The following is a 56,948-nucleotide window of genomic DNA, read 5'->3' as shown; positions in this document are numbered from 1 at the left end:
GATGCACCGGGATGTGAGCTGCCTGGGCAATGCAAGCCCCTTGCGAGTCAAACAGAGCTGTGGAGCAATCCCGCCGCTCCTTGATGTTGGCCGAATAAGAACCGCGGATGAGGCGGGCTCCCATCTCTTCGGCAATCCCCGCCAGAGCGTTGGCCATGACCTGCAACCGGATGGGATTGGAGACAGGATAGTTGCTATCCATACCTCTCCAATCAAAGCCTGCGCCGCAGCCAAACGGCCACCCTGCGGATCCCTTGCCAGAACTGCAAACGACGCTGCCAGCGGTCAAGGGTACGGCGATTCTCGCGCAGACGATCCCGCAGACGCAGCAACTCAGCGGGAGTGGAAGCCAAGGCCTGTTGAGCTGCTTCTCGCCAATCAGCCATGGCTCGCTCCGTAACCCCAAGAGCCGAGCGCAGGCTCAAAATGATGGGGATAAGGGCGATCAGAGCCAGAAACAGCAGCCCGTTAAGAGCACAAACTGCCCAGACGGCCCATCCTGAAACTCCCATCGGCATTTACGGAGGTCTCCGGGTAGGGATCCCGACAAGGCTCACTGCTGCTGCAGCATCAAGGGGCGCAACACCCGGCCATCCCCCACCACAACCACCGTTGACAGCACCCGCTCACCACGGCGGAAGGTAATCGGCACCGATTGGCCTACCGGGGTATTTTGGATGATCTGCTGCACATGTTGCACGGAGGTGACCCGCTGCCCATCCACTCCAATCAAAATATCGCCCTGGGCCAGACCGGCTCGTTGAGCAGGACCATCCTGGAGCAAGCCGACCACCTGCACCCCCTGAACTCGAAGTGCGGGGCCGAACAGACGACGGCTGATGGCGCTCTGGGCTTGCTCGCCGTTCACCGTTTCAATGGCAACTCCAATGAAGCCGTTGCCGACAGCATAGGAGGCAGGCGACCACTGGACCCCGAAGCTGTTGGCGTCGCTGCTGACCTGAACCGTGGAGCCGTGGTGGTTGTAAGCTTCACCCCCAACCGAGTCGCAGGGGTAGGCCACAACTGCATCTGCCAGCAAGAAGGAGATGGGCAGGGCTAGGGCAAGCTTGAACAGATGGGTTGGTTTCTGCATGGTTCGACCCTGGAAACGGTGAAGTAGAAATGAGCTTGAATCCGCGAAGCACTTGGGTGGATGCACCAGCCAGGTGTGGGCAGCTTGCACCGCCCCTCCCTCAGTGATAAACCCAAAATCGCCAACTGTCGATAGGCTTGGCCGTGCTTCTGGGCTGGATCCCAAGGTTTTGCCGGCCTTCCTGTAGCAATTCTTCAAGGTCTTGGGATCCCTGGCAGCACTGGGTTGGCTCGGCGGGGCTCACAAACCGGCAAAGCGATCGGTGGCTTCCAGGAGGGCGGTGCGGATTCCGGGTTCGGTGATGGAATGGCCAGCATCGGGGATCATCCGAAACTCTGCTTCTGGCCAAGCCTGATGCAGCTCCCAAGCAGAGATGGGCGGGCACACCACGTCGTAGCGCCCCTGGACGATCACCGCCGGCAGATGCCGCAGCCGTCCCACCCCCCTGAGGAGCTGATCCTCCGGATCCAAAAAACCGCCGTGGACAAAGTAATGGCACTCAATGCGGGCAAAGGCCTCGGCAAACTCTCCCCGACCAAAGCGCTCGATGAGCTCTGGGCTGGGGATCAACTTGCTGGTGCTGGCCTCCCAGACGGACCAGGCGCGAGCTGCCCTCAGCCGTACCTGGGGATCTGGGTCGTTTAGGCGGCGGTGGTAGGCTGCCAGCAGGTCATCCCGCTCTTCGGGAGGGATCGGCTCCAGGTAATGTTCCCAAGCATCGGGGAAAAAGTAGCTGGCTCCCGACTGGTAAAACCAGCGGAGCTCAAAAGGGCGCAAGAGAAAAATGCCCCGCAAGATAAACCCCAGGCAGGCTTGGGGGTGGGTTTGCCCGTAGGCCAGGGCGAGAGCGCTGCCCCAGCTCCCCCCGAACACAAACCAGCGATCAATGCCCAGATGCTGGCGCAACTTCTCGATATCCGCCACCAGATCCCAGGTGGTGTTCTCCCGCAGCTCGGCATAGGGGCGACTTTTCCCGCAGCCCCGCTGATCGAACAGCACCACCCGCCAGCGGCTGGGATCGAAATACTGCCGGTAGATGGGATCGATCCCACCTCCAGGCCCCCCGTGCAAAAACACCACCGGCTTGCCTGCCGGGTTGCCGCACTGCTCGTAGTACAGGGTGTGGAGGGAGGAAACCGCCAGAAAGCCTTGATCGTAGGGCTCGATGGGGGGATAGAGATCGCGCGACATAACTTGAAGCTCTGCTGGTCATCACGCTCAGGGTCTGCGCAGGGCAATGGTGGCCTTGGGCGGGATCCCTTCCTGAAAGGTCTCGCCATCCGCGGCCAGGATGACAAATTGCAGCTCCTGACCCGGCTGGGCGCCCAAATTGCTCCAGGGGATGGCCACCTCCAAACAGGCATCCACCACCGCCTTCACTTGATGGCCGATGGCGTGCCAGGTGTGGTACTCCCCTGCCTGCAAGAGCTGGGCTTGCACCTCTGCCGGATGCTGGCCGGTGCCGGGAGGCGGCAGTGACAACCGCAACAGGTGGCGGTAGTGGTAGTTGAGAGGGGCTTCTGCCGGCAATCCCTGCAGGGGAATGGGGCTGTTGACGGTGACGCGGTTGGGATAGAACCACAGCACCAGCAATTGCCTGGGCCGCTGCACCACCGAGTTAAAATCCAGCCGCAGATAGAGGTTGAAGTGATCAAACCCGTACCAGAGGCGGCGGACGACGCTGTTGCGGTGCATGGTGCCGCGGGCGGCGCCGATCTCCACCCGCCCGGCTTGGCTCCACTCCCGTTCGGCGGGGCGGCCGTTGATGGCCGGGTGGATAAATCCTTGCGGCAGGCGATCCCCCAGCCCATCGTGATCCTCGAGAGGGAACTGCAGCACTGCCGGCACGGCCTCTCCCAAAGCGGTGTAGAGGGCCTGCAGATGTTCCCGAAACAACTGGTCGAAAACGGCATCGTGGGCCGAGGAATGGCCCGCCCCAAACCACCAGAACCAGTCGGATCCCTCGGCGGCCCAGAGGGCTTCCCAGGCTTCGGGATTGGCGTGAGGGTGATCCTGAATGACCTGGCGGGCTTGGGCCAGGAGCTCCCAGGCGCGGTTTTTGACGGGATCCCCGATCCAAGTGGTAAAGTCAGCTTCAATCCAGGAGCCGCTGTGCAGTTGTTCGGCTGGCAGAAACTCCGTAGGGGGAAACTGGTCCAAAAACTCCGAAACCGTCACCAAGCGCAGCGCCGGGTGCTGGCTGAGGCGGGCATAGAGGTTCTCCAGGAAGGGCCGGCCATCTTGGGGGTAGTACTCCCAGCAATTTTCCCCATCTAGGGCGATGGTGACCAGCCAGGGCTGTTCCTGGGGCAGGCGGTTGCGGATGCTCTCCAGGTGGCCGATGAGATCCTTGGCGGCAGCATCGGCGGGCATGGCGCTGTAGCTGAAGCCGATCAAATCGGAGAGGCGGTGATCCCGAAAGACAATGGCCAGATCCCCTGCCTCGCTCTCCAGACGGTAGGGCCGATAGAGCTTTTCCGGCTCGAGGATATGGCCCTGCCCGTCGCGATGAAAGGGTTGGCCCAGGCTCCAGCCCAGCACGCCCTCGTCGGAGATGATCCACTCAAAACCCTGCTTTTGCACGATGGGGACAATGGCCGGGCTCACGGATTGCTCCGAAGGCCACAGACCCCGCGGCTCGCGGCCAAAGCGCTCCCGGTAGATCTGCTTGGCCCGCTCCAGTTGGCTGTGGACATCCTGCTCCCAGTGGAAGGGGTAGCGGGGCAGGGGCAAGCCGGGCCGAGCCACCCGCGCCGAGCGCTCGCTCACCAGCAGGGGCAAGATGGGATGGGTGTAGGGGCTGGTGGTCAGCTCCAGTTGGCCGCTCTCTTGCAGCTTGGCGTGCTGGGGCAAGATGGCGGCCAGGATCTGCTGCTGCTTGGCATAGATCCGCTGCCGATCCGCCAGGGTAAAGCCGGATCCCATCTTGATCCAGCCCTCGATCTCGGGATCCTCGTGGAAGAGGGGATCGAACCAGGAGAGGTTGTGCCAGGCCAGCAGGTCGCTGAAGTCTTGCGGTGTCCAGTACTGTAGGCACCAGTTGATCCCCTGCGATTCCCGCTGTTCGTAGAGCTGGCGGTAGCGGGGATAGGGCTCAATCATGGTGGGGTAATGGCTGTCGAAGAAACGCTCGACAATGAAGCGCCGCTGCTCCGGGGTCAGCTTTTCGACAGGAGATAAAGTCAGCTCCAAATAGGGATCGAAGGCGGAGCCGGCCACGTAGTCTTCGATTTGCACAATCAGAGAGGGCACCAGGTTGACCGTTTGGTGCAGGCGAGGATAGCGCTCCAGCAGCAGAACCAAGTCGAGGTAGTCTTTGATCCCGTGTAGGCGCACCCAAGGCATGCGATATTTACCCGCTATCGGACTTTTGTAGAGGGGCTGGTGTTGGTGCCAAACCAAGGCGATATGCAGCGGGTAGGTCATGGGAGGCACGGGATCCGACCATCACCCGGATACTAGCCCATCTGTCTGGCTGGCGATCGTAAGAAACTCTTGAATGTCTGAGCTCTGCCGGTGTCGATGGCGGTGGGGAAAAGCTTGCCATTCGCAAGATTCCTCAGGAGAATGGCGGCAAAAGGAAGAGCTGAGCCATGACTGCCGCTACCCACCTTCTGGAACAGTCGATCGTTGTCTTTTCCCAAAACTATTTGCCCATCAGCCGGGTCAATATCAAGCGGGCAATCGTGCTGCTGCTAACAGGCAAAGCCGAACCGCTCTCGATGATGAATGTGCCGGTGTGGAAGGTGCGCTCCCCCAGCCAGGTGATCGAGGTGCCCGAGCACATCCGCCTGACCATCAAGGGCAAAGAGCGGGCCTGGCGAGTGCCCCCTGTTAACCGGCGGGAGGTTCTGCGGCGGGATCACCACACCTGTCAGTACTGTGGCAGCACCCACAACCTAACCCTGGATCATGTCGTGCCTCTTTCTCGCGGGGGATCCCACAGTTGGGACAATGTGGTGACGGCTTGCGAACGCTGCAATCAACGCAAGGGCAACCGCACCCCTGAAGAAGCCAACATGCCCCTGCGCAGCAAACCCCGTGCCCCTCTCCACCCGACGGTGGCTTTTGCGGAGCAGTTCTGGCGCGAACACCAAAGTCGGCAAGAGTGACATCCTCCCGGCGCTCATCCTATGGACAGAGCGCGGGCCACCCTTCCCGTCAGCAGGACGGAGTCCTTACCTCGCGGTCGGGCATTCCTGCCCCACGCCACTTGTCTGGGTCTACAACCCCCGACAGAACAACTGGACAGGCGGTTCCCCTTCCCCAGCCTCCCCCCTAGGCACTGCCAGCTCGCAAAACAACCTCTAATCCACAGGGAACGGTGCATCGGCAGGCAGGATGGACTCCTGCACCCAGGAACCCCTGTCCACCGGACAAGAGCAAGAGGCATCTGGATCAATCCGGTACTTGTAGGTTACCGCCAGCATAAGTAGGCTTTACTACAGATTTCGCTCAGGGGTATGGCGGGGATCCATGTATCCCAGTGCTCACCCTGCGGCTAGAGCATGGGACCTATTGCCCCCGCACCCCCGTTAGTTAAAATTGTTGGTACTAGAACTGTAAGGCACAGCTTCTTCTAGCTTTGTCCAGGTTTGCGGCTGAGCTACAGGTGCTCTGTTGTGGGCAAAGGGAACTTGCACCTCGGCTGCAGCAAGCAAGATGGGGGCTGGCTTCCTGCAAGGACTCCGTCCCGCTAACGCGATTGGACTCCGTCCCGCTAACGCGATTGGACTCCGTCCCGCTAACGCGATTGGACTCCGTCCCGCTAACGCGATTGGACTCCGTCCCGCTAGCGCGATAAGTTGGCGCGGCTGTTGAGCGAATATATTGGACTCCGTCCCGCTGACGCGATTGGAGTTGGGGAAATGGGTTGCCCTGTCTGCTGGCTCGCTGGGTGAAGAGCCTTCTGGCAACGAACATCAAGCCTGGCTGCACAAATTTTCAGTTTACTTGTCAGAGCAGGCTCCTTGCCCTGGCCTCAAGGATCGGGATCCCGTAGGCTAGGTAGGCCCTCCCCTGCTGCACTCAACATCCTGCTGCACTCAACATGTGGATCCCTTCTTGGTGGCCGAAGCTCAGTTTTCAGGTTTGGCTGATCTTTATCGGTCGGCTGCTTTCCCAAACTGGAACCGGCTTTACCTTGTTTTATGCCAGTCTCTTTTTTGTGAATCAGGTGGGGCTGACCGCCACCCAAGTGGGCCTGGGGCTAGGCATTATGGCTTTTGCCGGGGTGTTTGGCCGCATCCTGGGCGGCTCGATGGCCGATGGAGCTTGGGGGCGCCGTTCCACTTTGATCCTCTCTCTGGCTATTTCCACCTTGGGGTCGTTTGGGTTTGCGCTCTCCTATGACTTCTGGAGTTTTGCCCTGGCCAATATGGCTGCAGGCTTGGGGCAGGGGTTGTACTGGCCGCCTGCGGAAGCGATTGTAGCAGATCTAACCACTCGTGAGCAGCGCAACGAAGCCTACGCTCTCAACCGTCTAGGGGATAACCTGGGCCTCAGCCTTGGGGTGGCTATGGCCAGCACGCTGGTGGCTCTGACGGGGGCCTATCGGCTCTTGTTTGTAATCGACGGTGTCACTTTTCTAATCTTTCTGGCAGTACTTTGGTTTTTTATCCGGGAAACTCGGGCGACTTGTCCGGCAGCAGAGCCTGTGTTGGCAGGTTGGAAAACCGCCCTTAGAGATCGCTCCCTTTTGGTGTTTGGCCTGTCGAATATCCTGTTCACCACCTATGTGGCCCAGCTCAGCAGCAGCATGCCCCTTTACTTCCGCAATGGGGTAGGGATCCCAGAGGTGCAAATCGGCATTTTGTTTGCCTTGCATGGGGCCTTGATCGCTCTGCTGCAGATGCCGGTGGCCCGTTGGTTGAATCGCCGGACGCGCATCCAAGGGTTGCAGGGATCCGCCCTGATGTGGGGGGTGGGATTTCTTTTGGTTTGGCTTAGCGGTCTGGCGGCGGAATTGGGGGCTCCGGCCCCGGCGGTGGCAGTCTTGGCGCTGGCGGTGCTCTCTTTGGCGTTGGTGAGCTACAACCCCTCTGCCTCTGCTTTGGTGGCGGATTTGGCGCCGGATCACTTGCGGGGGGTGTATCTGTCGGTCAACTCCCTCTGCTGGGCGGCGGGGTTTGCTCTTGGCCCAATGATTGGGGGGATGGCCTTGGACTTGCCGCAACCGTGGGCAAGCGGGTTGTGGATCTTTTGGGTGATCACCGTCAGTTGGGTTTGGGGGATCCTCCGCTTTCTGAACCGCATTCTGCCCTGCAAGGTGAATAGGGCCGCAGTGCCTCCGGTGATGGAGCCCGCTCCCCTCGGTGACGCAGAACGCTAGAGCCCAGGAAAGAAGCAGATTTTGGGATCCCAGTCTTGGCCAACAGCTGGTTAGAGTATGGATGTCGAACAGGAAGGCTAGTTCTGCTCTTGTACCCTGCAATTTGGTCTCAACGGTGGAGGATCTGAATCATGAGCTTGATTGGCAACATCATCTGGCTAATCTTCGGGGGTTTGCTGACAGGTTTGGGCTACATCTTAGGAGGACTGAGCCTTTGCCTGACAATCATCGGCATTCCCTTTGGCTGGCAGAGCATCAAACTGGGGTTTGCAGTGCTTGCCCCCTTCGGAAAGGAAGTGGTGGAGTATCCCGATGCCAACAGCCCGCTGCTGCTGATCTTTAACGTCATCTGGCTATTGCTGTTTGGCTGGCCGTTGGTGCTTAACCATCTCTTCTGGGCTGTGATTCTGGCAATCACCATTGTTGGGATCCCCTTTGCCAAACAACACATGAAGTTAATTATTTTGTCGTTGTTGCCCTTTGGCCGAGATCTGCGCTGAGAAAGTGGGTGAACCTAGATTGTGGGTTTATTGAGGGGTACGGCCAAACTGGTTATTAGGCATTTCTCACTTGGGATGCAGGAGAGTTTTCTGTCGGGTTGTCAGGATTTGGGGTTGCCAATTGCCAAGGCTGCTCTCGGAGTTGCTCTATCAAGGCTGCTCTCGGAGTTGCTCTATTGAACCATCGTCAAACTATTGGTAATGACTTGCCTCGTGTAATTTCCCCAAGTTTGAGCAGCTATGCTGCTGCTTCCTCGTGTTGGGCTAGAGTCATCATTGCCCAGCCAAATGCCGGTCACCAGGGGAGGGTTGGGCGTGTAGCCGATAAAGAGCAGATCCTTGTTGGCGGTGGTGGTGCCGGTTTTACCGGCTTCTCCAATGCCGAGCCGGGCAGTAGTACCGGTGCCGGAGCTGATCACCCCTTGCAGTACGGTTGTCATCTGTTGGGCGACGGTTTCTGGTAAGACAAGTCGCTGAGAACGGGGATCCTCCCGACCAGGGTAAATCTCACGGCAGGTGCGAAAGTCGTTGGGGTTGGCGCAATCGCTGCTATCCAAGATGCGGCGGATGGTGTGGGGCCTTGACCAAAGGCCACGATTGGCAAAAGGAGTGAAGGCTGCTGTCAACTCCAGCAAGTTCACCTCCATGGTGCCGATCACCATAGAAGGATAGGGTTGCAACGGCGATTGGATGCCCATTTGCCGGGCCGTCGCCACCACTTGCTCTAGACCTACTTGTTGGGCCAACCGCAGGGCAATCACGTTTTCGGAGAGGATCAGGCCGCGGGCCAAATCCATAGGGGCCGATCCCGAGCGACAGCCCCGAAAGGTGAGGTTGCCCCAGGTGAGGGGCTCGCAAGACAACACTTGGGAGAGAGGGATCCCCTGGGTGAGGGCAGCCGCATACGTGAACACTTTGAAGGTGGAGCCCGGCTGCCTTTGAGCTTGGGTAGCCCGGTTGAAGGGGCTGGCGTTGTAGTCGATCCCGCCCACCAAAGCCAGCACTTCGCCGTTGCGGCTGTCGAGACTGACCAAAGCGCCTTGGCTGAAGCCCAAGCGGGATCCCGACTCGCGCACTGTTTGGGCCAGGACTTGCTCTGCCAAACGCTGGTAGGGCAGATGCACCGTGGTTTCGATGATGAAGTTGCCCTCTGCCGAGAGGTCTTGGCCCAAAAGCTGCCGCAGCTCCTGGAAGACAGCGCTGTAAAAGTAGGGAGCAACTGTCATGGTTTGGGAGCGCAAATTGGGGTTGAGGGTGAGGCGACTGCGCCGGGCCCGCCGAATCTCCTCTTCGGGGAAGACTTTCAGCTCGCTCAGGCGATCCAAAACCCGATCCCGGCCTCGAACGGCGGCATCATAGTTGGCGACGGGGTTAAAGGCGTTGGGCGCGGGCAAAATGGCCGCCAGAGTCGCAGCTTCGGAAAGGCTGAGCTGGCGGCTTGGGATCCCGAAATAGAACTGGGCGGCAGTCTCAAAGCCGTAGATGCCGTTGCCCAGGTAAACATTGTTGAGGTAGAGAGCGAGGATTTCGTCTTTGCTGTAGCGCTGTTCCAGCTTCAGGGCAGCGACGGCCTCCCGCAGCTTGCGCCCGAAGGTGTTGCCGGAGCCGGTGTAGTCCCGCAGAACGGTGCGGGCCAGTTGTTGGCTGATGGAGCTGCCCCCCTGCTGCACCTCCCCTGAGCGCAGGTTCACCCAGAAGGCGCGGGCAATGCCCAGCAGATCCACCCCAAAGTGGGAGTAAAAGCGGTGATCTTCGGCGGCGACCACCACCTTGGGCAGAATTGGACCAAAAGCTTCTAGGTTGGGCAGCTCCCGGTAGGTGTCCCCCTGATGGCGGCGCAGCTCCGTCTGCTGATCCCCGGCCAGGACGATCAGGGGGTTGCGATCCGCGGAGAGGGGTGGTTCCACTGAGAACTTGCTCCACTCATGGCCGATCCAAATCCTCGCCCCCAGCCCCAAGACCACCATCAGGATTAGGCAGCCGCGCACCCCATACACCTGTGGTGGGGGTGGATCCAGCACTTGAATCCAGACGCTCTCCGGATCCCGAGGCGGGCCAAGGCTCAGTTGCTGGCCATGCCGCAAGATCACCCGGCGCACCCGCTCGACACCACCGAAGGGTTTGAGGCGGAAAACGCCGTTGGTCGAGTCTTGATCTTCTAGCTGGTAGCGACCGGCATTCCACCCCAGCCAGTAGAGAATAGGGGGCAACGGGATCCGCCAACCCAGACCGGGCAGGCGCCAATCCGGGCGGGGACGGATGTGGGCGTGGAGATGGCTCACCGCGGGGGCAGGGATGCGAATGGTGGCCACCGTCTGGCTGCGACCGAGAATGTCGGATCCCTTCAGGGCAACCACTCGAGGGGGCTCTCCCGGGCAGGTAATCCGCAGGCGCACCGGGCGCTTGGGGGGAGGAGGTTCGGGGGGTTTGAGGAGAGCTGTAGGCCCGACAGGGAAAGGCCTCGCCAGAGTTTTGAAGAGGCGAGCGACGGTGCTCAACAGCGGCTTTTTGTCTTCAGAAGCAGACATGGCTCAGTCCCCCCGCAATTCGCGCGCACGGCGCAGCAGCTCCTGCATGGTCTGGCCGGGAGGACGAGGGCCGCCTGCTGCTGAATTGAGGTTACGGGCTTTGGGAGGCCGGGCAACGGGGGCAGCCGGGGGTAGGGTGGGAGAGGAGGGGGAAGGTGGTGGAGCACCGCTGGGCAGCGTGGGATCCCAGAGGGCCATGTAAAGATGGCCTTGGGCGCTGCGTTCGATCCTGCCGGCCCAGGGGCCAACGCGGAATTGCACTCGCCTGGAACGTCCCTCGCGCACAGCCTGCAGTTCTCGCTGCAGTTGAGCAGGCAAGGGGGCTTGCAGCATATCCTCCAAGAGTCCTTCCACTTGAGGGGTGGGTACGCCAGCGGTGGCGGTGGCTTCGGTTTGCCGCAGGGCCAGGCTGGATTCGTCGTAGGTGAGGCCCAGGTTCACCCCGCCAAGGCGATACAGGTCATACACGGTGTTGGGCCAAGCGCCCTGCCCCTGCTGGTTGGGGGATCCCAGGCTGGCCCGTACCGTCTCGCGGGAAGTCTCCAGGGGAAAGGCGCGAAACACCGGCTCGCTCCTGTTGTAGGGTTCCAGCTCCGGCGCGGGATCCCGCCGTTTGCTCCGCTCTGAAGCCAAAACAAGGGGCTCAGGGACAAGCTCCCCAGGCATAGGATGGACATTCTCTGGGGCAATGGGATCTTCCACTGCCGGACGAGATCCTGGCCCGGAAACACGGGGGGCCGAGGGGCGTTGCAGCAACTGTCCCCATTGCCAACTCACCAAAACCCAGCCCAGCAGCCCGCCCATCAGAAAGGGAATCAGGCGCACCCAAAGCAGGGATCCCCCGTTCTCGACCTCCGTGGCCGCCGTCAAGGGCCTGAGCTGCAGAGTACCGGCTGTAACCAAGGACGGCGCAGCGGCAGGGAGACCTCCAGAAAGTGGGCTAGAGGCAGCCTCTTCCGACGAGGCGACTGGGACCTGAGGGGCAATAGATCCCTGTGCTCTGGCTTGAATGTGCTCCAGCTCCGCCAACACATTGGCCACCGACTGCGGGCGGGCGGCAGGATCTTTGGCCAGGCAACCGAGGATCAAGTCAGACAAACCGGCGGGCAGCGGAAACTTCAGTCCCCAGTCTTCTAGAGGGATGGGCCGGTGCTTGTGGTGGGCCTGGTACCAGCCCGGGAAAGATTCGGTGGTGGGCTTGAGGGGCATCTGGCCAGACACCATCTGGTACAGCATGATCCCGAAGCTGTAGATATCGGAACGGGCGTCCAGCGGCAACCCTTCCAGCTGTTCCGGGGAAGAATAGGCCAGCGTTCCCAGGTAGGCATGGGTAAAGCTTAAAGATTCATGGCTGTTGAGCAGCTTGGCAATGCCGAAATCCACCAGCTTCGCCAGTTCCCCAAAACTGCTATCAGGCACTACAATCACGTTGGCCGGCTTCAAATCGCGGTGGATCACCTGCACCCGTTGCCCTTCCATGAGGATCCCCTCGTGGGCTGCTTTCAACCCCAAGCCAATTTGACGGGCCAGCCGGAAGAAGCGCTCCAAAGGCAAAGCCCCCGCGGCCAGAATATCCTTGAGGGTCTTGCCGTTCAGGTATTCCATCACATAGAAGGGCACCTCATCGGGGGTAAGGCCATAGTCATTGACTTTGACAATGTGCAGGCTTTTTTGGCCCAAAGCCGCGCAGGCTTTCGCTTCCCGTTCAAAGCGCAGGCGGGTGCGCCGATCCATTGCCGGCTGGGAAAGCAGCTTGACAGCCACTTCCACCCCACCAAAGAGCAAGTCTTGAGCCAAATAGACTCGCCCCATGCCCCCCTGTCCCAGCAGATGTACAAGTCGATAACGCTGAGCCAAGAGGCGACCCAAAAAGGGATCCGACGCAGTAAACATAGGGAATCGCGGCGGTACAGAGAACAGGTTTGCAAGCCTCGCGAAGGGATCCGGCAGGAGCGGGCTACCTCTACCATAAGCACTGGAGCCGTTATAGGCCATGCTCACCGCCGTCAATCCAGTTGCCCTTGATGTCTTTGCCAATTGTTTACCACCCCGACTACAGTGCCCCCCTGCCGCCGGACCACCGCTTTCCCATGCCGAAATTTCGCCTCTTGCAAGAGCTGCTGCTGCGGGAAGGGGTGATCCGCCCCCAGCAAGTGCACCACCCTGAGCTGCCCCCTCTCGCCTGGATTGAGTCGGTACATACCCCTGAGTACGTCAGGGCCTACTGTGAGGGATCCCTGGAGGCCAAGCTGCAGCGGCGCATCGGCCTGCCCTGGAGCCCGGAGCTGGTGCAGCGCACCTGTCGAGCGGTGGGGGGTACCGTCTTGACCGCCCAATTGGCCCTGCGCCACGGCCTGGCCTGCAACACCGCCGGCGGCACCCACCATGCCTTCCCTGCCTACGGCTCCGGCTTTTGTATCTTCAACGACCTGGCCATTGCCGCCCAAGTCCTGCTGCAGCAAGGGCTGGTGCAAAGGCTCTTGATCGTGGATCTGGATGTCCATCAAGGAGATGGCACTGCTTGGATCTTTCGCTCCGAGCCGCGGGTGTTCACCTTTTCCATGCACTGCGAGGCCAACTTCCCCGCCACCAAACAACAGAGCGACCTGGACGTGCCCCTGCCAGTAGGCATGGAAGATGAAGCCTATCTCCAGACTTTGGCCGACCACTTGCCCGATCTGTTGGCTCAGGTGCGCCCTGACCTGGTGCTCTACGATGCCGGTGTGGATCCCCACGAAGAAGACCTCTTGGGCAAGCTGGCCCTTAGCGACCAGGGCCTGTTTCGGCGGGACATGCAAGTGCTGAACACTTGTCTAAAGCAGGGCTATCCTGTCGCCTGCGTCATCGGCGGCGGCTACGGCAAAGACCTCAACCGCCTCGTGTATCGCCACTCCCTGCTGCACCGGGCTGCCAGCGAAGTGTACCGCCAATACCGTCTTTAGCCGGGCGCAAACTAGGCGTATTCGGCAATCACTACTGTGATGTTGTCTCGCCCGCCCCGCTCTTTGGCCGCCTCGATGAGCTTTAGGGGAAGTTGCTCCAAATCTTCCACCTGCAGGCAGTACTCGATGATCACTTCGTCGTCTAACTCCTCCGTCAGGCCGTCGCTACACAACAGCAGGCGATCCCCTGGGTAAACTGTAATCGGCTGCACAGAAGGTGGACCCGCATCGGGTCGGCCCAGGCAGCGCTCGAGAATATGTCGCCAAGGGTGAATCCGGGCCTGCTCATAGGTCAGCTCCCCCAGTCGAATGGAGCGGGCCACTAAGGTGTGATCCTCGGTCATTCGCTGCATTTCGGATCCCCGTAGGCGATAGAGGCGAGAATCACCGATGTGAGCGCTCCAGCAGTTGCCCTTGGGATCCACCATGGCCACCACCACCGTAGTGCCCATGTCTGCCCGTTCTGGATTCTCCCGCTGATCCTTGAGGATGGCACTGTTGGCCGCTTCTACGGCTTCGCTGAGCAACCGGGGCGCCGGCACGTTTTTCCAGCCTCGATCCAGATATTCTCGGATGGTCTCGACGGCCAACAGGCTGGCTGTAGCCCCGGCAGCATGTCCTCCCATACCATCGGCAACAATAAAATAGCGCCCCTCTGGATCGCAGTAGCAGGCATCTTGATTGCTGCTGCGGATCTTGCCGGGATCCGTAGCGCAGGCATATCGTCGCATCACATCAATCGCTCTGACCGATTCAACCTTAAGAGTACTCTGATTAAAGCAAGAGCAGCGAGGGCAGCCAAAACCAAAGTGATAACCGTTAAGGTAGCATGTCCGGCCAAAAAGAGCTGAGTTGCGCTCAAAAAAAAGGCCGCAAACAACACCCCGTAAATGACTCCCAGCCCGGTGTTGTTCAGCTTGCGCAGCAAGCGCTCCGTCTCCCTGGATCGCACCCGCAGGCGCAGCTCCCCTTGTTCCAACTTGCTCAAGGTCAATTCGATCCGGCGGGGCAAACTGAGACTGCTGCTGGTGAACTCAGCCGCTTGACGGCCAACCTGGGCCAAGAGGGTCTCGGTCTCGCTTCCGTTCAAACTCATCAGCTCCTCCGCAAAGGGTTTGGCCACTTCCATAAAGTCGAACTCCGGATCCAGCCCCTTCCCCAGCCCCTCCAACGTGGTCAGGGCCCGCATCACAAAAGTAAAGGTAGCCGGAAAACGAAACGGCTGATCGTAGGCCAGCTCGTAAAGGTCTTCGCTAATGGCCGCCACCGAGATTTCTCCCGAGTTGCTGGAAAAGGGTTTGTCCATAAAGTGATCCAGCATGTACTGCACCGAGCGGCGCACCGGAGCCAGATCGGCGGTGGGCACCAGCACCCCCAGTTCCACCAGCGAGGCCACCACCTGATCGGCATTTTTGGAGACCACACCTGCCAGCGTGCCCATCAGCTTTTCTTTCACATCGGAGGGCAGGCGGCCCATCATGCCGAAGTCGTAGAAGATCAACGTGCCATCGGGCTTCACGGCAATGTTGCCGGGGTGGGGATCGGCGTGAAAAAAGCCATCCTTGAGCAGTTGCCGCAGATAAGCCTCTGCCCCCAGACGAGCCAAAACCTTGCGATCCAGCCCCGCCGCGCTCAGGGCTTCGTAATCGCTGATTTTGATCCCCGGCAGGTATTCCAATGTCAACAGGCGAGGAGAGGTGTAACGCCAATACACTTTGGGAACAGCAATTTGCGGCATATCCCGAAAGTTGCGACGGAAGGTATCGGCATTGCGGCCCTCATTGAGGTAATCCACCTCTTCCCAGAGGGTGCGCCGACACTCTTCGTAGATGCCGATCCAGTCGCGGCCCGGCCCGCCCCAAGAGGTGCGATACTGAAAGAACTCGGCAATCCCACGGCAGATCTCCAAATCGATGGTGAACAAGCGGGTCAGCCCCGGACGCTGCACCTTCACCACCACCTCTTCCCCGGTTTTCAGCTTGGCGCGATGCACCTGCCCTAAGCTGGCAGCGGCCAAAGGGGTGGGATCAAAGTAGCTGTAGATTTGGGTGATCGGCCTGCCCAGCTCCTGCTGCACGATTGCCGCCACCTGTTCGTAGCTGAAAGCAGGCACCCGATCCTGCAGCTTGGAGAGCTCCTCGACATATTCCGAGGGGAAGAGATCGGCGCGGGTGGAGAAAAACTGCCCCACTTTAATAAAAGTAGGGCCTAAGTTAAGCAGCGTTTCGCGGATCCAAATGGCTCTGGCCCGGCGGCGCTTGGCCTTTCGCTCGGGCGTGGGTTGTCCCCCATAGCTCCAAGCCTGCTGATCCAGCCAAAGGTAAAACAGCCAGGTGAGCACAAATCGCCAAATGTCCAACAGGCGGCCTCGGCGAGTGTAGTTCTCCCGGGCCCAACGGTAGGCGGTATAGGGCTTGACGGGTTGTGATCCCAAAGAAGTCCGGGATCCCAAAAGGCTCGCGTTCAAGCGTTTCGACTCCGGTACTTCTGCAACTCGGAGCGCAGCTGCGCCACTTCCGCCCGCAAGTCGTCCAGAGTTGCCTGCAAATCTTCTGTCTGGAAAGGCAGCGGCACCCTTTCCTGGGCGGCCATGGATGCTTCTGCCTCAGCCCGGGTCATGACATCCTGGGCAAAGGTTTGCCAGCCCTCCTGCAGCTCAGCCCACACCTTGCCCACTTCCCCGGCAATATCGGTGAGGGCGCTTTCCAAACGCTCGCGCAGAACGTCTGCCACAGCCTTGCCGACAAAAAAAGCCTGCACAACCGGATTCTTCATGCGACCCAAGTGTTAAGAAGCATCACCAGGATTATAACGAATCTTGCCCCAGGCACAGCGGCAGGCCGACCCATCCGAACAGCCTCGGATCGATCGGCCCGGCAGAGCCCGCAAAGGGTTGTCCCCGGAAGCTTGCCCAGTCCTAGCGGCGGCTGGTGGTCATGTCCGGGATCTTCAGATCGAAGACGCTGATGTTTTGCCGTGCAGCCGGCTTGGGATTGAGCATGCGGGCCATGTTGAGGAAGTTTTCTGGATCCCCGGGTTTGGGAGGACGGGTGAGACGATAGGTGCGCACCACTTCCCGCGTCGAGCGCTTCACGCCGGAGACATCGCGCCAACGAGCTCCATAGCGGGGGGTTACCAGGTTGGCGGGCTTTTCCGACAGGCGACGGCGTTGGTAAGGCACCACATCGTCCCCAAAGGCGGCATTGTACTCTTCGCTATCCACCACAGCGTCGATGAAGCCATCTAGCCCCTTGGTGGCAACGATGATGGAGTACTTGATGCGCTCCTGTTGGCTGTAGGTGGGCCGACCCAAAAAGCGCTGGAAGGTGACCTCGATGAAGCGGTAGTTGTCGTTGGGAACCATGACCAGATCCCGGTACACCTCCGACTTGCCCAGGCCGCGCACAAACTCTTTGACCGAGATTGCCCCGTTGCGCAATTGGGACTCCAGAGCTTTTTGCCGATAGCTCTCCAGCATCAGATGCTCGCTGAAGATCTGGCGATAGGCGGCGCGAATGATGTTGTCAATTCCTGTCGGGTCGTCAGGACGGTAGACCGGCGGGGTTTCGTCGCTGGCTACAAAGTAGCGAGGCACCCGTTCATTTTGGGTGGTGGGGCGATCGGCAAGCAACGGAAGGGACATAGATGGTGCTCCTAAAAAAACGAGAAAAACTTAAGAAAAACACAGTGGGGCAGGGAAGCTAAGGCTCAGCAGCCAATTCCTGCCAGCTCATCTGGGCGCGGAGAGGGATCAGAGGATCGGCATCTTCCAGGGCCATCTGGAGCGCAGCCTCGACTGAGGGGCGCAGAGATTGTTCACCCTGGCGAGCCAAGTCCGTCAGGGATCCAACGGCGGCGTAGCGGACTCCCCAATCGGCATCGGCAAGACATTGCCGCAACAGTTGCAAGGCTCGCTCTTGATCGAGCAAGGGCCGCTTGGCCGCCACTCGTCCTAGCCCACGGGTCGCCGCCCGTCGCACACTGGGGGCAAAGTCCGCTACAATGGCTTCCGCCAAAAAGGGGTAGGCATCCCCATGGCCAATGCGGGCCAGAGCCCGCACCGAATAGGCCCGCGCCCCATAGTCAAAACCGTCAATATGGCTCAGCAAGGGCTGCACCGCGGCTTCCCCAAAGCGCAGCACCTCCTCCAGAGCAGCCTCCCCAACTGCAGGGCGATTAAACCCAAAGGCGCGAATTAAGATGGGGATCCCTTCCACTTGGCCCAAAGCGCCCAGCGCCCTCACCACCCGCAACAATTCCTCAGGCGACGTGGCCTGCTCCAATTCTGCTGCCAGTTGAGCCACAGCAATGGGAAACGCTTGAGCAGCCGAGGCGGAGGACATAGGCAACGAATAGTCAAAGGTACACTTGAAACCGCTGATCAAAGGCACTGAGCGCCCCAGGATCCTAGAAGAGCTTCTCCAGTTGCGGCAGGATCACCGCCGTCACCTGAGCCAGCGGCACCCACCCCAACTGAAGCGCCACATCGAACAGCCGCTTCAGAGCATTGATGCGCAGGTTGAGAGCCACGTCGGCTGTGGCTAGCAGCGGCGCCCCCGCCACCCATCCCGATTCGGCCAGGTCGAACAAAGCGGCCTGTCGTAGGCTGGAGTTGGAGTGGGCCAGTAGCGCCACCAGGATTTGGGTCAGCTCCTCGGCTTGCGTAAAGCGATAGAGCACCCAAGCCGCTGCCGAACGCACCCGCTCAGAGGGATGGTTCAAAAAGGGCCGGATCGCTGCCTCAGCCTCGGTGGCCTGAAGCTGACCCAAGGCCTCGATAAGGGCTTCCCAGGGCTGCTCCTGCTCGCGGGACTGCAACAGTGCCAGCAAGGGATCCACCGCTCGCTTGTCCCCCAATTGAGCCAAGGCATAGGCAGCCTCTTCCCGCACATGAAAGTCGGTACAAGTGAGCGCCTCGATCAAACCGGGCACGGCCCGCGCATCCCCGATTTGCCCCAGGGCCTTAGCGGCATTGCGGCGCAGAGGATAGCCCCCCAAGGCAGTGCGATCCCGCTCATCCTGCAACGCCAAAAGCAGCGGCTCTACCCCCCTTGGATCCCGAACTGTGCCCAGGTACCAGGCAGCATAGTACCGATCTTGCAAGTCATCCCCCTGCAGCCGGGCTATCGCCTGCTCCCAAGTGAGCTGCTGCGGCAGCACCGCTGTGTTGGATGCCATACGAACCGTTGCAGAGCTGTTCATGACACCTGGGCAACCTTGCCGGTAACTTCAGTCGGCCGTCGGGCCTCCCTCACTCAGCAGCGCCGTTGCCCTGAGCGGGAGAGGCATTGGCTCCCGACAAGGCAGTGACCTGCACGATTTTGCCACCCATCCGCAGAATGCGCTGCATCTCGGCAGACAACCGACTGTAGGGAACGGTGGTGCTCAGGGTGCTGCGGCGAACTTTGGCAGAGGTGGCCAGAGCATCGGGCGGGTTGAGCAGACCGGTGTACTCAACTCGGTAAACCCGGCTGCCGGCTTCTGTCAGGGCTTCAGGGCTGGTGGTGCTTTGACCAAACATCGCTTTCCCCAGGTATCTATGAGACTTCGTTTGGAAGACAGGCAAACTGACCAGCGAACAAGCCGTACCGGCTATTCTCGCGAACCAGCACGCTGCCGTTGGGCAATGCCTACAATCCAAAGGCTAACTACCCCAGACTGGAGAGCAGGCGACCAACCCAACCGGCTTAAGAGAAGCCAAGGCGCCAAACCAACCTGGAAACAGGTGGAATAGACCTCTTTGGAGCCGTCGCCTGCTCTGGAGAGACACACAATTGGAAGACAAAGAAAGAGATCGTCCACTCCCAACAAGCAGGGATCTCTGCCCTGGGATCCCCTAGCTGAGGGCGTTGATGGCGTAATCGAAGTAGATGGCAGCTTCGTTGGCCGCTTGACCGCTCAGCATGCCCAGAGCGCGGCTCTTCATGTACTGCAGAGCCACGATGTACCAGCTGGGAGAGAGGTTAAAGGAGCGGTTCACTTCCCGCAGTCCGGCCACCAGGTATTCATCGAGGGGGCCGGTGCCACCTGCAACCAGAGAATAGGTAATGAAGCGGAGGTAGTAGCCGATGTCGCGGGCACACTTGGCTTGAAACACATCGCCGTGGCCCATTTCACCCGGCTGAGTCAGGTAAGGGAACCTCTTGAACACTTCCTGCACCGCTTCCCGCACCAGGGTTTGCTGATTGTTGGTTAGGACACGGGCCGCTTCCAGAGAAGCAGCAGCACGCTGGTAACGACCATTCACGGCCTGCAGCTCGCTGGCATTCAGAAAACGCCCTTGATTGTCAGCGGCAGCAATCGCTTCAGTGATGACGGTTTTCACCTTGCAACTCCTAAATTCATCAATTGTGTTGTTAACGAACATTCTGTAGGAAAGGCGGACTGGATCTCCACCTGCCTATCAGAAATGAAGGGATCTAACCGATCTAAAAAGGGACGACTAAGCCAGCTTCGACCCAAAGCTCAAACGATGGCGGCAGCAGCCTTATCGAAGTAGCTGGCCACTTCGCTTTGCAGCGCAGAGCAGTCGCCAGGGGTGATGCCCTTCGGATCCATGATCTTGGCCAGCGCTTCCTTCTTCATAGCAGCAATGGCATTGGCCACAGAAGTGGTGGGCACCCCCAGAGCAATGTAGGTTTCCCGCAGGCCGTTCAGGCAGCGATCTTCCAGCACAGAGCTATCCCCGGCCAAGGTGGCATAGGTGATGTAGCGCAGGATGATCTCCATGTCCCGTAGGCAGGCAGCCATGCGGCGGTTGGTGTAAGCATTGCCGCCGGGAGCGATCAGATCCGGCTCTTGAGCAAACAAAGACCGAGCTGCGTTGGTTACGATTTGGGCGGCGTTGCTGGTCATGCGGTTGACGGCATCCAGGCGCTTGTTGCCCTCTGCCACCAAAGCCGCCAGACGGTCAAAGTCTTGGTCACTTAAAAAGGCACCGCGTGCATCTGCCTGAGCGATCACCCGGGTAAAAGCATCTTGCATGATGGATCTCCTTCTGGTCTTTCCAAAAAGTGGTGAGCGACTGGCTGAACCTCCCAAAAGCCGAATCCCAAGCTTTTTTGCGGGATCCTCTTTGACCCCCAAAAATCAAGGATTCCGTGGCAGCAGACCCCCCACCGAACCCCTAAATTTTTAGATAGGTCAAGAACCTCTGCGACTTTCAGACAGCCGAGCATCCAGCCTAATTTTATATCGCGGGATGGATGAGTGTTTTGTGAAGATTTACAAACCCATCGATACCAAAATGTCTGCTTAGCCTGGGATCCCCCGACTGTGGGGCGCAGCAGGGGGGAAATGGGTCTGCGGGCTGGCTTACGGAATGTAAACATTTGTTTTGAGATGGAAGCAGTCTGAGTGGGCACCTTCCTGAACAGAAGTTAACACTCTGGAGGGGTCACCTCTTGCAGGGCCGCTTTGAGGGCTCGACAAAAGTGAGCTATTTGTTGCAGTCCTTCTTCAGGCGTGGGGGCTTTGGCCAGCCGTTGCACAAATGCGCTGCCCACAATCGCCGCATCTGCTCCCCAGAGAGCGATCTGGCGGGCCTGGTCGGGAGTGGAGATGCCGAAGCCCACCCCAATCGGCAGGGGGGTTTGTTGGCGCAGTTGCTGCAGCAAAGCCGGGATCCGCTTTTCCAGGGTGGCCCGTTCGCCGGTAACGCCGGTGGTGCTGACCAAGTAGACAAAGCCACTGGACTGCTGGGCAATGCGGCGCATGCGCTCCAGGGGGCTGGTGGGGGCCACCAGCAGGATGAGGTCGATCTCTTCGGCCTGGGCTGCTTGTCGCAGGGATCCCGCCTCTTCCAGAGGCAGATCGGGGACGACCAAGCCGGCACAGCCGGCCTGCCGCAGTTGATGCAGAAAGTTGGGGATGCCGAGCTGGTGGATGGGGTTGTAGTAGGTGAACAGGATCAGGGGGGCCTGCAGCGAGAGACAGCGCAAGCCTTGTAGAATGGCGCCCAAAGTGACTCCCCGACTGAGGGCGCGGGTGGCTGCTGCTTGGATCACCGGCCCATCCGCCAAGGGATCCGAGTAGGGTACCCCCAGCTCGATGAGATCGGCGCCACTCTGATCCAGAACCTGCAAAGCCTCGAAGGTCGTCTCCAAGTTGGGATCCCCAGCGGTGAGGTAGGGGATGAGGGCCTTTTCACCACGGCTGCGCAGCGCCTGAAAGCAGGCTGTGATCCGAGTGGGCATGGGATCCATTCGATTCTGAGGAGATTGAGAGCATCCCCCACTGTAGCGTCTGCCGGGATCCCTAGGGGAGAGGCACAAAATCGTAGCCGGTACCGGAGCGGTTGCCGGGCTCAACCCGCACCAGCACATGGGGAGCATTGCGGTCGCCGGAGGGCAAGAAGCGCACTTCTCCGGAAGCGCCGTCCGGCAAGCGGAAGTTCGGGTCGCCCAGGGCGGCGAGAACAGTGCTGCGGCTGGGGGATCCCTGCTGGATGGCTCGCAAAAAAGCCCGGGTGGCGTCGTAGGCCAGAGCGGTGCGCCAGCTCACCTGCCCTCCCCAGAGCTGGGCTGCCTTCTGGGCAAACTCGCGGTTGCGCGGCACCTGGGGATGCCAGGGTACCGCCACCACCAAGCCCTCTACCGCTGCTCCCCCTTCTTGCAATGTGGTGAGGCTGAAGAGCACATCGCCGCCCAGAAGAGCAAGGGGCTTACCAGCTACAGCGTTCTCGCGGGCTACGGCCAGCGCTTTTTCGGCTACGGAAGCCGTGGGAGCTAAAAAAGCTACCTGGGCTCCTTGGCCGACGGCCCTTTGCAGGCTGGCCTGGGGGTTGAAGTCCGACGCCGATAAGTCGAACTCCGCCAGCACGATGCCCCCTTCGCTGGTCAGGGTGGAGGCAAAGGCATCGCGCAAGCTGGAGCTGTAGGCGCTGTTGGGGTTGTAGAAGATGGCCACCCTTTGCAGCCGCAACGTGCTGAGAGCATAACGGGCCAGTTGTGTGCCGGCCACTTGATCCGAGGGCACGGTGCGAAAAATGGCATCCCCCAGCATGCTGATGCGAGTGCTGGTGGAGGTGGAGGAGATCATCGCCAAGCCGGCAGGCTGATAAACCTCGGCTGCAGCCAGGGTGGCATCGCTGGTGTTATGGCCAATCACCCCCAAGATCTCAGGCTGCGCCACCAGGGCTTTGGCCACCGCTGCTGCTCGCTCAGGGTTATCGCCATCGTCGGCAATCACTACCCGCAGCAGCCGTCCTCCGATTCCCCCCTGTTGGAAAAGCTCCTCCTGAGCTTGCGCCACCCCGCGCAGGGTCTCTTTGGCGCGGTTGGGGTTGCTGGAGATGGGCACCACCACCGCCAGGCTCAAGGGACTGCCCTGCTGCTGGGCACGGGCATTGTTCAAGAAAATGCGAGCTTCCGGGTCGTTGCGGTTGCTTTGCAGCCCCATCTCCAACACCGGGATGGCTGCGCTGAGGTTACCTTGGCGCAACAGCTCTGCAGCGGCAACGGCAGCGGGACTGCTATCGGCAAACAAGGTGCGCTCGCCGCTGGTCAGGAGCAGATCTTGTGCTCCACCCCCCAACCCTGGCAGCGATACTGGCGGTAGAGAAATGCCTTCCGGCCAGCGAACATAGCCCGCCTGCCAAGCGCGATGACCGCCCCAGAGTAGCAATAGCCCCAAGGCAATGTAGACAATGGGTGGTGGAGACTTGGCAACCATATATCACACTATAGAGAGAGAAAACGCTAGCTTTTGGCCAGCAAAGACACTGCTTGTATCCTCAGGAATCCTCAAAAGTCATCTTTCCAAGGATCTCTAAGGATCTCCGACTATGCATCAGCATGAGTGCGGGAGTATGTCACGGATCGGGACGGTAGGAAGGGCTGTTGCGGTATTGGCGCTCTAGCTGCTCCACAATGGAAATGGGAACGGATGAGGTCTCGGAGGGCTCTTCTGGCGAGGTGCCGATCTGCGTCTCGGTCTCCACATTGAACTGCCGAGATGTTGCCCAAACCACTGCTGCAATCAGCAAAAGGACGATAGCGGCACCGTAAAGAAAGGCGACGATGGCCATCGGGTCAATGGTTTAGCTTTCCCCTTCCATGATAAAGGCTGTCGAGAATTACCCACTTCAGGATCCCTTGGAGCAAGCCCTATGGGACTGGCACCGAGGAGAGGCCAAGGGATCCCTTCTCTTGCATGCCTACGGCCTGGAGGGGATCCCGTTGGCGGAAGAGCCCCAGGTGGTCTCCCCAGAGGTGTTCTTCACCCAGGAGCTGCCGGAGGTGGAGGCCATGGCTTTGGATCTATGCCGCGGTCGGGTGCTAGACATCGGCGCCGGTACGGGCCGCCACAGCCTGCTGCTGCAGGAGGAAGGATTGGCCGTGGCCGCTTTGGATCGCTCCCCGGTGGCGTTGCAGATCATGGCAGAGCGGGGGGTGCGCTGCCGCATTGCCGCCGATCTTTTCCACTGGGCGGGGCCAGGAGAGCCCTTCGATACCCTACTCCTGCTGATGAACGGCGTCGGCTTGGCGGGATCCCTGTCGGGCTTGGAGCGTTTTTTGCGCCTGGCTCGCCACTGGGTTCAGCCCACTGGCCAGTTGCTCCTGGATTCCACCGATTTGAGCGATGCCAGCGACCTCGCAGATCTGCGGAATCTGCCGGCAGAAGAGGGAGGGCGTTTAGAAAACTTGGAAGATCCCTCTGGCAAGCTGGCCGCTCCTGCCCACCTCGAAGCAGGTGGCTCAGAAGATTGGCAGGAAGGGAGCGAGGCAAAAGCCAAGGTAGTGAACTTTGTAGCCGAGTACAACGGCCAGCGGGGGGATCCCTTTCCCTGGCTATTTGTAGATCCGGAAACCCTGCTGCAGTGTGCCCACGCCAACGGCTGGCAGGGGCAGATTGTCTATCAAGAGCCGGAGGGGGCTTTTCTGGCACGCCTCACCCCCTTCTGAAGGACTCGCTAGTGGGAAAGGATCTGGGATAAAAACAGGCGGGAGCGCTCTTCTTTCGGATTGCTGAAAAACTCTTGGGGGGTGTTTTCCTCCACGATCTTGCCGCGGTCGAAGAAGATAATCCGATCCGCCACCTCGCGGGCAAAGCCCATCTCGTGGGTTACACACACCATGGTCATCCCCGAGCGGGCCAACTCCCGCATCACGTCCAGCACCTCCTTGATCATCTCTGGATCCAAGGCCGAGGTGGGCTCATCGAAGAGCATCACCGCCGGATTCATGGCCAAGGCGCGGGCAATCGCCACCCGCTGCTGCTGCCCCCCCGAAAGTTGCCCCGGGTATTTTTCTGCTTGCTCGGCGATCCCCACGCGGCTTAGCAGTTCCATAGCCCGCTCTATCGCCTCACTTTTTTTCATCTTTTTCACGTGGATTGGGCCAAGGGTTACATTTTGCAAAACCGTGAGATGGGGAAACAGGTTGAACTGTTGAAAAACCATGCCCACCTCGCGGCGAATGGCATCGATGTTGCGCAGGTCGCTGGTTAGCTCAATGCCATCTACCACAATGCGCCCTCTCTGGTGTTCTTCTAAGCGGTTCAACGTGCGAATAAACGTTGACTTGCCCGAACCTGAAGGCCCACAGACCACCACCACCTCTCCGCGGCGGATGCGGGTGGTAATGCCCTTGAGGACGTGGAAATCGCCGTACCATTTGTGAACATCTTCGCATTGGATAATGTCAGCGCTGGCTGCACTTTGCGGAGAGAGTGAAGACCTTATGTGCGGGGATCCTTGCATGGGTGGGTGACTCCCTAAGTTTCACCAAAGCAGGCATGGGTACCATGGCAGAACTGGCCGAGCCACAACCGTAGCCTCTGCAACATTTCCATACGCCCTGACATGTAAGGCTTTGAGAAAATCGTAGGCGCCTATGGCAAACCATTCTATGGGGTGTGGGGTGTGGCAGGAGTGTAACCCAATGGCACGGTATCTCGGTTGAAGTGCCGTGTATGAACGACTGTTGACGACGAAGATCTTGAGGATTGACATGGGGTAATTTTATGAACTGGATAAAGCATTTGAACGGATTGGCTCCCTTGGCCGGGGCACTGGCGTTGTCTATGGGCCTGCAGTCCCTTCCCGCTTGGGCGCAGCTGGGGCCGCTCACCGACCGCATCAAGGCTCGGGGCGAGTTGATCTGTGGGGTAAACAACCAACTGCCCGGATTCGGCAACCTGGATGACCAAGGCAAGTATGTGGGTTTTGATATCGACATCTGCCGGGCAGTAGCTGCCGCTCTCTTTGGAGATCCGGACAAGGTTCGATACGTCTACCTGACGGCGGCCAATCGCCAGTCTGCGATTCAGTCGGGCGAGGTCGATATGATTAGCCGCAACACCACCTGGACCCTCACCCGGGATCGCGAGTGGGCGGTGACCTTCGGCCCCACCACCTACTACGACGGCCAAGGATTTATGGTGCGGAAGTCGCTGGGGGTGGAAAAGCTGGAAGACCTGAACGGGGCCACCATCTGTGTGATTGCCGGCACCACCACCGAGCTGAACTTGGCGGATACCTTCCGCGCCCGTGGCATTGCCTTTACGCCAGTAACCTTCGACGGCGATGATTCCTCTTTCAACGCCTACGAAGAGGGCCGTTGCGATGCCATCACCAGCGACCAAAGCGCCCTCATCTCCCGCCGGGCCAGCTTGGCTTCTCCCGACGACCACGTGATCTTGCCGGAGGTGATCTCCAAAGAGCCCTTGGGGCCGCTGGTTCCCCACGGAGATGAGAGTTTCTCCGACATTATGAACTGGACGGTCTACGCCCTCTTCTATGCAGAAGAAAAGGGGATCACCAGCGCCAATGTGGACGAGTTCCTCAAGTCCGAGGATCCCGACATTCGCCGCTTCTTGGGCCAGGAAGGCAACCTGGGAGAGCTGCTGGGCCTGAAGCCGGATTGGGTGGTCAATGTCATCAAGGCGGTGGGCAACTACGGCGAGATCTTCGACCGCCACCTGACCCCCTTGGGCGTGCCGCGGGGCTTGAACCAGCCCTACACCAAAGGCGGGATCCAGTACGCGCCGCCTTTCCGCTAATCGCAAATCCGGGAGCCATCGCCCCCCCTGGGACAGGGAGCCCGGTTGGTCAGTACCGGCCAGGGATCCCTTGTTTCCTGTCATACTTTGGATTGTTGCCTGCGCCCCATGACTGCACTGTCTGACCAGCCCCACCTTCGCCCCCCCTGGTGGCGGGATGAGCGTATCCTGAAGCTCTTGCTGCAGGTGGCCTTTGTCGTGGCCGTGCTGCTGGTGTTCGGGATCCTCGCCCAAAATCTCCTCGCCAGCCTGCGCCGCCTGGGCATCAGTTTGGGCTTTCGCTTTCTGGGCAACTCCGCCAACTTTGGGATCACCGAGGGGCTGATCCCCTACGACCCTTCCGAGAGCTACCTGAAGGCGCTGGTGGTGGGGGCGGTGAACACCCTCTGGCTGTCCGCGGTCAGCATTGTGTTGGCGACGGCGATGGGCTTTGTCTTGGGGATCGCCCGCCTCTCCAGCAACTGGCTGGCCCGCCAATTGGCTACCGTCATCACCGAGATCTTTCGCAATGTCCCGGTGCTGCTGATCGTGATCTTCTGGTACCAGGGGGTGATCCTCACCCTGCCGGGGGTGCGCAACAGTCTCTCCATCGGCGGGCTTGTCTTTATCAACCAGCGGGGAGTGAAGCTGCCCGGGTTGGATCCCAGCGGCTGGCTGGTTCCCGCGCTGGCCATTGTAATCGCGGCTGGGTGGGGGATCCGCAAGCTGCTCCTAGTCTGCCGACCCGAGCTGGGATCCCGGCAGCGGAACCTGTGGGTGGCTGCGGGGGTGGCGCTGCTGGCGGTGGCCTGCTGGGTGCTCTTCCCAGAGCCGCCGGTGCGGCTGGATGTCCCGGTACTGGAGCGCTTTAACTTCCGGGGTGGGATCCAGCTTTCGGCGGAGTTTACCGCCATGATGCTGGGCTTGGTGACCTACACCGGCTGCTATATCGCCGAAGTGGTGCGCGGATCCTTTTTGGCCGTACCGCGGGGGCAGTGGGAGGCGGCCCGGGCCGTCGGCCTGTCGGAGCTGCAAACCTTTCGCTTGGTGATTGTGCCCCAGGCCCTGCGGATCATGATCCCCTCGTTGAACACTCAGTATCTCACCCTGATCAAAAACTCCAGCTTGGCCATTGCCGTTGGCTTTTCCGATCTGTTCAACATCAGCAGCACCATCATCAATCAGTCGGGACGTTCGGTGGAGATGTTCGCCATCCTCATGGCCACCTACCTGACCTTTAACCTGGTGGTTTCCTACGGCATGAACTGGCTCAATGCCCGCGTCAAATTGGTGGAGCGCTAACCCATGCCCAGCAGTCTCTCCTCTCCGCTTATAGAAGAAGAAAAGGTACTCCCCCCCAGGGAGAAACAAAGTCCTCTGGCTTGGGTGCGCCGCAACCTGTTCGACTCCTGGCTGAGCACCTTGCTCACCTTGGTCTCTGCCTTGGTGTTGGCCTGGGCAATTTCCCTGTTCTGGAACTGGGCGTTCACCCAAGCCCGCTGGGAAGTGATCCCGGCCAACCTGAAAATCTTTGCCAGCGGCACCTACCCCAGCAGCCAACTGTGGCGGGTGTGGGCGGTGCTGGGGATTGTACTGGCCACCCTAGGGGTAGCGGGGGGGACTTGGGGCGGTGTGCTGCTGCACTACCTCATTCTCTTGGGAGCTGCTATGGGCTTGGCCGCTTTCCTGCCTTTGGGAACCCAGTCGCAGGGGTGGCTGGCGGTTTGCTCTGGCGTCACTTTTGCCGCTATTGCCCTCAGTCGGGGACGGGAATCCTGGCGGCTGGCTTCCATCTGGGTTTGGGCCCTGATCTTGCCCCTCTGTCTGCAGCTGCTGCTGGGCGACCTGGGCCCCCCTTGGCCGGCAGTGCGGGCTGAGCAACTGTCTGGACTGCTGCTGACCTTGATCTTGGCGGCAGCCGCCATGATCATCGGCTTCCCCATTGGGGTGTTGCTGGCGTTGGGCCGGGCCAATCGGGCGTTGCCGGTAATCCGGATCTTCTGCACGCTGGTGATCGAGCTGGTGCGGGGGGTGCCTCTGACCACCATTCTGTTTGCCGCCTGGCTGTTGGTGCCCTTCTTTCTGGGGGGGATCAGCGTCAACCTGATCATCAGGGCGGAGGTGGCCTTCATCTTGTTTACAGCCGTGTACGTGGCCGAGGACGTGCGGGGCGGCCTGCAGTCAATCCCGCTGGGCCAGCTGGAGGCGGCACGGGCGCTGGGCTTGAACCCCTTTCAAGTGACCGCTTTGGTGATTTTGCCCCAGGCACTGCGGGCAGCTGTTCCGGCGCTGGTGAACGAGTTCCTCACCCTCTTCAAAGACACGTCGCTGGTGTTCATTGTCGGCCTCATCGACCTGCTGCAGGCGGGGCGCGTGGTGTTCACCAACCCCAACTGGCTAGGCACCCAGCGGGAAGTGCTGTTTTTTATCGGCCTAATCTACTTCATCTGCTGTTTTGCCATGGCCTATGCCGCCCAGCAGGTGGAAAAGGCGCTGGGCTTGGGCAAGCGCTAGAAATTGCAGCCACTCCCCTTCCCCGTCCCCTCTGCTCAGACCCCAAGACCCCCTTAACAGGCCAGGGCTACATCCCCCTATAGCGGCTCGACAAGTGCTTTTCCCTGGAGAGGGGGCAGCGCTAAGATAGCGGGGAACGTCTCGTTACACCTTGGCCCATGACCCTTGCCTCTGAGACCGAGTCCCCGGAGCAAGCCGCGGCGGCCCCTGAGCCTGGTCGGGTGCGGGATCCGGAGTTTCCCTACGAGGTCGAGATGACCTTGATGGAGCACTTGGAAGAGCTGCGCAGCCGCCTGTTGGCCAGCGTGATCGCGGTGGTGATCTGCATCATCGCCTGCTTTGCCGTGGTGAACCGCATTGTCGCCCTGCTGGAGGTGCCCGCTCGGGGGGTTACCTTTTTGCAACTGGCGCCGGGGGAGTATTTTTTCGTTTCTGTGAAGGTGGCGGCCTACTCGGGGCTATTGCTGGCCACACCCTTTTTGCTCTACCAAATTGCCCGCTTCGTCTTGCCGGGGCTGAGCGTGAAGGAGCGCAAGCTGCTGGGGCCGGTGGTGCTGGGATCCAGCCTTCTCTTTGTGGCCGGCTTGGTCTTTGCCTACTATCTCCTCATTCCGGCGGCGCTTAACTTTTTCATCCGCTACGGCGAAGGGGTGGTGGATCAGGCTTGGTCCATCGACCGCTACTTCGAGTTTGTGCTGCTGCTGTTGTTCAGTACCGGCCTGGCCTTTCAGGTGCCGATTTTGCAGGCGCTGCTGGGGGCGCTGGGGCTGGTGACTGCCGAGCAGATGTTCAAGGGCTGGCGCTACGTGGTTCTGGGCGCGGTGGTGGCGGGGGCCATTCTCACCCCTTCGACGGATCCCCTCACCCAGAGCCTTTTGGCCGGGGCTGTGACGTTTCTATATTTGTTTGGCATTCTGCTGGTGAAGCTCCTTGGCAAATGAGCCGAAGCTGCATGCGCTGATCTTGGCGGCTGGGTTTTCCACGCGGATGGGAGAGCCGAAAGCCTTTCTGCCCTGGAAAGACGGGCAAACCCTGTTGTCTTATCAGATTTTCCAGTGGCGACAGGCGGGGTTTCAACCCTGGGTGGTGCTGGGATCCCAGCATTTGGCGGCAGCCCAACCCCACTTGGCAGGGGCAGAGGTGCTGGTCAATCCGGCTCCTGAGCTGGGCAAGACCCACTCCATTCGGGTAGGGGTGGAAGGGATCCCTGCCGATTTTCAGGTGCTGGCCATTTCGGCGGTGGATCAGCCCCGCCCGGCGTGGATCTACCACAGCTTGCTGGAGTACCATCTGCGCCATCGCGCTTGGGTTACTGTGCCGGTGCATCGAGGGCGACGGGGGCACCCTACCCTGATCGACAGGCGCTTGCGGGAAAAGCTGTTGGATCTCCGAGAAGAAACCCTGGGCCTGCGCCGGTTGTTGCAGGATCTGGGCAGGCGGGTACAGGAGGTGGAGCTCTACACTCCCGAGATCTTCCTGGACTGCAATACCCCTGCCGATATGGAGGCCGCTGCTGCCGGTTGCGACAGCGTTGCCCAGGAGTGAGGGGATCCCCTTCAGCACTTGTCCTGCGACCGGTCGCCTCAGCGGTACCGAGCACTTCGGCGTTGCCCAGCAAGATGTTCTTCCCATTGCTCGTATGAGAAAGGGCCTTTATCCTGCCAGCACCTACGATCCTGCCTGCCCGGTCGGCAGCTACTGGGACAGCACGATAGCAGATCCCGGCTGGCGGCATCCGGCACCTTTGCAGGAGCAGGTGGGCGCGGAGGTGGTCATTGTGGGGGGAGGATTGACGGGGCTATCGACGGCTCTGCACCTGGCCCGCGACCATGGCATTTCTGCCTGCCTGCTGGAGGCGGGATCCCTGGGTTGGGGGGCCTCGGGACGCAACGGTGGCTTTTGCGGGGTGGGGTCGAGCCACCTTACCCACACCCAGATGGTGCGGCGGGTGGGGCTGGCGGAGACGGAGCGCTACTATCGGGATCAATGGCAGGCGGTGGAAACCGTTCGGGAGCTGGCGGCCAGCGAGGGCTTCTCCCTAGAGGCCCAGGGACAGGGCTGCTACGCAGTGGCCCATCGTCCCCAGGCGTGGTCGGAATTGGAGGCCGAGTACCTGATCTATACTCAGGTGGCGGGCTACCCGGCCCAGCTCCTCAACCCCAAAGAGCTGCGGGAACGCGGCTTCAACAGCCAAGAGAACCACGGTGCTTTGCACATCGGGGTGGGGTTTGGCCTCAACCCCCTCAAGCTCACCCAAGGACTGGCCCAAGCGGCCCACCGGTGGGGGGCGAAGCTGTACAGCGGCAGTCCGGTCACGGCCTGGGAAAAGGTGGGATCCCAACACATCTGTCACACGCCGGGAGGAACGGTGCGCGCTCGGCACTTGGTCATTGCCACCAATGGCTACACCCCAGAGGCCCTGTATCCCCAACTGGCGGGATCCCTGTTGCCGGCACTGTCCAACATCCTGGTCACCCGACCTCTGACGCCTCAGGAGCAGAAAGCGCAGGGGTGGTGGGATCCGACGCCGCTCTACGACATGCGGCGGCTGCTGTTCTATTACCGTCTGCTGCCGGATGGGCGCCTGCTGTTTGGGGGGCGGGGCGGCACCCGCGATACCCCGACGGAGCGACAGCAGTTGCGCACTTGGATGACCCGACAGCTCTATCGTCTTTTCCCTGCTTGGGAAGGGGTGGAGATCGAGTACGCCTGGAATGGACTGGTCTGCCTTTCTCGGCAGTTTCACCCCCACATCGGCCCTTCGCCGGCGGATCCCAGCCTATGGTACGGCTTGGCCTATCACGGCAGCGGTGTAGCCACGGCGGTGTGGGCGGGCAAAATGCTGGCCCAGGAGATTGCCGGGATCCCTTCCCAGATGAGCGCTCTGTTTCGCCAGCCGCCCCGCGCTTTCCCTTTGCCCTGGCTACGGCTTCACTATCTGCGGCTGGGGTATCTCTGGTGGCAGTTGACGGATGGATAGCCTCTCCAAGTGTGCGGGGGATCCCTCTGTTCGGCGGAGAAGTCCTGCCCTAGTCTGGTCGTAGTTGGGTGGAAACCATCGCTTGTTGTTGCTCCTGAGGTATCCAGTGCTGCTCACGTCTTGCCATCGGCCTGCTCCAGATCCGTCTCCTCTCGAAGCCCAATCGGCAACCTGTCGCCGTCAACGGCTCTCGCAAGCAGGGCAGCGGCTGGGGTTTGCTCTGCTGCTCAGCCTACCCACCATGTTTTGGCCTTGGCCCCCCGGATTTGCCCAGATTGCCGGATCCCTTCTCAGCCCCTTGGTGGCCGCTTGGATCCGTTCTGAGGTGCAGAGGGTCGATAACCTGCAAGTGCAAATTGTCGGCTCTGACGCCCAGATTTTGAATGGGCAGATCCCTCAAGCCCAGGTGTCGGGAGACAACCTCAGCTATCAAGGCTTTCAGGTCAGCCATCTGCGGCTGCGGGGCCAGGATATTCGCCTCAATGTGGGCGAAGCCATCCAGGGACGGAGCCCACTGCGGCTATTGGCCCCTGTGCCGGTGCAGGTGAGCTTGCGCCTTACCGAGGAAGACCTGAACCGCACCCTCCAGGCTCCCCTCATCCAAGCCCAACTGGCTCAGGCCCAGGTGCAGTTGCCCGTTGGGGGCCAAGTGGTGCCTTTTCTTATCCGCCAGCCTCAGGTCACGCTGGAACAGGGTCGGCTGCGCATCCAGGCTAACCTGACCACTCCCGAAGGGGTGGAAGCGCCGGTGACGGTGCTGACCGGCCTAGAAGCCCAAGGTCCCAACCGGTTGCGGCTGGTCAATCCCCTCTGGGTGAGCGAAGGCCAAGAGATCCCCATCCCCGGCCTGGCCGATTTCCCCATTCAGTTGGATCCCGGCGTGCGCATTGACCGCCTGGAGGTGCAGCCCGGCCAAATCCTCTACGAAGGGATCCTGACCATTTACCCAGAAGTCGCAACCGTGCCGCAGGGATAGTTCGCCTGGGCAGGACGGAGACCTTTCCCGTTCAGCAACGGGTGTGATCGGGATCAATCTCAAAGGGTGTGCCTCTGGGCGAGGATCCCTCTAGCAACCGGAGGGAAAGGGATCTTGCTGGCCGTTTGCGTTGGTGCCCCGTCGGGAACCGCACCGTCCACAAGACGAGAGCGGCATCGACTCCCTTCGGTAGCCGGGCAGGAGTGGTGTATTGAGGTGAGATCATGATCCAGCCATCCAACTGCAAACTCGACCCCTGGGTCGCGGTAGCGGTGCGGAGCACTTGCGGCTGGGCGCTGCCCCTGATCTTGTCGGTCGTTTTTTTGGGGGGCTGTGCTGGCGACCCAGTTTCCACGGTGCCTCTGGACGGCACGGCTGCCGGCACCCGCACGGCCACTCCTGAGGGCCGAACCTTCTCCGATATCTCGCCCGGTCGGGAGCCCCGTCTGAAGCATCTTTGGGCCAGCTTTGTCATCAGCCCCCAGCAATTGCAATCCGCCCGCGAGGCTTCTGTCTCTCTCCATCCGCAGGCCATTTTTCCCTGCACCGACTGCGAAAGCCTGCCGGGATCCCCGCCCCCCACTCCCCCTTCCCGCGCTCTGGGCACCTATCGCCCTGACCAGCTCACCTTCTCCTTCCGGGTTGAGCCCAACGAGACGTCCACCCGCCTCAGGGGTAGCTTTCACCTGGATACCACCACGCCTCTGATCCACCCCGGCGCAGGGGTGCGCTTGGTAATCCAACGGGCTTTCTGGGGGGAAGACCCGCTGGAACCGCTGCCACCTCCCCAGGACTTTCACCCTCAGCAGATCATCCGAGGCCAGTTCCAGGAGCGCAGTTGGATCCTCCCTTTCTCCCTGCCGCATCCCCCTGCCGGTGAGGTCTTGCCGCCGCTGCGGCTGGAGGTTGTTCTCACCTCGCCAATCCCACCTGACTCTGCCCCCTTTCAACGGGGTAGGCCGCTGCCGCCACCTCCGGGCCGGCTATATCACGGGGCTGCTTGGCCGGGCATTCCCACTTGGGATCAGCTCTTGTCCTACCGCCAGGCCATCGGTCAACCCCCCGCCTGGGCAGCCGTGGATCACCTCTGGGATCCCCGCCAGGACTTTCCACAGCAGTTGGCCAGTCGCCTGCGGGAAAGCGGCTCAGTCCCCTACCTGCGCCTGCGGCTAGATCCAGCCCAACTTTCTGCCTTGGCCAATGGGGATCACGATGAGACCTTGCGCTCTTGGGCCCGCGGGATCCAGCGCTTTGCCACCCCCATCATCCTGGCCGTCGTTGTTGGCGACGGGGATCCCGTTCGCGGTAGCGGTGCGGAGTCCTCCCTGCAACAACGGGCCTACCAACACCTGATGCAAACCCTGCGCTCTGTTCGCGTTAGCGGGACGGAGTCCCCGGCCAATTTGCTCTGGGTGGTGGAGCTGGACGGAGAAGATGCAGAGGCCGTGTCCGCCTGGGCTAACTTCCCTGGGATGGACTGGCTGAGCCTACAGGTAACGGGGGATCCCGCCGCTTTTGAACCGCTGTACCGCCGCCTTGAGGCCCTCAACCCGGAAGTGCCTGTGGTGATCCGCGGGCCAGCTCTGGGCTCGGAAGCCTCTCAACCTCTGCTGGCAGCCCTAGAGGCCCAACGCTGGCCTCAGGTGATCGGCTGGAGCTGGACTTTAAGCCCGGACGGGATCCCTCCTGCAGCAGCACAGGATTGGCGGCAGCATCTGCAACAGGGGGATCCCCAGATATGGCTGGGGGAAATGCGGGTGCAGCCCCCGCCCAGCCCCCTTCCCTCGCCCAAGCCTTGAGAAAGGACGACCTGTCTGGAAAAACCTCCCGGAAAAGTCGATAATAAGCCAGCCGTTTTACCTTTCCTTCAGGAATTGTGGCCCTGATCCCCTCATCACCTCCCCTGTCCCGCTTCGCCCAGGCCATCCAGCAGGGGGAATTTCTGCTCACCGCCGAGATCACCCCCCCCAAGGGATCCGACACCAGCACCCTGCTGTCTTTGGCCCAGCAGCTCAAGGGGCGGGTGCATGCCATCAACATCACGGACTCCAACCGAGCCATGGCCCGCATGAGCCCGTTGGCGGCCTCGGTGCTGTTGCATCAGGCGGGTGTTGAACCGATCCTGCAGTTGGCCTGTCGAGATCGCAACCGCCTGGCCCTGCAAGGGGATCTGTTGGGGGCCTCAGCTCTCGGCCTGCGCAATGTGTTGGCCCTCACCGGGGATCCCATCCACATCGGCGATTGCCCCGATGCCCGCCCCGTATTCGATCTGGAGTCGGTGCGCTTGCTGCAGCTTATCCAACGGCTGAACAATGGCCTCGATTGCAACGGCAAACCTCTCCCGGATGGGGGCACGCATCTGTTGCCGGGGGCAGCGGTAGAACCCCAATCGGGCAGCTTTTCCGGCCTGGAGCGGCGCTTCCACCGCAAGCTGGAAAACGGGGCCCAATTTTTCCAGAGCCAGATGGTTACCGACTTTGAGCAACTGGAGCGCTTCATGGATAAGTTGGGCCGTCCCGCCGGCAAGCCCATCCTGGCTGGCATCTTTTTGCTCAAGTCGGCCAAAAATGCCGAGTTTATCAACCGCAACCTGCCAGGAGTGAAGATCCCAGACGGGATTATCCAGCGGCTGGCCAACGCCGCCCACCCCCTCGAAGAAGGGATCCGCATTGCCGCCGAACAGGTGCGTCAGGCCCGCCAGATCTGCCATGGGGTGCATCTGATGGCCGTCAAAGCCGAGCACCTCATCCCCCGCATCCTGGATGAGGCCGGGATCCCTCCCCTGACCCACTAGCTCAAGACCTGCTCCAGCCCGTAGACCAAACCTTTGAGCTGCAGCACCTTGCGGATCCCCAGGATCACTCCCGGCATAAAAGCTATCCGATCCGTGGTGTCGTGTCTCAAGGTGAGGGTTTGCCCCATCCCACCAAAAATGACCTCCTGATGGGCAATCAACCCCGGCAGACGAACGCTGTGAATGGGGATGTTGGGGCCAGAGAGCCCTCCCCGCGCACCGGGGATCAGCTCTTTTTCTTCCACTGAGGACTCCGTCCCGCTGTCGCGAACGGGCGGGTTAAAGGTTTTGCCCAATTGTCCCAGCCGTTGGGCCGTCTGTAGAGCCGTGCCGCTGGGGGCATCCGCTTTGCGGTTGTGGTGCAGCTCGATGATCTCAACGTGGTCAAAATACTGGGCCGCCTGCAGCGCCATCTGCTGCAGCAAAATCATGCCGATGGCAAAATTGGGCGCGATTAAACAGCCCACACCCGACTTGTCCGCCAGATCCCGCAGCCGCTCCACCTGCTCCGGCGTCAGGCCCGTCGTCCCCACCACCGGGCGTACGCCAAAGGCAATGGCCGAGCGAACATGTTCAAAGGCCGACCGAGGATGGGTAAAGTCCACCATCACGCCGCGGTTGCTGCGCTGCGACAACCTCAGCAACTGCCCCGACAAGTCATCGGTAATCTCCACCCCCAGGGATCCCAGGCCCAGCACCTCGCCAATGTCCAAGCCCAATTGCGAGCGGGCCACCGCCCCCACCAACCTCATGTCGGGCGTCTGGGCAACGGCTCGCACCACCTCTCGCCCCATTTTGCCCAAGGCCCCCACCACCAAAACCGGAATGGGGGATGTAGCCGCTCCTGGAGTTGCCAACCCCTGAGAGGGGTCTGCACCACTATCGCGATCGACCGGATCAACCGATGTTGTCACCCGCTGCTGCCCTCATCCAAGCTCTACGCAACAACTGGGAAGGAGAGGGATCCCTGCAGATCCATCACAGCTTCACCTCAATATCTACTCCTGCCGGCAGATCCAGCTTCATGAGAGCATCGATGGTTTTGGAAGAGGGGGAATAGATGTCGATAATGCGCCGGTGGGTGCGGGTTTCAAAATGTTCCCGCGAGTCCTTGTCGGTGTGGGGGGAGCGCAGCACACAGTAGATTCTGCGCCGCGTAGGCAAAGGAATCGGGCCAACCGGCACGGCGTCGGTACGACGAGCCGTATCCACAATTTTGTCGCAGGAAGTATCCAGCAGCCGATGATCGTAAGCCTTCAGGCGGATACGAATTTTCTGTTGAGTCAAGGCAGGCATGGCCGGAGAGCAATCCAGAGAACGGTGGACTCGAAAAGGTCAGCAGGGAAAGTGCTCCGCACCACTGTTGCGACCGAGTTGGTCTGGGGCCGCCAGCACTCAATCCCTGCCGAGAAAAAGCAGCTTACTTCAGGATCTTGGAGACAACACCCGCTCCGACAGTACGGCCACCCTCGCGGATAGCAAAGCGCATCCCCTGCTCAATGGCGATGGGCTGGATCAGCTCCACCGTCATCTTAACGCGGTCACCAGGCATCACCATCTCTGGCTGGGATCCGTCATCAGCCGTGAAGGAAGAGATGGTGCCGGTTACATCGGTGGTGCGCACGTAGAATTGGGGACGATAGCCGGCGAAGAACGGCGTGTGGCGACCTCCTTCCTCTTTCTTGAGGACATACACCTCAGACTCGAAGCTGGTGTGAGGAGTAATGGTCTTGGGCTTGGCCAGCACCATGCCGCGCTCCACTTCGTTCTTCTGAATGCCCCGCAACAGCACACCAACGTTGTCGCCGGCGATCCCCTCATCGAGGGTTTTCTGGAACATCTCCAGGCCGGTAACGGTGGTAGAGCGAGTTTCTCGCAGGCCCACCAGTTCCACCGTTTCGCCCACCTTGATGCGACCCCGCTCGATCCGGCCCGTGGCCACCGTACCCCGACCGGTAATCGAGAAGACATCCTCCACGGCCATCAGGAAGGGCTTGTCCACATCCCGCTCCGGCGTGGGAATGTAGGAGTCTACCGCATCCATCAGCTCATAGATTTTGTCCACCCAAGGATCTTCGCCCCGCTGGGTTTTGGGGTTGGCGGTCATTCTTTCTAGGGCTTTCAGCGCCGATCCTCTAATGATGGGGATGTCGTCGCCGGGGAAGTCGTATTTGGAGAGAAGCTCCCGCACTTCCAGCTCCACCAACTCCAGCAGCTCTGGATCGTCCACCATGTCTGCCTTGTTCAGAAAGACCACCAAGCTGGGCACCCCTACCTGACGGGCCAACAGGATGTGCTCCCGTGTTTGGGGCATGGGACCATCAGCTGCAGACACCACCAAGATGGCCCCATCCATCTGAGCCGCGCCTGTGATCATGTTCTTCACGTAGTCGGCGTGGCCGGGACAATCCACGTGGGCGTAGTGACGGTTGGCAGTCTGATACTCGACGTGGGCGGTGTTGATGGTAATGCCGCGAGCTTTTTCCTCTGGCGCTGCGTCAATCTCATCGTACCTTTTGGCTGTGGCCTGACCCAAAGCAGCCAAGGTGGTGGTGATGGCAGCCGTCAGGGTGGTCTTGCCGTGGTCAACATGGCCGATGGTGCCAACGTTGACATGGGGTTTGGTGCGTTCAAACTTAGCGCGTGCCATGAATCATCACTTCCTTTTTGGTTTCAGTCAGCTACTCATTTCCTTTGTTTTTGGCAATGATGGCTTCGGCGATACTGCGAGGAACTTCCTCGTAGTGGCTGAACTCCATCGTGAAGGTGCCTCGACCCTGGGTCTTGGAGCGAATGTCGGTGGCATAGCCAAACATCTCCGCCAAGGGAACTTTGGCATTGACTTTGGTAATGCCGCCTTCTGTATTCATCCCCTCCATCTGGCCGCGGCGGGCGTTGATGTCCCCGATGACATCCCCCACAAAGGCTTCAGGGACTTCCACCTCGACCTTCATCATCGGCTCCAGCAGGGTAGGGCTTGCCCTGCGAGCGGCCTCCTTCAGAGCCATCGAACCGGCGATCTTGAAGGCCATTTCGCTGGAGTCCACCTCGTGGTAGGAGCCATCCACCAGGGTGGCGCGGATGTCAATCAGGGGATAGCCCGCCAGCACACCGGATTCGCAGGCTTCTCGGATCCCTTGCTCAGCCGGCCCAATGTATTCCTTGGGCACAACGCCACCCACAATTTTGGAAACGAACTCAAACCCTGTACCCGGCTCCGCCGGCTCTAGGTCGATCACCACATGGCCGTACTGGCCACGGCCACCGCTCTGGCGAACAAACTTGCCTTCCACGCGGCTGACCGGCTTGCGAATGGTTTCGCGGTAGGCCACCTGTGGGTTACCAACATTGGCTTCTACGTTGAACTCCCGCAGCATCCGATCCACCAAGATCTCCAGGTGCAGCTCGCCCATCCCAGAGATGATGGTTTGATTGGTCTCGGGATCCACAGACACGCGGAAGGTGGGATCCTCCTTGGCCAGGGCCTGCAGGGCCTTGGAGAGCTTATCGATATCGGCTTTGGTTTTGGGTTCTACAGCCACTGAGATCACCGGCTCTGGGATGAACAGTGACTCCAGGATCACCGGCGCATTTTCGTCGCAGAGGGTGTCCCCAGTAGTGGTGTCCTTGAGGCCCACCACAGCTCCCAGATCTCCTGCCCGCAGCTCATCCACGTCCAAGCGTTCATCGGCCTTCAGCACCACCAACCGCGAAATTCGCTCCTTCTTGTTCTTGGTGGAGTTGAGCACATAAGTACCTTTGGTCAACACCCCCGAGTAGACGCGAATAAAGGTGAGATCCCCGTACTTATCACTCATCAACTTGAAGGCCAGGGCGGAGAAGGGCTCATCGTCGCTGGCACGGCGGGACACTTCTGAGCCATCTGGCAGCACCCCCTTGATGGCCGGAATATCCACAGGCGAGGGCAGGTAATCCACCACTGCATCCAGCAGCATCTGGACTCCCTTGTTCTTGAAGGCAGAGCCACACAGCATGGGCACAATTTGGCCGCTGATCGTGCCTTTGCGCAGACCCGCCATCAAGTCGGCTTCGCTCAGATCTTCTTCGGCGAAGTACTTTTCCATCAGAGCTTCGTCCGTCTCGGCCACTGCTTCCACCAGCTTGGCCCGATACTCTGCCACGAGATCTTTCATCTCCTCAGGGATGGGGGCCGGACGAATGTCTTTGCCGATCTCATCCATATAAATGCGGGCTTGCATCCGCACCAAGTCAACAATGCCGCAAAACCCGTCTTCGGCACCGATGGGCAGTTGGATGGGCACAGCATTGGCCTTGAGGCGCTCCCGGATCTGGTTGTAAACCTTGAGGAAATTGGCCCCCATGCGATCCATTTTGTTGACGAAGGCAATGCGGGGCACATTGTAACGATTGGCTTGCCGCCAGACGGTCTCAGACTGAGGCTGCACGCCGCCCACCGAGTCAAAGACGGCGATCACCCCATCCAGCACCCGCATGGAGCGCTCAACTTCAATGGTGAAATCGACGTGCCCAGGAGTATCGATGATGTTGATGGTGTACTCCGGTGCGCCGGAGAGGGGCTGGGAAGGATTTGCGGGATCCCGCTTAGTCCAACGGGTGGTGATGGCCGCAGCGGTGATGGTGATGCCCCGCTCCCGCTCCTGGGCCATCCAATCGGTGACCGCAGTTCCGTCGTGAACTTCGCCAATTTTGTGCACCAGACCGGAGTAGAAGAGAATCCGCTCTGTGGTCGTGGTCTTGCCAGCATCGATGTGAGCCGCGATGCCGATGTTTCGGACTCGTTCTAGGGGAACTGTGCGTGCCACGTCAACCTCCCAATCCTCGTCGCCCTGCGACTTGGGCAAACTAAAAAATCCTTTACAATTCTAATCTTTTTTGCCGATTTTTCTCCACCTCGCTGGAACTCGGGCTGGGCAGAACAGGGATCCCAAAAGTCTCCACTGCTCCGCCAGGCTAGTTCAGTAGCGGTAGTGGGCAAAGGCTTTGTTGGCCTCGGCCATGCGATGCACCTCTTCCCGCCGTCGAATGGCGCTGCCGGTTTCGTTGGCTGCATCGATCAGCTCATTGGCCAACTTGGCGGCCATGGTGCGACCTGGACGAGTGCGCGAAAAGGTCACCAACCAGCGCAGCGCTAGGGAAGTGCCCCGTTCTCCTCTCACCTCCACAGGCACCTGATAAGTGGCTCCGCCCACCCGGCGGGCTTTCACCTCCACCAGTGGGGTGGCGTTGCGAACAGCATTTTCCAGCAAGGGCAGTGGGTCTTGGCCGGTGCGCTCCCGCACAATGTCCAGAGCTTCATAGAGGATCCTGGCAGCCAGGGATGCCTTACCCCTCATCATCAACTTGCGGATCAGCATGGTAACCAGACGGCTCCCATACTTGGGATCCGGGGGCACATCACGACGAGGGGCACGGTTGCGGCGAGACATAGGAGCTGGGTTGCTTGTTCAGATGGGGATGGCAGAAAGAAAGATGACGAGTGGGATATGGAGGGTTGAGGGTGAGGGCAAAGCTATTTTTTCTTGCCAGCGGCGGCTGGAGCTTGGCCCGGCTTGGGCCGTTTCGCCCCGTATTTGGAGCGGCCTTGTTTGCGGTCTTTGACCCCTGCAGCGTCGAGGGTGCCCCGGATAATGTGGTAACGCACGCCGGGCAAATCCTTAACCCGCCCACCGCGAATCATGACCACAGAGTGCTCCTGCAGGTTGTGGCCGATGCCAGGAATGTAGGCAGTGACCTCAAAGCCGGAAGTGAGGCGAACGCGAGCCACTTTTCTCAGGGCCGAGTTGGGCTTTTTGGGCGTTGTCGTGTACACTCGGGTGCAAACCCCCCGCCGCTGTGGACAAGCCTTCAGGGCAGGGGACTTGGTTTTGCGAGCGGCAACGCTGCGCTCCTCACGGATCAGTTGCTGAATGGTGGGCATGGGCTGGCAGAGAAGGTCACGGCTTAAATTTTAAATTATCCGGTTGAATTATCCGGCGATATTGAATCCTAGCAAGGCGGGATCCCAGCGTCAACTTGGGGATGGACTGCTGGGCTGTTAGCCTGGCCGAGTCTGAATTTCGGCCTCGTTCCCCCCTTGCCTCAGCTTTTTAGGAGACTCTGCACACCAGAAAGGATCCCTAGCAGACGATGGGCTGGTTAGATTGGTGGATTGTGCCTCCATGTCCGCTTTGCCGGCGCCCTGCCAAGGCCGTGTTCTGTCAAGACTGTCAAAGGCGGTTGCAGGCGGAGCGCCTTGCCACTTGGCCAGTCACCACCTCGCCTTGGCCACTTTACGCCTGGGGGATCCACCGGGGGGCGCTGCGCAGGGCCATCTATTGCCTGAAGTACGAAGGACAACGGCGCATTGGCTCGGTTTTGGGAGAATGGCTCGGATCCCGCTGGGTGGAAAGCCGACAGCCGTCTTCAGGCTCCCGTAGGGCCTATGGCTTGGACTATACGGTGGTGCCCATCCCGCTTCATGCGGAGCGCCTGCGGCAACGGGGCTACAACCAAGCCGCCTTGATCAGCCAAGCCTTTTGCCAGCGGACAGGTCTGAGACATTGGCCTGAGGCTCTGGTGCGGGTGCGGGCCACAGCGGCTCAACATGAGCTCAACCCGCTGCAACGACAGCACAACTTGGCCGGGGCCTTTGCCCTGAAACAAGTTCCGGCCACACCGGTGTTGCTGGTGGATGACATCTACACCACCGGCTCTACTGTGCAAGCCGCCCAGCAGGTATTGGCCGCTGCCGGGATCCCGGTGGCCGGAGTAATTGTCGTCGCCCAAACCCCAAAAGCCGCCTCTCCAGACTGGCCCGGAACCCTAGCCCCTATCCCGCCTCCAGCAAATTAAAGGCCGTAACAAACATAAAGTCACAAAACTCGCGCACCAAGTTCGGATCCCGCCAGCCCTTGCGGGTTTCCTCCCGCAGCACTTCCAGGGCCTGTTCGGCGGTCAGGGCCGGTTTGTAGGGGCGAGGGGAGATCAGAGCGTCGAAGATGTCGATCACCTGAAAGACGCGGGCCAACAGGGGAATCTCTTCGCCTGCCAGCCCATCCGGGTAGCCGCTGCCATCCCAACGCTCGTGGTGGTGGCGGATGATCGGCAGCACATCCTGCATGGTGCGCAAGCCCCGACAAATGTCTTCGCCAATCAAGACGTGGGATTTCATGATCTCCCATTCTTCCGGGGTATGCTTGCCCTGCTTGCACAAAATCGCATCCGGGATCCCGACTTTGCCGATGTCGTGCAGGTAGCCGCCCCAGCGCAGGGCCTTGATCTGTTGACGAGACAGCCCCAAGTAACGACCAAACTGTTCCCCCATGGCCACCAAGCGTTCGCAATGGTCACCCGTGATGGGATCCCGACTTTCCACGGCGCGGGCAATGGCAAACAACACCTTGGCGGCGTGATCCAGATCTTCGTTCAAGCGCTTTTGGTGGATGGATGAGCGTACCCGCGCCAGCAGCTCCACGTGATCGAAGGGCTTGGTCAAAATGTCGTCGGCCCCCACCTGCATCCCCATCAGGCGATTGGAGCGGTCGGTCAGGGCTGTAATCAGCACAACGGGGATCAGGCGGGTCAGCTCATTGGCCTTCAGTTGCCGGCAGACATCGAACCCGCTCATGTTCGGCATCAGCACATCCAACAGCACCAAGTCTGGCCGAAGCCGCTCCACAGCCTCCAAAGCCTCTTCGCCGTTGGTGGCCTCGCTCACACGGAAGTGGGCTGACCGCAACAGCTCACCGATGTAGAGGCGGCTGCTGGCCTGATCGTCCACCACCAAAACATGATCCGCCTCCGCCAGCTTCGGGTTTAGACGGGGAAAGGGGGTGTGAGTCAGGCGGGAGTTCATGGCGGCCAAAATCTAGTCTTGCATCGAGTACGAGCTTTCCCCCTCAGCCGGATTCGGCGCAACCCCACAGGGGATCCCAGTCCAAACACTTGGCGGTAGGATGCCAACAAACTCAAACGGCATCCCTCAGCCCTCGTATCTAGACACACTCTACACCCAGGTTTTTAAGACTGTACTCCGCAACTTCGCTGAACCTACTGCCCTCTTTGCAGGGCTGCCTGATGGGGATCCACATTGAGAAACACGGTGGCATCTCCCTCGACGCGGATGATGCGCAAACGGGGCAGCGAGCCCGTCGGGTTTTGGATGCGCTCTTGCAGCTTCTCGTAGAACAGCAGATCCGCCAGTTGCGCGTTCTGCGCTGCCGCTTGTCCTTTCAGCTCAATGGCCCGCTGGTTGGCCGCCGCCAAGATCAGCAGCCGCTCGGTCTCTTTTTCCTGAATTTGCGCCCGCACTGCCGCCGTTTGTGCTGTAATCGAGGCCACCTGTTTGCGTTCAATCGAGTCTCTTAAGGCTTGTGGGAAATCGGGGTTGCCCAGAAACAGGCCCTCCACCTGCACCAGAGGCAGGGTTTGGCCATCGCGGTTGACAGTAGGCATCTCTTGGCGAATCAAGTCCAGCGCTCGTTGTTCGATGGCAGCCCGCTGGCTTTTCCGGTAAAAGTCTTCCGAATTGAAAGAGGCGGAGATATCCCGGATTTTGGAGCGCACCACCGGCACCACCACCGTGGAAAGATAGTTCTCGCCGATGCTGGCGTGCAGCTCATCCAAAGTGGCGAGGTTGGGCTTGAGGGCAATGGCTACATCGATGGCAAAGGCTTGCCCATCGGCGGTGTTCACGGTGATGGCGTTGCTGATGGCATTGGCCGAGGCGGGGTCGTTGGTAAACTCCCAAACGCGGGTGAGCACGGTGTAGGTGATCGGCGTTTCGATCCCTGGAATCCGGAAGATGACCCCCGGCAATTCTACCCGCCCCTTTTGCAGCCCGGAAAAGGTATTGAACACTACAGTGGCATGTCCGGGCAAAGTGACGTACAGGCAAGCGCGGAGCACTCCCAGGGCCGCCAAGACGGCGATCCCTCCCGCGGTCAGCCAACCGGCTCTGCTGTGGGGTGCTTCTCCTGTTGGATACATGGCGGCTGCTCCCGTTTTAGGGTCGGTGAGAAGAGCTGAGGAAATTGGGGACAGGCTAAAAGGATTGATTTCCTAATTGAGTTATCTATTTGGTGATCAAAGTTTCCAGACGGGATCCCAGTACCGCGGCTTTGACCACCTCTAGATACTGCGGATTTTGGGTGAGGGCCTGTGCTTTGGCTCTCAATTGACCGGCTTCTGCCTCCGCTTGAGAAATGATGGCGCGGGCATCTTGGCGGGCCTGCTCGATCTCAAATTGCTTTTGCGCCAGTTGATTTTCGGCAATGGTCTTTGCCTCAATGGCCGCTACAAAATCAGGATCGAAATCCACATCCCGCAGCAGAAAATCCAAAACCTCGATGCCGTATTCCTTCAGCAGAAGAGCCACCCGTTCGCGGATTTGGCCCTGGAGCAGCGGGCGCTCCGTGGAATACAGAGCCTGGGCAGAAAAGCCGCTGGTCTCATTCAGAATGACCGACCGAACAATGGGAGCGATGCGATCCAGGTAATTTTCCCCCAGTTGCGTATAGACCTTGGGGGCGTCCACAATGCGAAACTGCAGCGTCGCCTCAGCCGCAATCTGCTGCCCATCCTGAGAAAGGGCCACCAGCCGCGGTGCGTAGGCGGTCGGGTCGTTGTCTTTCCATGTCAGAGCTTGGGTTTTTACATCAAAAATCACCGTGCGAGAGACAAAAGGCGGCACCCAATGCAGACCTGGCTGCAAAGCCATCGGGCTCACCCCCCCTCCCCAGGTGAACACCACCATATTTTCTCCGTTGCCCACCAGTCGCAGCGGCCTGCCCATCGCCACTAGGATCAACACGGCTCCGGCAAGGGTGGCCTTGGGCAACCAGCGACCAACTCGCCTTTCCCAACCTTCTGCTCGCATCTCCCCATCTCCTGCGCATGCAGCCATTCTCGCGGCTGTGGGGAAATGAGGCTGAGAAATCGCCGCTATCTTTTAAGTTTTCTCCAGGGATCCCGCGAGAGATCCCGCGCTTGCTCGCCCACTGTTCTCAACGATGTCGAGAACTCTACAAAGTTTACAAAAGATTACTTCATACTTTGCAAAGACCCGTGACAGACAAGCGAAAAGGGAAGAAGATTAAAACATAATAAAGATTTGGGTTGCCGTTCATGCTACCTACTGTCGACTACGAGCGGCGAGACATCCAGGTGCCACCCTCGTGCATTCCCGCTGCCGCCCAGGCCTTGATCCGGCAGGGGGTATCCATCTGCTGGCGGGAAGAGAGCCTGTCTGCCCTAATTCGTCTCGGATCCAAAGGCGCCGCCGACCGGGCCGCCATTTTGCTGGTGGAAATGAGCCTCATGGGCCAACCGGAAGAGCTAAAAAACTGGCTGGAGATGTGCTGGCAACTGCCCGCTTGTCTCAGGGAACCGCTGCAGGTGTAGGATAAAGGATCACTGCAGTTCAAGAGCCTGCCTCGTCGAGGAGAAACTGGCTGCCGTAGCCGGTAACGATGCGGGTTCCATCTTTGAGGATATGAATTTCCACCTGGTCACTGGCCCAATTAAGCTGGTTTTGCAAGGCGGGGTTGAAGACGTGCACCCGCTGGTTGCGGGAAGAGACCAGCGAGTGGGGGGAGTGAATGGCCTGAGATTGGAGATAGGGGCCGTCCACTAAAATATCCAGCTCTTGCAGCAGCTCCTGGGCGCCGGGAGGAGCTTGGGGGGAGTGCAACTGTTCTAGGGTAAAGCCGGTAAAAGACATCACTGTCAGCCCTTTGGCCTTGAGAAGCCGCGCCAAGCTGGCCAGGGCAGGAGCCTGCCAGAAGGGTTCCCCGCCGGAGAAGGTTACCCCTTGATTTTTGGGGTTGCTTAGGATTTGGGCTGCTAGGTCGGTCACGCTCACCAGTTGATGGATGACAAACGGCCAGGAAGCCGGGTTGAAACAGCCTGGGCACTCCCGCAAGCAGCCCTGCACCCACACCACCGCACGGCAGCCCGGCCCATTCACTTCCGACTCGTCCACATACCCCATCAGGTTGAGATAGCCGGGAGGAATCTGGGCCAGAAAGCTCAGCGCCATCTCTGCCTTGGACATGGATCACCCGCTGCAAAACCTCTTGAGGCTATTCTTAGCCTAATTGGCAGCTATGCTCATAAGGCAGTCATGAATCAATAATTAACGCTTGAGAACGATTGAGGCTCGTAGTTGCAAAAACAGGATAACTGGGAGGCTGCTGAGAAAGCTGCCTGGTCTGGAAACCGGCCCTACTCCAATTGCGCCCTCAGGGTTTGCACTCCCCGTCGCGACCAGCTTACCGCTCCAGACCGATCGGCTACGTAGAGGGGCCGTTGTTTTTGCCGAAACCAGGTGGCCGCTGCCTCGCTGACAGGGCCAGAGCTGATGCCCGCCTGCACCTGAAAGCGCTCCAACAGATCCAGAATCAGGGATCCCCCGTCCCACCACAGCCAGTCGATCTGGGCCGGCATCAGTGGGGATCCGGTTAGCTCGGCTTGCACATGGGTGCCGGCAGAGCCCAGCAGCAGCCAATGGGATCCCTCAGCCTCCAGTGTCAACACCAGGGGATTGGTGTAGACAGCTTGCAGCCGCAGCCGATCCGAGAAAGGCATCCGATCGCCTGGCTGCAGCACCTGATAGGGGATCCCGGCAGCTTGCACAGCACTGAGGGAGCGCAGGTAACTTTCGGAAGCCGCATTAGCCCCTCCCCCATCCCAGAATTGCCCAATCGCGTTGGCGGGACGTACTCCTTTGGAGAAAGCCGACAGCAGGATCTCCCAGCCGCCATTGGCAGAGCCGACAGAGGTCATGGCCACCGCCCCGTCCAGACGGCGCAGGCCCCGCTGCCGCAAAAAGGGCACTACTGTGCGTTCTGCCAAACGGGGATCCCCGCTGTTGAGCAAGAGGTGGCGCCCTTCCGCTTGAATGGCCAGGATGGGAATTCGTCCACTGGCCAAGGCGGTAATTTGGACCGGCGGCCCCGGCCACATCCTTGGACCCAGGAGGATGGCGGCCATGATCAGGGCTGTGCCCTGCCAGCGGAAGGCCTGTCGCCACCGCGGCCAAAAGGTTAGGGCCACCAGCGCCCCGTAGAGGAGCAGGCACTGGAGCAGGGAGACCCGGCCTGTGTAGTAGGAACTCAGAGGCCAGCTGGCCATCCAGTTCACCCAGTTGATTAAAGGCATGATCAAAAACGTCAAGGGCCGGGCCAGCAGGGATCCCAGCCCCGGCCAGAGCAAAGCCCCAAACGCCACCCCGAACCCCGCCACCAGCAGCGGCACTAGCAGAATCAGCAGCAGCGGGTTGGCCAGCAGCGAGTAGGTGGGGATGCGGCCAAAGATGGCCACTTGCAGCGGCAAGGTCCAGATCTGGGCTGCCAGCGGAACGGCCAAGGCGGTGGCCACAGCCGGAGGCAAAAAGTCCAGCCGGGAAACAATTGGGGCTGTTCCGACCAGCAGGCCCAGGGTGGCGGCAAAGCTGAGCTGAAACTCCAGGTCTGTAATCCACAGCGGCTCGTAGATTAAGAGCAAAACTGCCGCCACCAGTAGCGTCCCCAGGGGATTGAGCTTCACCTTTCCTTCCAGGCGCGGCTCCGTCAGCACCACCATGGCTGCTGCCCCCATCAGTGCTGCCCGCAACACCGAAGGGCTGAACCCCGTGAGGGCGGTATAAAGCCCCAGCACCGCCAGGATGCTCCCCTGCTGCAGGCGCACCGCCAACCGCCGTGTTAGGACAAACACCACCCCCACCAACAGCGACACATGGAACCCAGAGGCGGCCAGCGCATGGGCCATGCCGATTTCCCGGAAGGCATCCTGCAAGTCGAAATCCAATTGGGCGGCCCGGGATCCCAGCACCAAGGAAGCCAACAGATTCCCCTGCCGCTCCCCCAATCCAGCAACGAACGCCTCTCGCACCCGCCGCCGCAACACCCAGCCCCCCCAACCTCTTCCCCCCGGCTGCAGGATCACCTCGCGAGCGCTGAAGCCGGCAAAAGCCCCCTGGCGCTGCAGGTAGGCTTGAAAATCAAAGCTGCCTGGGTTCAAGGCCGGACTGGGAAGGTACAGGGATCCCGTCAGGCGCACCCGTTGGTTGGGGTGGAGATCCTTGTCCTGGAGGGCCTCAGGGCCGGTGGTGACGTAGAGCTTGCCGCTGACCTGGCGGGCCGTGGAGTCGGCGTTGAGCACCTGCTCTGCTCTCAGCCAAAATTGCCGCCGTTCGCTGCGGGTGGGACGAGGTTCCGAGAGGACGGTGCCCACCAAGTTCATCTGCTGCTGGGGGGCCAACAGGCTGATATCCGTCGGCCCGGGAAAAGGCTGCCGCCAACCCAGGTAATTCCAAGCCAGACACCCCACCAGACCCATCGCCAGCCAAGTGCGGGCCAGACGCGGTTGCCGCCGGCACAGCAGGGATCCCGCCAGCCCCAATCCCAGCAGGATTCCCCAGCCCCACCCGGCAGCCTGGGGCCAAGCCCGCACCAGCAGGCCCAAGATCCAGCCCAACCCCAGCAGATAGGTTCTTTCCATGTGCCGCAGACCCGTCTGCCCCCCACTGTACCGATGTGGTCAAGCGGGATCCATTGCGTTGTCTTAACCTTGCTCGCCTGCCGAAAGAATTGTATTAAAGGATACTCTTTCTCGACCTTGGCAAAGGGAGTGTAGATTAGGGCTGGTCGCGCCAGCGGGATGTAGTCCTTGGCAGTTTCCTGCGCCGGCATCCTGAAAACGACCCTAAAACGACCCTAAGTTATCTGTCCCCTTCCCCGCTGTTTCCCCTAGACCCTATGCGCATCCGATCCATCCGCGTTCTCAGTGGCCCCAACTACTGGAGCATCCGTCGTCATAAGCTGATTCAAATGCGGCTTGATCTGGAAGACTTGCAGGAGCGACCCACCAACACCATCCCGGGTTTCAAAGAAAGGTTGGAGGCCCTGTTGCCGGGACTGTGGGAACACCAGTGCTCCCGCGGCTGCTATGGGGGATTCTTGCAACGGGTGGAAGAGGGCACCCTCATGGGCCATGTGGTGGAGCATGTGGCCTTGGAGCTGCAGACCCTGGCCGGCATGAAAGTGGATTTTGGCCGCACCCGCGAAACCTCCACCCCCGGCACCTACAACGTGGTGTTCGAGTATCAGGAGGCAGAGGCCGGGCGCTTTGCGGCCAAAGCTGCAGTCTACCTCTGTCAGGCTTTGGTGGACGGAGAAGACTACCGCCGCGACCTAGAACTGGACATTCAAGAGTTGCGAGAGATCCGAGAGAACGTCCGCTTCGGCCCCAGCACCCAAGCTTTGCTGGACGAGGCCGCCCTGCGCGGGATCCCCTATCTGCGCCTCAACAAGGGATCCCTGGTGCAACTGGGGTACGGCGTCTACCAAAAGCGCATCGAAGCCACCACCACTGAAAAAACCAGCATCATTGCCGCCGACCTGGCCGCCGACAAGCGGGCCACCAAAGAACTGCTGCAGGACATGGGGATCCCGGTGCCCAAGGGCTATACGGTGCGTCGCCGCAGCGAGTTGGCAGCCACCATCGAGGATATCGGGGGCTTTCCGGTGGTGATCAAGCCCCTTAACGCGAACCACGGCAAGGGCATCACCGTCAACATCACCAGCCTGGAAGCCGCCGAGATCGCCTACGATGCCGCCAGCCAATACTCCGATGTGGTGTTGGTGGAAAAGCACCTGGTGGGGGATGACTACCGACTGCTGGTGATCAACAACAAGCTGGTGGCTGTGGCCAAGCGGATCCCAGCCTATGTGGTGGGAGATGGCCGCTCCACCATTCAAGAGCTGATCGACGAAGTCAACAGGGATCCGCGGCGGGGGTTTGGCCACGAAAACGTGCTGACCCAAATTAGCGTTGATGACATGACCCTGCGTATCCTCGAAAGCAAAGGCTACACCCTGGATACGGTGCTGCCCAAAGGAGAACATTGCACCCTCAAATCCACCGCCAACCTGAGCACCGGCGGCATCGCCGTCGATTGCACCGATATCATCCATCCCTACAACGCCTTCATTGCCGAACGGGCAGCTCAGATCATCGGCCTGGATGTGGCGGGTATTGACCTCATCTGCCCGGACATTGCCCAGCCCGTCAACGAAACCGGGGGCGGCATTGTCGAGGTGAACGCTTCTCCGGGTTTGCGCATGCACCTGGCCCCCAGCGAAGGGATCCCGCGCAATGTGGCTGAGCCCATCATCGACATGCTCTTTCCCCCCGGCAGCCACACCCGCATCCCCATCCTGGCCGTCACCGGCACCAACGGCAAAACCACCACCACCCGCCTGATCGCCCACATCCTCAAAGGCATCGGCAAGCGGGTCGGCTTCACCACCACCGACGGCGTTTACATCCAAAACCATCAAATTGCCAAGGGAGACATGACCGGCCCCCACAGCGCCCGCCTGGTGCTCAGGGATCCCACCGTAGAAGTGGCGGTGCTGGAAACGGCGCGAGGCGGCATTTTGCGAGAGGGGCTGGGGTTTCCGGAATGCGATATTGGCGTGGTGCTCAACGTAACCTCAGATCACCTGGGGTTGGGGGATATCGAAACCCTAGAAGACATGGCCCGCGTCAAATCCGTCTTGGTGGAAGCGGTACACGAGCGGGGCTACGCTGTCTTGAATGCCGATGATGGTCTGGTGGCCGCCATGGCCGCCAATGTCAAAGCGACAGTGGCCTATTTCAGCATGAACCCGGAAAATCCCCTCATTCAAAAGCACATTGCTTCCGGGGGCACGGCGGCTGTTTATGAAGAGGGCCACATCTCAATTTTGAAACGGGGCTGGAAACTGCGCATCGAAGATGTCAGCAACATTCCCCTCACCCTCTCCGGCAAGGCCAGCTTCATGATCCAAAATGTGCTGGCCGCTACTTTGGCAGCCTTCCTGCACGGGGTTTCCATCGACGACATCCGCATGGCGCTGGGCACCTTCACCAGTTCTGTAGCCCAGACCCCCGGTCGCCTCAACTTGTTTGATGTAGGGGGCTACCAGGTGTTGGTGGACTATGCCCACAACCCAGCAGGTTACGAAGCCATTCAAAGTACCCTGGAGCGCTGGGATTGCCAACGAAAAATTGGGGTTATCGGCGGGCCTGGGGATCGGCGCAACAGCGACCTACGAGAGCTGGGAGTCTTGGCAGCGCGCATGTTCGACCGGGCCATCGTCAAAGAAGATGATGACCGGCGAGGACGGGAACCAGGCGAGGTGGCCGCCCTAATCCGGCAGGGTTGGGAACAGGAAAAGGCAGGGGATCGTCTGCAGGAAATCTTGGATGAGGCTACTGCCATCGAAACCGCTTTGGAAAAGGCCGAACCTGGAGACCTGGTGGTGATCTTTCCGGCAGATGTGCAGCGCACCATCCAGATCATCACCCGCTTTCAAGACAAGCTCAATCCCAAACCCAGTTACCGTGGCTCCTCCTACAGCATCGGCCCAGATTTGATCTCCCCCAGCCCTGACGTCAAACTGTCTTAGGCTGGCTGCCGACAACTCCAGAGTGCTCTATGGCCTCCATTCCTGGACAGACATCGAGAATTGAGTGGGCGGAGGTGACCCATAAGTCCTCGGCGGCGATATCCTAAGTTTAGGCTGGCGGGGGCGGGTGACTTGTCTTTTGGGAAGCAGCAGGTGTTCGGCTCATGGGATCCTCGGCTTTTCAGAAGCCTTAACCGTTCTAAAAAAGTCTGAGGGATGGCAGACAGAACTTTGGGGATCCCAAAAGGTCTAAAGACTCCGTCCCGCCGACGCGATGGGAATGTCGTTAGGGTAGTTGTGAATTTGGCAAGGAAAACAGCTCATGGACAGCGCTCTGCTTCAAGCGGCTCGCCAGATTTATCAATTTCATCTGCAGCATCGACCGGAAGTGCTGGAGCAACCTCCGCGGGGGGTAGTTATTCACCGCCGTACCCTGCGAGGGGATCTGATCTTTTCCGAGTTCCCCATCCTGCTGCCCCAGGAAACTTTTATTCCGCTGCAGCAATTGGAGCCGCTGCGGTGAGGCACAAGGAGCTACGCTGACAGAGTAGATCCTTCCTTTTTCTGCCTTTAGGGACTCCGTCCTGCCGACGCGATGGGAATGGCTGCCATGCTCGAGATTCTCCCCTACTGCACAACGCTCACATGATGTGGCTGAGCATGATGTGGCTGAGCAGCGCCGACGCCAACAGAATCTGGGAGCTGCGCCTGTTGGCCTGGGTGCTGGTACTGGTGCTGGGGGCCTGTGTGGGCAGCTTCTTGAACGTGGTGGTCTATCGCCTGCCGCAGGGTCTTTCTCTGCTCCATCCCGGATCCCATTGTCCAAGCTGCAAGACGCCGCTGGGCCCCACGGAGAACATTCCCATCCTAGGCTGGTTGTTGCTGCGCGGTCGCTGCCGCCATTGTGGAGCGCAGATTAGCTGGCGCTACCCTGCCGTTGAGGCGTTGACAATGGGCCTGTTTGCCCTCAGCATCGGCGCTTTGGGGTTTTCTGCCCAAGGGATCCTCACCTGCATCTTGTTGAGCTGGCTGTTGGCCCTGGCGCTCATCGATCTGGATACCTTTTTGCTGCCGGAGGAGCTGACCCGTTCAGGCCTGGTGGTGGGGCTTTTGGCCCGCCTGGCTCTGCCGTGGCTCCAGGGATCCGGATCCCTGGCCGCTACAGGCCTGTCACTGGTGGAAGGGATTGCGGGAGCTGTGCTGGGCCTCTGGCTGCTGGAGGGCATTGGCCTCTTGGCCCGTTGGGTCTTGGGGCGGGAGGCTATGGGCGGGGGAGATGGCAAGCTGTTGGCCCTGATCGGCATGTGGTTGGGCTGGCAGGGGGTGGTGGTGGCCCTTCTTTTGGGTTCCGGGTTTGGCCTGCTGGCTGGCTTGCTGGCCATGACCAAGGGGCGGGCCCGCCTGGGAAAGCCCATCCCTTTCGGCCCCTACTTGGCTATGGGCGGAGGGGTAGCCGCTCTAGCCGGATCCCAACTGGTGGAGGGCTACCTGCGCTGGCTTGACCTGGTGGGGTAGAGCTACCCTGCCCCCCTCCCCAGGAGAGAGAGGGGTAGAGATGCCCGTTCGGGCCAACTTAGGACAGGGAGAACTCTCTACTCCACCCCCTCGATCCGGTCTTCCACTTCCTGGTACAGCTCCTGCAGACGCTCGATATTGGCCTGGGAAGTCTGCCAGTAGCCACGCCCATGCACCTCCAGCAGGGATCCGACAATGCGCCGGAAGGAGTGGGGATTGAGGTTCATCAAGCGCTGCCGCATCGCCTCGTCCTTGATGAAAGTCTCGTTGGTTTCCTCGTAGATCCAGTTGTCCACCGCGCCTGCCGTGGCCGACCAGCCCGAAGTGTTGACCAACCGCTTGGCGATCTCCCGTACCCCTTCGTAGCCGTGCTTGAGCATCCCCTCATACCACTTGGGGTTGAGGAGCTTGGTGCGGGCGTCCAGACGGATGGTTTCGCTCAGGGTGCGGATCTGGGCGTTGGGGGTGGTGGTATCTGCCATGTAGGCCGAGGGGGCCTTGCCGTCGGGGCGCAGGCTTTGCACCAGCTTGGTGGGATCCGCGTCGAAGTAGTGGCTGACATCCGTCAAGCTGATCTCCGAGGAGTCCAGGTTCTGGAAGGTCACATCCACCGTTTTCAGGCTGGCCTCGAAGAGCTGTCGCATCTGCTGGTTAGGCAGATTCGAGCCAAATGCAAAGGACTTGCGGGATAGGTACATCTCCCGCAGCTCGCTTTCATCTTCCCAAGAGCTGTTTTCCACCGCCAGGTTGATGTTGGCCGAGTAGGATCCGGAAGCGTTGGAAAAGACCCGCGTCGCCGCCTGTTCCAGGGTCAGCCCCAGCTCTTCTGCCTGCTGCAAGGCGTGCTTGCGCACGAAGTTCAGCTCCGGTGGCTCCACCGCTGCGGCCGCCAGCTTCACCGCCCGGTCGATCAGGTCCATCTGGTTAACAAACAGATCCCGGAATACCCCAGAGCAGTTCACCACCACATCAATGCGGGGACGGCCCAGTTCCTCTAAGGGGATTAACTCCACCTTGTTCACCCGCCCCAGGGCATCGGGTTTGGGTCGCACCCCCAGCAAACACAGCACCTGCGCCAGCGACTCCCCGTAGGTCTTGATGTTGTCGGTGCCCCAGAGCACCACCGAGATGGTTTCCGGGTACCGGCCACCGTTACTGCTCATCTCGCGAGCCAGCAGCCGTTCCACCACCATCTCCGCCGACTGGATGGCGGCTGCCGTGGGGATGGACTGGGGATCCAAAGCGTGGATGTTGCGCCCTGTCGGCAACACATTGGGGTTGCGGATGGGATCCCCCCCCGGCCCCGGCGAAATGTACTCCCCTTCCAAGGCCCGCAGCAGGGATCCCAGCTCTTGGTCGGCGGTAATTTGCTTGAGGCACTCTTCCAGGAACTCAAACAAGGGCTTCAAAAGATCCGGATCCACCTGGGGGTAGCCCGCTTCTTTTAGGACTGCCAACCAGGGGGCTTGCCGGCCCATGTTGAAAAAGTTGAGCTTGGCCACCCGCGCGACCCGGCCCTGGGCATCGGTCTGCTCCTGCACCAGCGCCGCCACCGCCTTCTGGCAGGCCTTGTTGATGCGATCCAGCAGCTCCGTATCCGCCAGGTGTCCTCGATCCCGGTTGCGGTAGATCTCATCGATATCCCGGCCCAGGCTTTGGGCGAGAATGCGGGGCAGGCCGAGGATCCCTTCTTCGGGGCGGTCAATGCTGGCAATGCTCACCAGGGTGGCAATCGCCTCTTCGGCGGTGGGGGGCGCTCCAATGACGTGCAGACCACAGGGCAACAGCCGCGACTCGATCTCCATCAGCTGGGCGTAGAGCTTGCCCACCACCCTGTCCCGCTCTTCCAAGCTCAACTGGGCGGCGTCCCCCTGGGGCAACTCCACATCCTTGTCCAGGTTCACCAGCCGCGCCTTGTCGCAGATGGCGTTGACGATGGCGATGCCCCGCGCCCCCTCCCGCAGGGTTTGGTAGGAGCCGATCATCTCCCGCAGCTCTTGCAGCCCCTTGTAGAGGCCCGCGTTTTCCGCCGGCGGCGTCAGGTAGCTGATGGTGCAGGCGTAGCCCCGCCGCTTGGCAATAGTGGCCTCACTGGGGTTGTTGGCGGCGTAGTAGTACAGGTTGGGCAGGGATCCAATTAGATTATCCGGATAGCACTCGCCTGACATGCCGATCTGCTTGCCCGGCATAAACTCCAGGGATCCATGGGTGCCAAAGTGCAGCACCGCATCCGCCCCCCAAACTTTCTCCAGGTAGGTGTAGTAGGCAGCAAAGCCGTGGTGGGGGCTGGCTGACCTGGAAAAAAGCAGCCGCATGGGATCCCCTTCATAGCCGAAGGTGGGCTGCACCCCGATGAACACATTGCCAAAGTGCTTGCCGTAGATCAACAGATTTTGCCCATCGGTATTCAGGTGCCCCGGCGCTGGCCCCCAGTATTGCTCGATGGCTTTCACGTAGGGTGTCAGCGCCTCGTACTCCCGCACCGACAGTTTGGCGGCCACATTCAGCTCCGGGCTGGCGTACTGGGCCTGGGGATCGTGCAGGATGGACTCCATCAGCTCCTGCGGGGTTTTGGGCAGCAAGGACTCCGTCCCGCTGTCGCGAACAGAGCCGAGGTCATAGCCGTTGTGGGCCAGGGCCTGCATCACCCGGTGAATAGAGGCAAATACATCCAAGTAGGCTGCTGTCCCCACATTGCCTTTGTCCGGTGGGAAGCTGAAGACGGTGATGGCGATCTTCTTCTCCAGCTTGGGCTTGCGCCGCAAATTGGCCCATTTAATGGCCCGCGCCGCGATCAGCTCGATCCGATCCTGCATTGCGTGAGCTTTGCCGGTGGCCGCGTCCCGCCCTGAGAGGATGATGGGATCGATGGCCCCGTCCAGCTCGGGAATGGCAATCTGCAGAGCCACCTGCACCGGGTGCAGCCCCAGGTCGCTGGCAGCCCATTCCTCCGTCGATTGAAACACCAAGGGCAGCGCCACCATGTAGGGGCGATTCAGCCGTTGCAGCGCTTCCACCGCCTTGGGGTGATCCTGCCGCGCCGGCCCTCCCACCAGGGCAAACCCGGTTAGCGACACGACCACATCCACAATGGGCGCTGTCTTCTGCGCGTTCCAGAAAAACTCGTTCACTGGCTTGGAGAAATCTAGACCCCCGGCAAACACCGGCACCACTCGCGCCCCGCGCGACTCCAGCTCTTGCACCATGGCCACATAGTGGGCATCATCCCCCGTCACCAGGTGGGTGCGCTGCAGCACCAATCCCACGCAGGGAGCCAAGGGATCCTTCACGTCCTGCGGCAGATCCTCGCGGGCGTTGTACCAATCCAAATACTCCGCCAGACTGGCAAACATCTGCG

General features: G+C 60.3%; 51 protein-coding genes (2 of these 51 cut by a window edge). 19 read left to right on the top strand and 32 right to left on the bottom strand.

What is annotated here, in order from left to right; translation table 11 throughout:
- From ACVWXE_RS01455 to ACVWXE_RS01435, 5 genes are all read right to left on the bottom strand, one after another.
- A protein-coding gene (locus ACVWXE_RS01455) for a hydantoinase B/oxoprolinase family protein (protein WP_457489403.1) crosses the window boundary here: on the bottom strand, window positions 1–202 show its 5' portion. The gene continues 1,394 nt to the left of window position 1, outside the view; the window shows 202 of its 1,596 coding nt (coding positions 1–202); the start codon lies at window positions 200–202; the stop codon falls past the left edge of the window.
- Between the two features lie 10 nt (window positions 203–212).
- Complete coding sequence (locus ACVWXE_RS01450; protein ID WP_457489402.1) at window positions 213–518, bottom strand: hypothetical protein; 306 nt, start codon at window positions 516–518, stop codon at window positions 213–215.
- 35 nt (window positions 519–553) lie between these two features.
- Entirely contained in the window at window positions 554–1,093 is a 540-nt protein-coding gene (locus ACVWXE_RS01445; RefSeq protein ID WP_457402175.1) for a PDZ domain-containing protein, read from the bottom strand.
- A gap of 240 nt (window positions 1,094–1,333) precedes the next feature.
- Entirely contained in the window at window positions 1,334–2,284 is a 951-nt protein-coding gene (pip, locus tag ACVWXE_RS01440) for a prolyl aminopeptidase (RefSeq protein ID WP_457489401.1), read from the bottom strand.
- A gap of 27 nt (window positions 2,285–2,311) precedes the next feature.
- Entirely contained in the window at window positions 2,312–4,519 is a 2,208-nt protein-coding gene (locus ACVWXE_RS01435; RefSeq protein WP_457489400.1) for a glycoside hydrolase, read from the bottom strand.
- 167 nt (window positions 4,520–4,686) lie between these two features.
- Between ACVWXE_RS01435 and ACVWXE_RS01430 the strand changes: the two genes are divergently transcribed.
- The 3 genes from ACVWXE_RS01430 (at window position 4,687) to ACVWXE_RS01420 (ending at window position 7,924) form a co-directional block, all read left to right on the top strand.
- The gene (locus ACVWXE_RS01430) at window positions 4,687–5,205 is read left to right on the top strand and encodes an HNH endonuclease (protein ID WP_457489399.1); all 519 of its coding nucleotides are present in this window, start codon (window positions 4,687–4,689) and stop codon (window positions 5,203–5,205) included.
- Between the two features lie 938 nt (window positions 5,206–6,143).
- Window positions 6,144–7,424 carry an MDR family MFS transporter gene (locus tag ACVWXE_RS01425; protein WP_011432585.1) on the top strand — a complete coding sequence of 427 codons (1,281 nt, stop codon included), beginning with the start codon at window positions 6,144–6,146 and terminating at the stop codon, window positions 7,422–7,424.
- A 131-nt stretch (window positions 7,425–7,555) separates the two neighbouring features.
- Window positions 7,556–7,924 carry a YccF domain-containing protein gene (locus tag ACVWXE_RS01420; RefSeq protein WP_414343163.1) on the top strand — a complete coding sequence of 123 codons (369 nt, stop codon included), beginning with the start codon at window positions 7,556–7,558 and terminating at the stop codon, window positions 7,922–7,924.
- Between the two features lie 173 nt (window positions 7,925–8,097).
- On the opposite strand, the gene ACVWXE_RS01415 is transcribed toward ACVWXE_RS01420, so the two are convergent.
- Both ACVWXE_RS01415 and ACVWXE_RS01410 read right to left on the bottom strand, forming a co-directional pair.
- On the bottom strand, window positions 8,098–10,452 hold the full coding sequence (locus ACVWXE_RS01415; protein ID WP_457489398.1) for a transglycosylase domain-containing protein: 2,355 nt from the start codon (window positions 10,450–10,452) through the stop codon (window positions 8,098–8,100).
- A gap of 3 nt (window positions 10,453–10,455) precedes the next feature.
- Window positions 10,456–12,345, bottom strand: coding sequence for a serine/threonine-protein kinase (locus ACVWXE_RS01410; RefSeq protein WP_457489397.1), 1,890 nt, complete (start codon window positions 12,343–12,345; stop codon window positions 10,456–10,458).
- A 131-nt stretch (window positions 12,346–12,476) separates the two neighbouring features.
- Here ACVWXE_RS01410 and ACVWXE_RS01405 point away from each other — a divergent pair, with 131 nt between their 5' ends.
- Window positions 12,477–13,394 (top strand): histone deacetylase family protein, encoded by a 918-nt coding sequence (locus ACVWXE_RS01405; protein WP_457489396.1) that lies wholly within the window; start codon window positions 12,477–12,479, stop codon window positions 13,392–13,394.
- Window positions 13,395–13,405: 11 nt separating this feature from the next.
- Here ACVWXE_RS01405 and ACVWXE_RS01400 read toward each other — a convergent pair whose 3' ends face one another.
- The 12 genes from ACVWXE_RS01400 to ACVWXE_RS01345 form a co-directional block, all read right to left on the bottom strand.
- Window positions 13,406–14,125, bottom strand: a complete 720-nt coding sequence (locus ACVWXE_RS01400) for a PP2C family protein-serine/threonine phosphatase (RefSeq protein WP_414424064.1) — start codon at window positions 14,123–14,125, stop codon at window positions 13,406–13,408.
- The gene (locus ACVWXE_RS01395; RefSeq protein ID WP_457489395.1) at window positions 14,125–15,828 is read right to left on the bottom strand and encodes an ABC1 kinase family protein; all 1,704 of its coding nucleotides are present in this window, start codon (window positions 15,826–15,828) and stop codon (window positions 14,125–14,127) included. Before ACVWXE_RS01395 ends, ACVWXE_RS01400 begins: the two co-directional genes overlap by 1 nt.
- A gap of 29 nt (window positions 15,829–15,857) precedes the next feature.
- Window positions 15,858–16,169, bottom strand: coding sequence for a DUF6825 family protein (locus tag ACVWXE_RS01390; RefSeq protein ID WP_414343148.1), 312 nt, complete (start codon window positions 16,167–16,169; stop codon window positions 15,858–15,860).
- Window positions 16,170–16,311: 142 nt separating this feature from the next.
- The gene (locus tag ACVWXE_RS01385; protein ID WP_414349917.1) at window positions 16,312–17,037 is read right to left on the bottom strand and encodes a phycobilisome rod-core linker polypeptide; all 726 of its coding nucleotides are present in this window, start codon (window positions 17,035–17,037) and stop codon (window positions 16,312–16,314) included.
- A gap of 58 nt (window positions 17,038–17,095) precedes the next feature.
- The gene (locus ACVWXE_RS01380; protein WP_414329023.1) at window positions 17,096–17,737 is read right to left on the bottom strand and encodes a HEAT repeat domain-containing protein; all 642 of its coding nucleotides are present in this window, start codon (window positions 17,735–17,737) and stop codon (window positions 17,096–17,098) included.
- Window positions 17,738–17,801: 64 nt separating this feature from the next.
- Window positions 17,802–18,572 carry a HEAT repeat domain-containing protein gene (locus ACVWXE_RS01375; RefSeq protein ID WP_041436319.1) on the bottom strand — a complete coding sequence of 257 codons (771 nt, stop codon included), beginning with the start codon at window positions 18,570–18,572 and terminating at the stop codon, window positions 17,802–17,804.
- A 73-nt stretch (window positions 18,573–18,645) separates the two neighbouring features.
- On the bottom strand, window positions 18,646–18,915 hold the full coding sequence (locus ACVWXE_RS01370; RefSeq protein WP_011432575.1) for a phycobilisome linker polypeptide: 270 nt from the start codon (window positions 18,913–18,915) through the stop codon (window positions 18,646–18,648).
- A gap of 315 nt (window positions 18,916–19,230) precedes the next feature.
- Window positions 19,231–19,761: a phycocyanin subunit alpha gene (locus ACVWXE_RS01365; protein ID WP_457385328.1), complete on the bottom strand. Its 531-nt coding sequence runs from the start codon at window positions 19,759–19,761 to the stop codon at window positions 19,231–19,233.
- 98 nt (window positions 19,762–19,859) lie between these two features.
- Complete coding sequence (locus tag ACVWXE_RS01360; RefSeq protein WP_457385326.1) at window positions 19,860–20,378, bottom strand: phycocyanin subunit beta; 519 nt, start codon at window positions 20,376–20,378, stop codon at window positions 19,860–19,862.
- A gap of 395 nt (window positions 20,379–20,773) precedes the next feature.
- Window positions 20,774–21,589: a tryptophan synthase subunit alpha gene (gene trpA, locus ACVWXE_RS01355; RefSeq protein ID WP_457489394.1), complete on the bottom strand. Its 816-nt coding sequence runs from the start codon at window positions 21,587–21,589 to the stop codon at window positions 20,774–20,776.
- 61 nt (window positions 21,590–21,650) lie between these two features.
- Entirely contained in the window at window positions 21,651–23,066 is a 1,416-nt protein-coding gene (locus ACVWXE_RS01350) for an ABC transporter substrate-binding protein (protein WP_457489393.1), read from the bottom strand.
- Between the two features lie 139 nt (window positions 23,067–23,205).
- The gene (locus ACVWXE_RS01345; RefSeq protein ID WP_011430147.1) at window positions 23,206–23,421 is read right to left on the bottom strand and encodes a hypothetical protein; all 216 of its coding nucleotides are present in this window, start codon (window positions 23,419–23,421) and stop codon (window positions 23,206–23,208) included.
- A 28-nt stretch (window positions 23,422–23,449) separates the two neighbouring features.
- On the opposite strand from ACVWXE_RS01345, the gene ACVWXE_RS01340 reads away from it, so the two are divergent.
- Window positions 23,450–24,298, top strand: coding sequence for a class I SAM-dependent methyltransferase (locus ACVWXE_RS01340; protein ID WP_011432568.1), 849 nt, complete (start codon window positions 23,450–23,452; stop codon window positions 24,296–24,298).
- Window positions 24,299–24,306: 8 nt separating this feature from the next.
- On the opposite strand, the gene ACVWXE_RS01335 is transcribed toward ACVWXE_RS01340, so the two are convergent.
- Entirely contained in the window at window positions 24,307–25,095 is a 789-nt protein-coding gene (locus tag ACVWXE_RS01335) for an amino acid ABC transporter ATP-binding protein (protein ID WP_011432567.1), read from the bottom strand.
- Window positions 25,096–25,358: 263 nt separating this feature from the next.
- Here ACVWXE_RS01335 and ACVWXE_RS01330 point away from each other — a divergent pair, with 263 nt between their 5' ends.
- The 9 genes from ACVWXE_RS01330 to ACVWXE_RS01290 all read left to right on the top strand — a co-directional run bounded on the left by ACVWXE_RS01330 (window position 25,359) and on the right by ACVWXE_RS01290 (window position 35,639).
- Window positions 25,359–26,396: an amino acid ABC transporter substrate-binding protein gene (locus tag ACVWXE_RS01330; protein ID WP_414373172.1), complete on the top strand. Its 1,038-nt coding sequence runs from the start codon at window positions 25,359–25,361 to the stop codon at window positions 26,394–26,396.
- A gap of 108 nt (window positions 26,397–26,504) precedes the next feature.
- Complete coding sequence (locus tag ACVWXE_RS01325; protein WP_457489392.1) at window positions 26,505–27,677, top strand: amino acid ABC transporter permease; 1,173 nt, start codon at window positions 26,505–26,507, stop codon at window positions 27,675–27,677.
- Between the two features lie 3 nt (window positions 27,678–27,680).
- The gene (locus ACVWXE_RS01320; protein ID WP_457489391.1) at window positions 27,681–28,889 is read left to right on the top strand and encodes an amino acid ABC transporter permease; all 1,209 of its coding nucleotides are present in this window, start codon (window positions 27,681–27,683) and stop codon (window positions 28,887–28,889) included.
- A 158-nt stretch (window positions 28,890–29,047) separates the two neighbouring features.
- Window positions 29,048–29,830 carry a twin-arginine translocase subunit TatC gene (gene tatC, locus ACVWXE_RS01315; RefSeq protein WP_457443282.1) on the top strand — a complete coding sequence of 261 codons (783 nt, stop codon included), beginning with the start codon at window positions 29,048–29,050 and terminating at the stop codon, window positions 29,828–29,830.
- Window positions 29,820–30,434, top strand: coding sequence for a nucleotidyltransferase family protein (locus tag ACVWXE_RS01310; RefSeq protein WP_414349906.1), 615 nt, complete (start codon window positions 29,820–29,822; stop codon window positions 30,432–30,434). The genes tatC and ACVWXE_RS01310 overlap by 11 nt, the downstream gene beginning before the upstream one ends.
- Window positions 30,421–31,869 carry an NAD(P)/FAD-dependent oxidoreductase gene (locus tag ACVWXE_RS01305; protein ID WP_457385313.1) on the top strand — a complete coding sequence of 483 codons (1,449 nt, stop codon included), beginning with the start codon at window positions 30,421–30,423 and terminating at the stop codon, window positions 31,867–31,869. Before ACVWXE_RS01310 ends, ACVWXE_RS01305 begins: the two co-directional genes overlap by 14 nt.
- Before the next feature lie 85 nt (window positions 31,870–31,954).
- Complete coding sequence (locus ACVWXE_RS01300; RefSeq protein WP_457385312.1) at window positions 31,955–32,845, top strand: LmeA family phospholipid-binding protein; 891 nt, start codon at window positions 31,955–31,957, stop codon at window positions 32,843–32,845.
- A gap of 224 nt (window positions 32,846–33,069) precedes the next feature.
- Window positions 33,070–34,644 (top strand): hypothetical protein, encoded by a 1,575-nt coding sequence (locus tag ACVWXE_RS01295; RefSeq protein WP_457489390.1) that lies wholly within the window; start codon window positions 33,070–33,072, stop codon window positions 34,642–34,644.
- A gap of 77 nt (window positions 34,645–34,721) precedes the next feature.
- Window positions 34,722–35,639, top strand: a complete 918-nt coding sequence (locus ACVWXE_RS01290) for a methylenetetrahydrofolate reductase (RefSeq protein WP_414521750.1) — start codon at window positions 34,722–34,724, stop codon at window positions 35,637–35,639.
- On the opposite strand, the gene dapB is transcribed toward ACVWXE_RS01290, so the two are convergent.
- The 6 genes from dapB to rpsL form a co-directional block, all read right to left on the bottom strand.
- Complete coding sequence (gene dapB, locus ACVWXE_RS01285) at window positions 35,636–36,496, bottom strand: 4-hydroxy-tetrahydrodipicolinate reductase (RefSeq protein WP_457489411.1); 861 nt, start codon at window positions 36,494–36,496, stop codon at window positions 35,636–35,638. The genes ACVWXE_RS01290 and dapB overlap by 4 nt on opposite strands.
- A 121-nt stretch (window positions 36,497–36,617) precedes the next feature.
- Window positions 36,618–36,935 (bottom strand): 30S ribosomal protein S10, encoded by a 318-nt coding sequence (gene rpsJ / locus ACVWXE_RS01280; RefSeq protein WP_457489389.1) that lies wholly within the window; start codon window positions 36,933–36,935, stop codon window positions 36,618–36,620.
- A 124-nt stretch (window positions 36,936–37,059) separates the two neighbouring features.
- Window positions 37,060–38,289 (bottom strand): elongation factor Tu, encoded by a 1,230-nt coding sequence (gene tuf, locus ACVWXE_RS01275; protein ID WP_457489388.1) that lies wholly within the window; start codon window positions 38,287–38,289, stop codon window positions 37,060–37,062.
- Between the two features lie 31 nt (window positions 38,290–38,320).
- Window positions 38,321–40,444 carry an elongation factor G gene (gene fusA, locus ACVWXE_RS01270; protein WP_011432555.1) on the bottom strand — a complete coding sequence of 708 codons (2,124 nt, stop codon included), beginning with the start codon at window positions 40,442–40,444 and terminating at the stop codon, window positions 38,321–38,323.
- A 153-nt stretch (window positions 40,445–40,597) separates the two neighbouring features.
- Entirely contained in the window at window positions 40,598–41,068 is a 471-nt protein-coding gene (gene rpsG, locus ACVWXE_RS01265) for a 30S ribosomal protein S7 (RefSeq protein WP_011432554.1), read from the bottom strand.
- An 83-nt stretch (window positions 41,069–41,151) separates the two neighbouring features.
- Window positions 41,152–41,559 carry a 30S ribosomal protein S12 gene (gene rpsL, locus ACVWXE_RS01260; protein ID WP_011432553.1) on the bottom strand — a complete coding sequence of 136 codons (408 nt, stop codon included), beginning with the start codon at window positions 41,557–41,559 and terminating at the stop codon, window positions 41,152–41,154.
- A 209-nt stretch (window positions 41,560–41,768) separates the two neighbouring features.
- On the opposite strand from rpsL, the gene ACVWXE_RS01255 reads away from it, so the two are divergent.
- Entirely contained in the window at window positions 41,769–42,473 is a 705-nt protein-coding gene (locus tag ACVWXE_RS01255) for a ComF family protein (RefSeq protein WP_457489387.1), read from the top strand.
- Here ACVWXE_RS01255 and ACVWXE_RS01250 read toward each other — a convergent pair.
- From ACVWXE_RS01250 to ACVWXE_RS01240, 3 genes are all read right to left on the bottom strand, one after another.
- Window positions 42,451–43,476 carry an HD-GYP domain-containing protein gene (locus ACVWXE_RS01250; protein ID WP_457489386.1) on the bottom strand — a complete coding sequence of 342 codons (1,026 nt, stop codon included), beginning with the start codon at window positions 43,474–43,476 and terminating at the stop codon, window positions 42,451–42,453. The genes ACVWXE_RS01255 and ACVWXE_RS01250 overlap by 23 nt on opposite strands.
- 194 nt (window positions 43,477–43,670) lie before the next feature.
- Window positions 43,671–44,609: a prohibitin family protein gene (locus ACVWXE_RS01245; protein WP_457489385.1), complete on the bottom strand. Its 939-nt coding sequence runs from the start codon at window positions 44,607–44,609 to the stop codon at window positions 43,671–43,673.
- A gap of 85 nt (window positions 44,610–44,694) precedes the next feature.
- On the bottom strand, window positions 44,695–45,498 hold the full coding sequence (locus tag ACVWXE_RS01240) for a prohibitin family protein (RefSeq protein ID WP_414343102.1): 804 nt from the start codon (window positions 45,496–45,498) through the stop codon (window positions 44,695–44,697).
- Window positions 45,499–45,746: 248 nt separating this feature from the next.
- Between ACVWXE_RS01240 and ACVWXE_RS01235 the strand changes: the two genes are divergently transcribed.
- Window positions 45,747–46,022, top strand: coding sequence for a hypothetical protein (locus ACVWXE_RS01235; protein ID WP_414330279.1), 276 nt, complete (start codon window positions 45,747–45,749; stop codon window positions 46,020–46,022).
- Window positions 46,023–46,041: 19 nt separating this feature from the next.
- Here ACVWXE_RS01235 and ACVWXE_RS01230 read toward each other — a convergent pair whose 3' ends face one another.
- Together ACVWXE_RS01230 and ACVWXE_RS01225 are read right to left on the bottom strand one after the other, a co-directional pair.
- Entirely contained in the window at window positions 46,042–46,674 is a 633-nt protein-coding gene (locus ACVWXE_RS01230; RefSeq protein WP_414330282.1) for a 4Fe-4S single cluster domain-containing protein, read from the bottom strand.
- 170 nt (window positions 46,675–46,844) lie between these two features.
- Window positions 46,845–49,121, bottom strand: a complete 2,277-nt coding sequence (locus tag ACVWXE_RS01225) for a ComEC/Rec2 family competence protein (protein ID WP_457489384.1) — start codon at window positions 49,119–49,121, stop codon at window positions 46,845–46,847.
- A 257-nt stretch (window positions 49,122–49,378) separates the two neighbouring features.
- Here ACVWXE_RS01225 and cphA point away from each other — a divergent pair, with 257 nt between their 5' ends.
- The 3 genes from cphA (at window position 49,379) to ACVWXE_RS01210 (ending at window position 53,590) form a co-directional block, all read left to right on the top strand.
- Complete coding sequence (cphA, locus tag ACVWXE_RS01220; protein WP_457489383.1) at window positions 49,379–52,075, top strand: cyanophycin synthetase; 2,697 nt, start codon at window positions 49,379–49,381, stop codon at window positions 52,073–52,075.
- 322 nt (window positions 52,076–52,397) lie between these two features.
- Window positions 52,398–52,598 carry a hypothetical protein gene (locus ACVWXE_RS01215; RefSeq protein ID WP_414330572.1) on the top strand — a complete coding sequence of 67 codons (201 nt, stop codon included), beginning with the start codon at window positions 52,398–52,400 and terminating at the stop codon, window positions 52,596–52,598.
- A 125-nt stretch (window positions 52,599–52,723) separates the two neighbouring features.
- A complete protein-coding gene (locus ACVWXE_RS01210; RefSeq protein ID WP_457489410.1) occupies window positions 52,724–53,590 on the top strand; it encodes a prepilin peptidase in 867 nt (288 codons plus the stop codon).
- 77 nt (window positions 53,591–53,667) lie between these two features.
- Here the strand turns inward: ACVWXE_RS01210 and ACVWXE_RS01205 are convergent, their stop codons facing one another.
- On the bottom strand, window positions 53,668–56,948 hold the 3' portion of the coding sequence (locus ACVWXE_RS01205) for a magnesium chelatase subunit H (protein ID WP_457489382.1). Its footprint extends 706 nt past the window's final position; the window shows 3,281 of its 3,987 coding nt (coding positions 707–3,987); its start codon lies off the right edge, out of view; it ends in the stop codon at window positions 53,668–53,670.

It is taken from the genome of Thermostichus sp. MS-CIW-41 (assembly GCF_054058915.1).
The sequence above is the reverse complement of the archived record's forward strand: the minus strand, read 5'-3'. Positions and strand labels throughout refer to the sequence as shown.

Coding starts and splice junctions, on each gene's coding strand:
- ACVWXE_RS01330 (WP_414373172.1), top strand. CDS start 25,359: ATGAACTGGATAAAGCATTTGAACGGATTGGCTCCCTTGGCCGGGGCA.
- tuf (WP_457489388.1), bottom strand. CDS start 38,289: ATGGCACGCGCTAAGTTTGAACGCACCAAACCCCATGTCAACGTTGGC.
- ACVWXE_RS01445 (WP_457402175.1), bottom strand. CDS start 1,093: ATGCAGAAACCAACCCATCTGTTCAAGCTTGCCCTAGCCCTGCCCATC.
- ACVWXE_RS01225 (WP_457489384.1), bottom strand. CDS start 49,121: ATGGAAAGAACCTATCTGCTGGGGTTGGGCTGGATCTTGGGCCTGCTG.
- ACVWXE_RS01335 (WP_011432567.1), bottom strand. CDS start 25,095: ATGCAAGGATCCCCGCACATAAGGTCTTCACTCTCTCCGCAAAGTGCA.
- ACVWXE_RS01215 (WP_414330572.1), top strand. CDS start 52,398: ATGGACAGCGCTCTGCTTCAAGCGGCTCGCCAGATTTATCAATTTCAT.
- ACVWXE_RS01385 (WP_414349917.1), bottom strand. CDS start 17,037: ATGTCCCTTCCGTTGCTTGCCGATCGCCCCACCACCCAAAATGAACGG.
- ACVWXE_RS01420 (WP_414343163.1), top strand. CDS start 7,556: ATGAGCTTGATTGGCAACATCATCTGGCTAATCTTCGGGGGTTTGCTG.
- ACVWXE_RS01425 (WP_011432585.1), top strand. CDS start 6,144: ATGTGGATCCCTTCTTGGTGGCCGAAGCTCAGTTTTCAGGTTTGGCTG.
- ACVWXE_RS01365 (WP_457385328.1), bottom strand. CDS start 19,761: ATGTTCGTTAACAACACAATTGATGAATTTAGGAGTTGCAAGGTGAAA.
- ACVWXE_RS01450 (WP_457489402.1), bottom strand. CDS start 518: ATGCCGATGGGAGTTTCAGGATGGGCCGTCTGGGCAGTTTGTGCTCTT.
- ACVWXE_RS01435 (WP_457489400.1), bottom strand. CDS start 4,519: ATGACCTACCCGCTGCATATCGCCTTGGTTTGGCACCAACACCAGCCC.
- rpsJ (WP_457489389.1), bottom strand. CDS start 36,935: ATGCCTGCCTTGACTCAACAGAAAATTCGTATCCGCCTGAAGGCTTAC.
- ACVWXE_RS01410 (WP_457489397.1), bottom strand. CDS start 12,345: ATGTTTACTGCGTCGGATCCCTTTTTGGGTCGCCTCTTGGCTCAGCGT.
- pip (WP_457489401.1), bottom strand. CDS start 2,284: ATGTCGCGCGATCTCTATCCCCCCATCGAGCCCTACGATCAAGGCTTT.
- ACVWXE_RS01360 (WP_457385326.1), bottom strand. CDS start 20,378: ATGCAAGATGCTTTTACCCGGGTGATCGCTCAGGCAGATGCACGCGGT.
- ACVWXE_RS01210 (WP_457489410.1), top strand. CDS start 52,724: ATGTGGCTGAGCATGATGTGGCTGAGCAGCGCCGACGCCAACAGAATC.
- ACVWXE_RS01390 (WP_414343148.1), bottom strand. CDS start 16,169: ATGAAGAATCCGGTTGTGCAGGCTTTTTTTGTCGGCAAGGCTGTGGCA.
- ACVWXE_RS01405 (WP_457489396.1), top strand. CDS start 12,477: ATGTCTTTGCCAATTGTTTACCACCCCGACTACAGTGCCCCCCTGCCG.
- ACVWXE_RS01230 (WP_414330282.1), bottom strand. CDS start 46,674: ATGTCCAAGGCAGAGATGGCGCTGAGCTTTCTGGCCCAGATTCCTCCC.
- ACVWXE_RS01250 (WP_457489386.1), bottom strand. CDS start 43,476: ATGAACTCCCGCCTGACTCACACCCCCTTTCCCCGTCTAAACCCGAAG.
- rpsL (WP_011432553.1), bottom strand. CDS start 41,559: ATGCCCACCATTCAGCAACTGATCCGTGAGGAGCGCAGCGTTGCCGCT.
- ACVWXE_RS01240 (WP_414343102.1), bottom strand. CDS start 45,498: ATGCGAGCAGAAGGTTGGGAAAGGCGAGTTGGTCGCTGGTTGCCCAAG.
- tatC (WP_457443282.1), top strand. CDS start 29,048: ATGACCCTTGCCTCTGAGACCGAGTCCCCGGAGCAAGCCGCGGCGGCC.
- ACVWXE_RS01380 (WP_414329023.1), bottom strand. CDS start 17,737: ATGTCCTCCGCCTCGGCTGCTCAAGCGTTTCCCATTGCTGTGGCTCAA.
- ACVWXE_RS01430 (WP_457489399.1), top strand. CDS start 4,687: ATGACTGCCGCTACCCACCTTCTGGAACAGTCGATCGTTGTCTTTTCC.
- ACVWXE_RS01340 (WP_011432568.1), top strand. CDS start 23,450: ATGATAAAGGCTGTCGAGAATTACCCACTTCAGGATCCCTTGGAGCAA.
- trpA (WP_457489394.1), bottom strand. CDS start 21,589: ATGCCCACTCGGATCACAGCCTGCTTTCAGGCGCTGCGCAGCCGTGGT.
- ACVWXE_RS01235 (WP_414330279.1), top strand. CDS start 45,747: ATGCTACCTACTGTCGACTACGAGCGGCGAGACATCCAGGTGCCACCC.
- ACVWXE_RS01245 (WP_457489385.1), bottom strand. CDS start 44,609: ATGTATCCAACAGGAGAAGCACCCCACAGCAGAGCCGGTTGGCTGACC.
- ACVWXE_RS01350 (WP_457489393.1), bottom strand. CDS start 23,066: ATGGTTGCCAAGTCTCCACCACCCATTGTCTACATTGCCTTGGGGCTA.
- ACVWXE_RS01325 (WP_457489392.1), top strand. CDS start 26,505: ATGACTGCACTGTCTGACCAGCCCCACCTTCGCCCCCCCTGGTGGCGG.
- ACVWXE_RS01345 (WP_011430147.1), bottom strand. CDS start 23,421: ATGGCCATCGTCGCCTTTCTTTACGGTGCCGCTATCGTCCTTTTGCTG.
- cphA (WP_457489383.1), top strand. CDS start 49,379: ATGCGCATCCGATCCATCCGCGTTCTCAGTGGCCCCAACTACTGGAGC.
- ACVWXE_RS01400 (WP_414424064.1), bottom strand. CDS start 14,125: ATGCGACGATATGCCTGCGCTACGGATCCCGGCAAGATCCGCAGCAGC.
- ACVWXE_RS01370 (WP_011432575.1), bottom strand. CDS start 18,915: ATGTTTGGTCAAAGCACCACCAGCCCTGAAGCCCTGACAGAAGCCGGC.
- ACVWXE_RS01375 (WP_041436319.1), bottom strand. CDS start 18,572: ATGGCATCCAACACAGCGGTGCTGCCGCAGCAGCTCACTTGGGAGCAG.
- rpsG (WP_011432554.1), bottom strand. CDS start 41,068: ATGTCTCGCCGCAACCGTGCCCCTCGTCGTGATGTGCCCCCGGATCCC.
- ACVWXE_RS01415 (WP_457489398.1), bottom strand. CDS start 10,452: ATGTCTGCTTCTGAAGACAAAAAGCCGCTGTTGAGCACCGTCGCTCGC.
- ACVWXE_RS01255 (WP_457489387.1), top strand. CDS start 41,769: ATGGGCTGGTTAGATTGGTGGATTGTGCCTCCATGTCCGCTTTGCCGG.
- ACVWXE_RS01320 (WP_457489391.1), top strand. CDS start 27,681: ATGCCCAGCAGTCTCTCCTCTCCGCTTATAGAAGAAGAAAAGGTACTC.
- ACVWXE_RS01295 (WP_457489390.1), top strand. CDS start 33,070: ATGATCCAGCCATCCAACTGCAAACTCGACCCCTGGGTCGCGGTAGCG.